At 48.5% G+C, this 57,671-nt stretch carries 50 protein-coding genes (1 of these 50 running past the window's edge); 27 read left to right on the top strand and 23 right to left on the bottom strand.

Annotated elements, in window-relative coordinates; translation table 11 throughout:
* Both ACJHWR_RS21540 and ACJHWR_RS21535 read right to left on the bottom strand, forming a co-directional pair.
* On the bottom strand, nt 1-752 hold the 5' portion of the coding sequence (locus tag ACJHWR_RS21540; protein ID WP_410226715.1) for a helix-turn-helix domain-containing protein. Its footprint begins 79 nt before the window's first position; only the first 752 of its 831 coding nucleotides appear in the window; the start codon lies at nt 750-752; the stop codon falls past the left edge of the window.
* Nucleotides 753-942: 190 nt separating this feature from the next.
* Nucleotides 943-1,449 (bottom strand): sigma factor-like helix-turn-helix DNA-binding protein, encoded by a 507-nt coding sequence (locus tag ACJHWR_RS21535; protein WP_001054915.1) that lies wholly within the window; start codon nt 1,447-1,449, stop codon nt 943-945.
* A gap of 744 nt (nt 1,450-2,193) precedes the next feature.
* Here ACJHWR_RS21535 and ACJHWR_RS21530 point away from each other — a divergent pair.
* From ACJHWR_RS21530 to aldB, 13 genes are all read left to right on the top strand, one after another.
* Nucleotides 2,194-2,721, top strand: coding sequence for a fimbrial protein (locus ACJHWR_RS21530; RefSeq protein WP_001314223.1), 528 nt, complete (start codon nt 2,194-2,196; stop codon nt 2,719-2,721).
* 71 nt (nt 2,722-2,792) lie between these two features.
* The gene (gene pefC / locus ACJHWR_RS21525; protein WP_000711478.1) at nt 2,793-5,150 is read left to right on the top strand and encodes a PefC/AfrB family outer membrane usher protein; all 2,358 of its coding nucleotides are present in this window, start codon (nt 2,793-2,795) and stop codon (nt 5,148-5,150) included.
* Between the two features lie 7 nt (nt 5,151-5,157).
* On the top strand, nt 5,158-5,838 hold the full coding sequence (locus tag ACJHWR_RS21520) for a fimbrial chaperone (RefSeq protein WP_012311580.1): 681 nt from the start codon (nt 5,158-5,160) through the stop codon (nt 5,836-5,838).
* 29 nt (nt 5,839-5,867) lie between these two features.
* A complete protein-coding gene (locus tag ACJHWR_RS21515; RefSeq protein WP_001170857.1) occupies nt 5,868-6,839 on the top strand; it encodes a fimbrial protein in 972 nt (323 codons plus the stop codon).
* Nucleotides 6,840-6,852: 13 nt separating this feature from the next.
* Nucleotides 6,853-7,374, top strand: coding sequence for a fimbrial protein (locus tag ACJHWR_RS21510; protein WP_000521293.1), 522 nt, complete (start codon nt 6,853-6,855; stop codon nt 7,372-7,374).
* Complete coding sequence (locus ACJHWR_RS21505; protein ID WP_000610760.1) at nt 7,367-7,885, top strand: hypothetical protein; 519 nt, start codon at nt 7,367-7,369, stop codon at nt 7,883-7,885. The genes ACJHWR_RS21510 and ACJHWR_RS21505 overlap by 8 nt, the downstream gene beginning before the upstream one ends.
* A gap of 171 nt (nt 7,886-8,056) precedes the next feature.
* Nucleotides 8,057-11,866: a S6 family peptidase gene (locus ACJHWR_RS21500; RefSeq protein WP_012311883.1), complete on the top strand. Its 3,810-nt coding sequence runs from the start codon at nt 8,057-8,059 to the stop codon at nt 11,864-11,866.
* A gap of 156 nt (nt 11,867-12,022) precedes the next feature.
* Entirely contained in the window at nt 12,023-12,631 is a 609-nt protein-coding gene (locus tag ACJHWR_RS21495; RefSeq protein WP_000779783.1) for a glutathione S-transferase, read from the top strand.
* Nucleotides 12,632-12,728: 97 nt separating this feature from the next.
* Nucleotides 12,729-14,120 (top strand): L-seryl-tRNA(Sec) selenium transferase, encoded by a 1,392-nt coding sequence (selA, locus tag ACJHWR_RS21490; RefSeq protein ID WP_000206287.1) that lies wholly within the window; start codon nt 12,729-12,731, stop codon nt 14,118-14,120.
* Complete coding sequence (gene selB / locus ACJHWR_RS21485) at nt 14,117-15,961, top strand: selenocysteine-specific translation elongation factor (RefSeq protein ID WP_000582423.1); 1,845 nt, start codon at nt 14,117-14,119, stop codon at nt 15,959-15,961. Before selA ends, selB begins: the two co-directional genes overlap by 4 nt.
* Before the next feature lie 190 nt (nt 15,962-16,151).
* Complete coding sequence (gene yiaY, locus ACJHWR_RS21480; RefSeq protein ID WP_000741507.1) at nt 16,152-17,303, top strand: L-threonine dehydrogenase; 1,152 nt, start codon at nt 16,152-16,154, stop codon at nt 17,301-17,303.
* Nucleotides 17,304-17,432: 129 nt separating this feature from the next.
* Nucleotides 17,433-18,728, top strand: a complete 1,296-nt coding sequence (locus ACJHWR_RS21475) for a Fic family protein (protein ID WP_000985736.1) — start codon at nt 17,433-17,435, stop codon at nt 18,726-18,728.
* A 107-nt stretch (nt 18,729-18,835) separates the two neighbouring features.
* Complete coding sequence (gene aldB, locus ACJHWR_RS21470; RefSeq protein WP_410226714.1) at nt 18,836-20,374, top strand: aldehyde dehydrogenase AldB; 1,539 nt, start codon at nt 18,836-18,838, stop codon at nt 20,372-20,374.
* 218 nt (nt 20,375-20,592) lie between these two features.
* On the opposite strand, the gene ACJHWR_RS21465 is transcribed toward aldB, so the two are convergent.
* Complete coding sequence (locus ACJHWR_RS21465) at nt 20,593-20,736, bottom strand: hypothetical protein (RefSeq protein WP_001039208.1); 144 nt, start codon at nt 20,734-20,736, stop codon at nt 20,593-20,595.
* 181 nt (nt 20,737-20,917) lie between these two features.
* Here ACJHWR_RS21465 and ACJHWR_RS21460 point away from each other — a divergent pair, with 181 nt between their 5' ends.
* A complete protein-coding gene (locus ACJHWR_RS21460; RefSeq protein WP_000478193.1) occupies nt 20,918-21,241 on the top strand; it encodes a DUF3302 domain-containing protein in 324 nt (107 codons plus the stop codon).
* A gap of 5 nt (nt 21,242-21,246) precedes the next feature.
* Nucleotides 21,247-22,383: an HlyD family secretion protein gene (locus tag ACJHWR_RS21455; RefSeq protein ID WP_000364881.1), complete on the top strand. Its 1,137-nt coding sequence runs from the start codon at nt 21,247-21,249 to the stop codon at nt 22,381-22,383.
* On the opposite strand, the gene ACJHWR_RS21450 is transcribed toward ACJHWR_RS21455, so the two are convergent.
* Nucleotides 22,380-23,354: a LysR family transcriptional regulator gene (locus tag ACJHWR_RS21450; protein WP_000164038.1), complete on the bottom strand. Its 975-nt coding sequence runs from the start codon at nt 23,352-23,354 to the stop codon at nt 22,380-22,382. The genes ACJHWR_RS21455 and ACJHWR_RS21450 overlap by 4 nt on opposite strands.
* A 123-nt stretch (nt 23,355-23,477) precedes the next feature.
* Here ACJHWR_RS21450 and ACJHWR_RS21445 point away from each other — a divergent pair, with 123 nt between their 5' ends.
* Complete coding sequence (locus ACJHWR_RS21445) at nt 23,478-24,218, top strand: MipA/OmpV family protein (protein ID WP_000906807.1); 741 nt, start codon at nt 23,478-23,480, stop codon at nt 24,216-24,218.
* Nucleotides 24,219-24,347: 129 nt separating this feature from the next.
* Here the strand turns inward: ACJHWR_RS21445 and ACJHWR_RS21440 are convergent, their stop codons facing one another.
* Nucleotides 24,348-26,306 (bottom strand): glycoside hydrolase family 127 protein, encoded by a 1,959-nt coding sequence (locus ACJHWR_RS21440; RefSeq protein WP_053287838.1) that lies wholly within the window; start codon nt 26,304-26,306, stop codon nt 24,348-24,350.
* A gap of 10 nt (nt 26,307-26,316) precedes the next feature.
* Nucleotides 26,317-27,717, bottom strand: a complete 1,401-nt coding sequence (locus ACJHWR_RS21435; protein ID WP_000204817.1) for an MFS transporter — start codon at nt 27,715-27,717, stop codon at nt 26,317-26,319.
* Between the two features lie 225 nt (nt 27,718-27,942).
* On the opposite strand from ACJHWR_RS21435, the gene ACJHWR_RS21430 reads away from it, so the two are divergent.
* Nucleotides 27,943-28,758, top strand: a complete 816-nt coding sequence (locus ACJHWR_RS21430; protein WP_000891824.1) for an AraC family transcriptional regulator — start codon at nt 27,943-27,945, stop codon at nt 28,756-28,758.
* Nucleotides 28,759-28,789: 31 nt separating this feature from the next.
* On the opposite strand, the gene araD is transcribed toward ACJHWR_RS21430, so the two are convergent.
* The 9 genes from araD to yiaK form a co-directional block, all read right to left on the bottom strand.
* Nucleotides 28,790-29,485: an L-ribulose-5-phosphate 4-epimerase gene (gene araD, locus ACJHWR_RS21425; RefSeq protein ID WP_000893145.1), complete on the bottom strand. Its 696-nt coding sequence runs from the start codon at nt 29,483-29,485 to the stop codon at nt 28,790-28,792.
* On the bottom strand, nt 29,479-30,339 hold the full coding sequence (locus ACJHWR_RS21420; RefSeq protein ID WP_001361569.1) for an L-ribulose-5-phosphate 3-epimerase: 861 nt from the start codon (nt 30,337-30,339) through the stop codon (nt 29,479-29,481). Before ACJHWR_RS21420 ends, araD begins: the two co-directional genes overlap by 7 nt.
* The gene (gene ulaD / locus ACJHWR_RS21415) at nt 30,332-30,994 is read right to left on the bottom strand and encodes a 3-keto-L-gulonate-6-phosphate decarboxylase UlaD (RefSeq protein WP_000089514.1); all 663 of its coding nucleotides are present in this window, start codon (nt 30,992-30,994) and stop codon (nt 30,332-30,334) included. The genes ACJHWR_RS21420 and ulaD overlap by 8 nt, the downstream gene beginning before the upstream one ends.
* Nucleotides 30,991-32,487: an L-xylulokinase gene (lyxK, locus tag ACJHWR_RS21410; RefSeq protein WP_000196098.1), complete on the bottom strand. Its 1,497-nt coding sequence runs from the start codon at nt 32,485-32,487 to the stop codon at nt 30,991-30,993. The genes ulaD and lyxK overlap by 4 nt, the downstream gene beginning before the upstream one ends.
* Before the next feature lie 3 nt (nt 32,488-32,490).
* Nucleotides 32,491-33,477, bottom strand: coding sequence for a 2,3-diketo-L-gulonate TRAP transporter substrate-binding protein YiaO (gene yiaO / locus ACJHWR_RS21405; RefSeq protein WP_000776911.1), 987 nt, complete (start codon nt 33,475-33,477; stop codon nt 32,491-32,493).
* Between the two features lie 12 nt (nt 33,478-33,489).
* Complete coding sequence (gene yiaN, locus ACJHWR_RS21400; protein WP_000279614.1) at nt 33,490-34,767, bottom strand: 2,3-diketo-L-gulonate TRAP transporter large permease YiaN; 1,278 nt, start codon at nt 34,765-34,767, stop codon at nt 33,490-33,492.
* A gap of 2 nt (nt 34,768-34,769) precedes the next feature.
* Complete coding sequence (yiaM, locus tag ACJHWR_RS21395) at nt 34,770-35,243, bottom strand: 2,3-diketo-L-gulonate TRAP transporter small permease YiaM (RefSeq protein WP_000721664.1); 474 nt, start codon at nt 35,241-35,243, stop codon at nt 34,770-34,772.
* Nucleotides 35,244-35,360: 117 nt separating this feature from the next.
* Nucleotides 35,361-35,828: a YhcH/YjgK/YiaL family protein gene (locus ACJHWR_RS21390; RefSeq protein WP_000576088.1), complete on the bottom strand. Its 468-nt coding sequence runs from the start codon at nt 35,826-35,828 to the stop codon at nt 35,361-35,363.
* Between the two features lie 11 nt (nt 35,829-35,839).
* A complete protein-coding gene (gene yiaK / locus ACJHWR_RS21385; RefSeq protein WP_000869042.1) occupies nt 35,840-36,838 on the bottom strand; it encodes a 3-dehydro-L-gulonate 2-dehydrogenase in 999 nt (332 codons plus the stop codon).
* A 200-nt stretch (nt 36,839-37,038) separates the two neighbouring features.
* Here yiaK and yiaJ point away from each other — a divergent pair, with 200 nt between their 5' ends.
* The gene (gene yiaJ / locus ACJHWR_RS21380; RefSeq protein ID WP_000514241.1) at nt 37,039-37,887 is read left to right on the top strand and encodes an IclR family transcriptional regulator YiaJ; all 849 of its coding nucleotides are present in this window, start codon (nt 37,039-37,041) and stop codon (nt 37,885-37,887) included.
* Between the two features lie 101 nt (nt 37,888-37,988).
* The gene (locus tag ACJHWR_RS21375) at nt 37,989-38,462 is read left to right on the top strand and encodes a 4Fe-4S binding protein (protein ID WP_012311961.1); all 474 of its coding nucleotides are present in this window, start codon (nt 37,989-37,991) and stop codon (nt 38,460-38,462) included.
* Between the two features lie 151 nt (nt 38,463-38,613).
* Here ACJHWR_RS21375 and avtA read toward each other — a convergent pair whose 3' ends face one another.
* Complete coding sequence (gene avtA, locus ACJHWR_RS21370) at nt 38,614-39,867, bottom strand: valine--pyruvate transaminase (RefSeq protein ID WP_000144350.1); 1,254 nt, start codon at nt 39,865-39,867, stop codon at nt 38,614-38,616.
* Between the two features lie 177 nt (nt 39,868-40,044).
* Nucleotides 40,045-42,075 (bottom strand): alpha-amylase, encoded by a 2,031-nt coding sequence (gene malS, locus ACJHWR_RS21365; RefSeq protein WP_000761242.1) that lies wholly within the window; start codon nt 42,073-42,075, stop codon nt 40,045-40,047.
* Between the two features lie 319 nt (nt 42,076-42,394).
* Here malS and ACJHWR_RS21360 point away from each other — a divergent pair, with 319 nt between their 5' ends.
* On the top strand, nt 42,395-43,219 hold the full coding sequence (locus ACJHWR_RS21360; protein ID WP_012311944.1) for a protein bax: 825 nt from the start codon (nt 42,395-42,397) through the stop codon (nt 43,217-43,219).
* Nucleotides 43,220-43,326: 107 nt separating this feature from the next.
* Here the strand turns inward: ACJHWR_RS21360 and xylR are convergent, their stop codons facing one another.
* The 4 genes from xylR to xylF form a co-directional block, all read right to left on the bottom strand.
* Nucleotides 43,327-44,505 carry a D-xylose utilization transcriptional activator XylR gene (gene xylR / locus ACJHWR_RS21355; RefSeq protein WP_000494484.1) on the bottom strand — a complete coding sequence of 393 codons (1,179 nt, stop codon included), beginning with the start codon at nt 44,503-44,505 and terminating at the stop codon, nt 43,327-43,329.
* A gap of 77 nt (nt 44,506-44,582) precedes the next feature.
* Nucleotides 44,583-45,764, bottom strand: a complete 1,182-nt coding sequence (xylH, locus tag ACJHWR_RS21350; RefSeq protein WP_000045978.1) for a xylose ABC transporter permease XylH — start codon at nt 45,762-45,764, stop codon at nt 44,583-44,585.
* Nucleotides 45,742-47,283, bottom strand: coding sequence for a D-xylose ABC transporter ATP-binding protein (gene xylG, locus ACJHWR_RS21345; RefSeq protein WP_001146515.1), 1,542 nt, complete (start codon nt 47,281-47,283; stop codon nt 45,742-45,744). The genes xylH and xylG overlap by 23 nt, the downstream gene beginning before the upstream one ends.
* Before the next feature lie 77 nt (nt 47,284-47,360).
* Nucleotides 47,361-48,353, bottom strand: a complete 993-nt coding sequence (xylF, locus tag ACJHWR_RS21340; protein WP_001296518.1) for a D-xylose ABC transporter substrate-binding protein — start codon at nt 48,351-48,353, stop codon at nt 47,361-47,363.
* A gap of 365 nt (nt 48,354-48,718) precedes the next feature.
* On the opposite strand from xylF, the gene xylA reads away from it, so the two are divergent.
* The 4 genes from xylA (at nt 48,719) to yiaA (ending at nt 52,560) form a co-directional block, all read left to right on the top strand.
* A complete protein-coding gene (gene xylA / locus ACJHWR_RS21335; protein WP_001149592.1) occupies nt 48,719-50,041 on the top strand; it encodes a xylose isomerase in 1,323 nt (440 codons plus the stop codon).
* A gap of 71 nt (nt 50,042-50,112) precedes the next feature.
* Nucleotides 50,113-51,567, top strand: a complete 1,455-nt coding sequence (gene xylB, locus ACJHWR_RS21330; RefSeq protein ID WP_000275337.1) for a xylulokinase — start codon at nt 50,113-50,115, stop codon at nt 51,565-51,567.
* A 168-nt stretch (nt 51,568-51,735) separates the two neighbouring features.
* Nucleotides 51,736-52,077, top strand: coding sequence for an inner membrane protein YiaB (yiaB, locus tag ACJHWR_RS21325; protein WP_012311650.1), 342 nt, complete (start codon nt 51,736-51,738; stop codon nt 52,075-52,077).
* Nucleotides 52,078-52,122: 45 nt separating this feature from the next.
* The gene (yiaA, locus tag ACJHWR_RS21320) at nt 52,123-52,560 is read left to right on the top strand and encodes an inner membrane protein YiaA (protein WP_001329946.1); all 438 of its coding nucleotides are present in this window, start codon (nt 52,123-52,125) and stop codon (nt 52,558-52,560) included.
* A 41-nt stretch (nt 52,561-52,601) separates the two neighbouring features.
* Here yiaA and wecH read toward each other — a convergent pair whose 3' ends face one another.
* Nucleotides 52,602-53,597 (bottom strand): O-acetyltransferase WecH, encoded by a 996-nt coding sequence (gene wecH, locus ACJHWR_RS21315; protein ID WP_001182667.1) that lies wholly within the window; start codon nt 53,595-53,597, stop codon nt 52,602-52,604.
* A 174-nt stretch (nt 53,598-53,771) separates the two neighbouring features.
* Here wecH and ACJHWR_RS21310 point away from each other — a divergent pair, with 174 nt between their 5' ends.
* The 3 genes from ACJHWR_RS21310 (at nt 53,772) to glyS (ending at nt 57,165) form a co-directional block, all read left to right on the top strand.
* On the top strand, nt 53,772-54,080 hold the full coding sequence (locus tag ACJHWR_RS21310) for a YsaB family lipoprotein (protein WP_000980158.1): 309 nt from the start codon (nt 53,772-53,774) through the stop codon (nt 54,078-54,080).
* A gap of 94 nt (nt 54,081-54,174) precedes the next feature.
* A complete protein-coding gene (gene glyQ, locus ACJHWR_RS21305; protein WP_001168544.1) occupies nt 54,175-55,086 on the top strand; it encodes a glycine--tRNA ligase subunit alpha in 912 nt (303 codons plus the stop codon).
* Between the two features lie 9 nt (nt 55,087-55,095).
* Nucleotides 55,096-57,165, top strand: coding sequence for a glycine--tRNA ligase subunit beta (gene glyS, locus ACJHWR_RS21300; RefSeq protein ID WP_001291797.1), 2,070 nt, complete (start codon nt 55,096-55,098; stop codon nt 57,163-57,165).
* Nucleotides 57,166-57,442: 277 nt separating this feature from the next.
* Here the strand turns inward: glyS and ACJHWR_RS21295 are convergent.
* Nucleotides 57,443-57,671 (bottom strand): IS3 family transposase (locus ACJHWR_RS21295; protein WP_074404635.1); only part of this gene is annotated, 229 nt, incomplete at its 5' end.

Here is a 57,671-nt window from a genome sequence, read left to right as displayed (position 1 = left end):
GATGTACTGGTATATCCAACATCATATGCAATACTATTAATATGTTTTTCAGTGGATGTAATCATCTTTGCTGCATGATGCATTCTGATATCTAACACCAACGCATTAAAGTTATTGTTTTCTTTTTCAAGTTTTTTTCTAATCGAAACCTCAGACATATGCAAAATATCCCTAAGATCCATTAACTTCCAATTTCTTGATAAATCTGATTCGATAATTTTTTTGATTTTTTCTGTAAAAGTGATATCTGTTGAAACTGATAGTGTATAAACAAGAGGTTCAATTTCATGGATTCTGGAAAGTAAATAGGCTATTTTATAAACTTGTCTGTGTTTCGGTAAGTTATTATTAATCAGACGTTTAAAAATTTCTTTATCTGTTTCCTCAAGGATATAAAAAAATATTTTTTTTCTTATTTGACTCACTAGTTGATGGCCTAAAAGAAGTGGCTCCATAACCTTACACACGCTATTTAATAGATAGCTATCAATAGTATAGATATCATAAGGTATACCGCTGCCAAGCACTTTTAATGTTGCATCAACGACAAGATTCTTTTCTATATAGCATAAAGAAAAAGGAGGGATGTTAATAACATCTCCATCTTTTGCTTTAATAACTAATTGTGCATTTCTAATAAAAATCATTGCGCTATTATAAAAACGAATTTTTTTTAATGTAAGTGTATGATTTTTGTCTAGATTTCTATTGACAGAGATGTCAAGCTTTGTACAAGTAACTCGACTATTCATAAAGCCACCTCATGCTTTGTATATATATAATTCCATGAGTTATTAAGTTGTGTAAACTCGAAAATTCAACGTGAGTTAATTTTAAACAATCTAACAAATAATTAAAAAAACAATGAATTATATGCGTAATGGATGTAATCACTATAAGAATAATAATATTATCGTAATGAAATTATGCGTAATTAACGAGTCAATCCTCAGGTTCAATTGTTTGGTTAAAAAAAATTCTTAATAATGCGGGTAATTTCCTGGTTGTTTTCATCCCCAACTTAACTTTGATGCGACTGACTCGATAATAGATTTTTTCTTTTGAGAGATTAGTCATTTTTGAAATCTCTCTTACACTCTTACCATGAAAATAGAAAAGGTATAAAATCTCCATTTCAATATTATTTAAGGAGTTTATTGCTTCACTTACCGATGCCTTCTTTTTATGAATGTAGATAGAGTTATGATGTATTCTAATATTATTAGTATCAATACACTTTATCGATTTTCCGGATAACAGAAGACTATATGCATAATAATTTTTAATATCACAAATAAGATAAATCTCATTTGTATCAAAATCAGCTCTGACTATGTCATCGATTTCTGTAAAATCTATGCATCGAAATGTTTTGTTAATATCAGATATCAACCGCATCCCGTAATTGAAAAAATTATTATCACTGGCAAGTATAAAGACAAGATTCATACATATCCTAAAATATTATCTTTTATATTATGCGACAACTATAAGATAAAGATTTTTTAATATCTACATTAAAAATATAAAGATTTGATAAAAAACTATAACTAATTAACCAGTAAAATAACAATAATTACTTTTAGTAGAGTTGAGTACTTCAGGTGACGCTCATTATCGTATGCATTTATATAAATGATCTATAATCATTTTTCAGTATAAGGTCGTTTCATGTTGTTGATCTGTTGAGGAATATTCATTGTCACAATTAAGATATGTTCAAGGTAAATGGTATGTTTTCTTCAAAAAATCCCGACTTCAATAGCAGACAATCTGTTGCCATCAAAAGAACAATTGAACTTTTACTATAGGCATGTCGTGACAGATAAGATTATGTTGTTAAATACACTCTAAAATTTAAATTTTACTTATCAAAACATTCAATTTCCATGAGGATAACTTTAAATATAAATAAATGGCGCAATAAATAAAACTATTTCGTCCTTAATTTGAAGACTATTCATAACAAGCATAAAAAATAAAAACATCAAGAATAAAAATGAAAGTTAATTTAGCGTGTGTTTTCTAAATAAAATAAAGAGATATAAAAACCAGATAATGAGGTTTTATTGTTGACCATCTTATCTTATGCGAGGTAATTTTTGCGACGTTCATGAACTTCTGGGCATGAACAAATATAGGACTAACCGAATTTGGGGCTAACAATTCTTTAAAGGCTTTAAGGAGCATTAAATGAAAAAATTGGTTTTAGGTTCAGCTATTCTTGCTGTACTTGGGATGACTTCTACTGCAATGGCTGCAAACAGTGGTACTGTTAATTTTACAGGGGCTGTATCCAGCGCAACGTGTGATCTTAAAGTTACAAATGCTTCTGGAGCTGAGATACCTACAGTTGATTTAGGTACTGTATCAACGACGGGAACACCTGCTTCAGTTCAATTTAAGCTTGTTCCTTCAGATAATGCTTGCTTGGCAAAAAATGGAGCCCAGATTAGCTGGACATCAAATAATTTAACAACCCAAGGTTTTAGCAATGCAACTACGGGGGGAACAAATGCATATATGGCATTACTTACTTCTAATGCCCAAGAAACTGGTGCGAGCTCATATGTTAAATCCGGTCAAACTACTTTTAACTATCAAGTAACTAGTGGCGGTATTCGATCTTTTGATTACAGTGCTTCGTTAGTTAAACCTACTGGTACTGTGACTCCAGGCGCATTTTCAACTTCAGCAAGTTATGTTGTTGCTTATAAATAATATATGAGCGAAGGAAGGGAGGATTAATCTCCTCCCTTCTTATTACCTGATGTTTATGGCAAGGGAAAATAATGAAAAAAGAAATATTTATTGCCGCTATTATTTTTCATTTACTATCTAAAGGTGCTCTTGCCGAAGAGTTCAACTACAGCTTTATTCGTGGAGGGAGTAAGGATATTCCTGATGTTTTAAACAGCAATAAAGAAAACGTACCGGGTAAATATGTTGTTGATGTTGTTTTCAATGGTTCTAAAATCGCGTCATCTACTGAGATGAGCATCGCAAAAGAGGATGCTGAGGGGATATGTCTTTCTGATGAATGGCTAACTGAAAACGGCATTATAATTAATAAAGATTTTTATAAAAATGTTTATAATTCTGCACGCCAGTGCTATTTGCTGGGTAATGAGGCGAACAGTAAAGTCGCGTTTGATCAATCGTTGCAAGAAGTATCTATTGATTTGCCACAGGCAGGCTTCCAGGACGCAGCAAAAGATGGTGGTGTGTGGGACTATGGTAGTAACGGTTTTAAAATAGCTTATGACGTTAATACTGCAAAAAATAGCAACCAGGAAAGAACCACCTACAGTAGTATTGATGGCCAGGTGAATCTGGGCGAATGGGTGTTATTGGGTAGGGGGTATGCTTACCAGGGCGAAAATTTCGATACTAATAACCTGTTACTGACGCGGGCAATCAAATCACTGAAATCCGATTTGCAACTGGGCAAGACACAGCTTTATAACTCATTGAATAATGGTTTTACCTTTTACGGTGCTCAGCTTAAATCGAATCAGGATATGTATCCGTGGAACTCTCGTGCCTATTCGCCGGTAATTAATGGTATTGCGCGAACCCATGCCAGGGTAACCATTGAGCAGAGTGGTTATACCTTAAAATCTATTGTCGTGCCTCCGGGACCATTTGTGATCAACGATCTTAACGGCGTTTACTCTGGCGATTTGATCATGAAAATCTATGAAGAGGATGGCTCCGTTCGTGAACAGCGTTTCCCTGTCGCAGTGTTGCCTAATTTGTTAAGACCGGGAACGTATAACTACGCCCTCGCCATGGGTAGCAAAGTTAACCAAGATAATGGCGAACGGGATAAAGAAAGTCTGTTTGCCCAAATGAGTTATGACTATGGATTCGAGCCTTTTACACTCAATAGCTCTTTATTGCTGGATAAAAATTATAACAATATTGGTTTAGGACTAATTCGCTCGTTTGGATGGTTTGGAGCCATGTCTTTTAGTGGCAACTTATCACAAGCAAAATACCATAATGGTAAGAATCTAAAAGGCTATAGCACGTCATTAAAATATGCAAAAGCGCTTGGTGATAATGCAAATTTACAGCTTATTGGTTACCGTTTTAATTCAGAGGATTATATTGACTATGCTGATTTTACTTATAATTCATATAGTTTTATAAGAAATAGGCCAAAGCAACGCTATGAGTCAATCGTTACCTACCAGCTACCAGAAAAAGGTATGTTTTTAAACTTTTCTGCGTGGAAGGAAGATTACTGGGATAATTATAACGAGGTCGGTGCTAACTTAAGTCTGACAAAAAGTTTTGATCAAATAACAATGACACTGAACGGTGGTTATTCCAGACTGCAAAATATGGATGCTGACTATAATGTTGGTTTGTCATTAAGTGTGCCGTTAAGTCTGTTTGATAAAACACATTATAGTTTTTCGAATGTTAACTATGATCGACGTACGGGGACCAGTATGAATACTGGGATCTCAGGAATGATTAATCAAAGGCTGAGTTATAACGCATCAGTTAACCAGACGCGTGATACTATCGGTGGTACACTTTCTGCCTCCTATTTATTCGACTGGATGCAGACGTCAGCAACGTATTCACAAACTGGGAAAAATTCATCTACTTCACTCCAGTTGGGTGGTAGTGTAATTGGTGTGCCAGAAGGTGGCATAATATTTACTCCAGTTAAAAATGATCAACTGGCTATCGTGCAAATGAAAGATGTCCCCGGTGTTATGTTTAACGGTTCTTTACCGGGAGATAAATATGGTCGGGCGGTAATCCCACTTACTGCTTATAACAATAATACGATTTCTGTAAATGCAGAAAAATTACCGAAGAATATTGAGCTTACAGATAATGCGATTAATGTGACCCCAACGGGAAATGCTATCATTTATAAAAATGTGAAGTTTAAGAAAATTAATACCTATGTGGTTAAACTTTATGGGAAAAATGGTTATGTCGTTCCTATGGGTAGCATCGCAAAAAATACACAGGGTAAAGAAGTGGGTTATGTAAATAACGGTGGTATTTTGCTGATGAACCTTGAAACACACGATGAAGGTGTTATTTCGCTTGACCAGTGTCAATTTAATACGCAGTCACTGAAGAAAAACTATGACCAAACTCAGGAGATTCACTGTGAGTAACAATGTAATGAAAAAAATAAATCTCATGCCAGTATTGGCTTTGCTGCTGATCTGCTTTAATAGCCATGCTGCCTTTGTTCTCAATAGTACGCGTTATATTTTTGCGGGCGATAAGGATAACATTTCAGTCCAGGTCAATAATGAATCTTCTCAAGAGTATGGCGGTCAAATCTGGATCGATAATGCAAATGCAAGAGATCAGAACGTTTACTTTGCCCCCAGTCCGACCTTTTTCAAAGTTTCTGGTGGACATAAACAAATTTTGCGTCTCCTGAAAATTAATGACAGTTTACCCAAAGACAAAGAATCACTGTTTTGGGTCAACGTCCAGGAAATCCCTAAAGCACCAAAAGAGGGCACAAACTCCCTTGCCATAGCATTGCATACTCAGGTTAAGATGATTTATCGGCCTGAGTCACTAAAAGAGGGTAGGGAAGATGCGGAGAAAAATATCAAGATCATCCATGAGGGGGGAAATACGATTCTATATAATAACTCTCCGTACTATTTTGCAGTGATTAATGTAAAGCAAAATGGTCATGATGTGAAACTTAGCGAAGAAACTAAAAATAAGATCGCGGCTTTTGCGCCTTTTGAGAAGGTATCTCTGGGAAGTAAACTTTCAGGAAAAGATATTTCAATTGTTTCTTTTGATGATTATGGCGTAGACCGGGAATATAAACTCTAGCCCAAACCTTTATTATTAAGGAGAATGCTATGCAGAAATTATTATTTCTTGTATTTACGCTATTTTTTATTTCGCCACATAGTCATGCGGCGGTGGATTGCTCCAGTGGTAGAATTACTCTTGGATATGATAATACGACTACAAATTACAATACTTACAACTCTACGCAGAATGGACCCGTTGCTACATTAGTTGCTAATGTATCGCAGAATTTTTCGTGCGGTGGTGATTATATCGAAACAACCACTATGAAAAGGAAAAGTTATTTAGTCTTACCTATTACCAGTGGGGGAACTTGTAGTAATGGTGTTTTAACTACTACCATTCCCGGCGTTGTCTGGCGCCTTGATGGATTTACCTGTTTGGGGAATGGGTTAAAGACCACTAAAGAATTAAACGGCGGTGATACCTGGTCTGGGACAGTAGGGAAACTTATCTTAACACTGACAGATGAGTATTGGCGGCAGAATAATTCCACACGAACATTTACTTTACCGGCCCCTTCTCAAGGAAATGTCAAGGGAACGAATGTTAATGTCGTGGTAACAGCAAATCCGGCAACCTTGACGCATAAAGTTATGCACTTAGGTAGTTGCTCGATGGCAACAACACCAGTTAATTTGGACTTCGGGACTATATCACCCATTGAAATTAATAAAGGAGCTCTATATCAATCTGTTACTGTTACCTGGAACTGCGTTAACAAAGCACTCGCAGTGAATGGTTTTAATTTACGTTTTGATCCTGAGAATGTTGTTAATGCTAACCAAGCCACTTTTAGTGCCACTGCTACTGATGGTAAAAAACTAAATTTCCAGTTGGTTCAATATAATCAAGGGAAAGAAACACCTCCCCAGCTTAATAAAAGCATTCAGGTGTATGCTCCAGTAACGAATGATGTTTACAATACACTTAGTTTAAGAATAAAAGTATTGCCAGCATCAACTTATCCCACAGGGAAAGTATCAACGTATTTAACAATTACAGCGACATATATGTAACTGGTGATATTTTATGGGAAAGTGGAAAATATTATTTTGCATGATTGCATTACTTTGCAATTGCTGCTATGCGTCGCGAACTATTTCGAATAGAGTAAACATCACGGCGACGATGGCTCTCAACACCTGTGCATTAACGTTAACACCAGACAACGTGAATTTTGGTGGAGTACGTATTGATGAGATTGACGCGGCGAGTATTTCTCCGCAGACTGTATCGCTTGCAATGCAATGTAGTTGGCCTGCTAGCGGGGTATCGGTAAAGTTTGTACCAAAGGATGGAGTTTCCACTAGTGACCCAAATATCATGAAAACAGGACTAGCTGGTGTTGGCCTGGCTTTATCGTGGAAAAAGAGTACAGCTTCTGACTTTACCAATATTAATTACAATACGTCGTTGCAACTCAATGCTCAGGAACAATCAAGTAATGTGGCATTAGGGCAGTTTAAACTTTTACCAAAAAAGGTTCCTGAGCAAACAATACAAAGTGGCAATATAGCAACCAGTCTAACTGTCGAGGTTAGCTATGATTAACTCTTTCTGTAAATATATTCTTATAGCAGTGACTGCGCAGGCTCCTCTCTGGAGTAATAATGCACTTGCTGCACAAACGGCAAGTGCAAACCTACCGATTACGATGGCAGTAACAAATCCACAATGTACCATTAATAATGGGCAAGGATTACCTGCCACCGTTCAGCTTCCTGTTGTCACAACCGCGGGAGTATTTGCGGATAACAATAGTACCGAAGTTCCTATTGTTATTAACTGCGCGGGGAGTGTCTCGAAATTTGAAATTACATTAATAGGAGGAACTGCTTCGAAAATCACGACCAGTAATAATATGGTTGATATTGCACTTGTATGGAAACAGGGAGGTTCAGCTGTTCAGTTTGGAACACCAGTAGCTTTAAATAAAGCACCATATCTTGTAAGTAATAAGGAATTTGATGCTTCGCTAATAGCCACCGTCACACCACATACAGGAAATATACCAGCGGGTATCTATACTGCGAGTTTACCTATAACGTTAACGTACTATTAATAAAGTATTGAGGAAGTTATCAATTGGTCCGTATTAATGCTGGGGTTATTTCATTGGTATTAATGTCTGGTTAAATCACTCTTAATAGCGCGCCAGACATCTAAAACGAATTATTAAATACATTAAGTTAAAATTTCATCGTAAAAAAATTAGATTATAGCGATATTGACAATGAATTTTGTATATACTCTAAAGTTAAATAAAAAAAGAGAGTTGGTTGTAGTATCTGAACTTTCTGGTGGGGTTAAAAAATCAGCTCGAAATAAGCTATTAAAATCTGTTGTTGTTTTAATGACTACTTTAGCTACTCAACTCTATTCACCATTAATTCAGGCGTCAATTGTGGGAATGGATATCCCATATCAGACCTATCGTGATTTCGCTGAAAATAAAGGAGCGTTCTCAGTCGGAGCGCTGGATATTCCTTTGTATAAGAAAGACGGGACGTTGTACTCCACACTGAATAAGGCGCCAATGATAGATTTTAGCGCTGTTGATAGTGGACAGACAGTAGCTACGTTAATTTCGCCACAATATATTGTAAGCGTAAAGCATAATACTGGCTATAAGAATGTTCGGTTTGGCTACAGAGATGATAGTTCTTATATTCTTGTCGATCGTAATAATAGTTCTGTAGATTTCCATACTCCGCGTTTAAATAAAATTGTAACCGAAGTGGTTCCGGCTGATATAACCGATGCCGGTACTGCCAACGGAACTTATCAAAATCAAGACCGTTTTCCGATCTTTTACCGTGTTGGTACTGGTACGCAATATGTGAAAGACCGTAATGGGAAATTAACTCAACTTGCTGGCGGTTACGCATATAGAACGGGCGGGACCGTTGGTAAACCAACATCATCAAACAAGAGAATAGTGTCCAACCCTGGTAATACCTATTCTGCGGCTAACGGCCCTATGCCTTCCTATGGAATCCCCGGTGATAGTGGCTCTCCCCTTTTTGCCTGGGATACGCAACGTAATAAATGGGTGTTGGTTGCAGTACTCAATTCCTATGCGGGTAATGCAGGAAAAACCAACTGGTTTACCGTTATTCCAGTGAATGAAGTGAGTGCCAATATTGAGGCTGATACTGACGCGCCAGTGACGCCAACGAGTACAACCGAAAATATTAACTGGACTTACGATATTTCCACGGGTACCGGTAAGCTGACCCAGGGAACGGATGCCTGGGAGATGCATGGTCGTGACACTGGAAGTAGTGCTGTTTCATTTAATCATGGAAAGGATTTGTCCTTCGAAAACACCGGCACAGTGGTATTAAAGGATATTGTCAATCAGGGAGCGGGTACGCTCACATTTAACGGTGATTACATAGTAAAACCGGACGCTGATCAGACTTGGGTAGGGGGCGGTATTATTGTCAATGGTGATCATACCGTGAACTGGCAAGTTAACGGTGTTAAGGGCGATAGTATGCATAAGCTAGGTACCGGGACGTTAAACATTTCCGGCACTGGCATCAATCCCGGAACGCTCAGTGTGGGTGATGGAACAGTTGTGCTCGCCCAAAAACCAGATAGCAACGGTCAGGTTCAGGCGTTCGAGTCCGCCAGTATTGTTAGTGGTAGGCCAACTCTGGTACTGAGCGATAGTCAGCAAATGAACCCGGATAATATCAAATGGGGGTATCGTGGCGGCAAACTCGATATTAACGGTAATGATTTAACCTTTCATGCGTTAAATGCAGCTGATGAAGGAGCGATATTAACCAATAGCGGTTCGCTTGCGACAACTAGCCTGGATTTTAATTCAACAGACACCACGAAGCCGGTGACGACGATGTTCCATGGTTTTTTCACTGGCAATGTGAATGTTAAAAATAACGCAACATCCAATGTGAATAATACATTCGTGGTTGATGGCGGAATTAATACGCCAGCGGGTAGTATGACGCAGCAGGGGGGGCGCCTCTTTTTTCAGGGACATCCGGTTATCCATGCTGTGAGCACTCAGTCAGTCGCCAATAAATTAAAGGCGCTGGGCGATGATTCCGTGCTCACCCAACCTGTCTCTTTCACGCAAAGTGACTGGCAAACACGGCAATTTAATCTGAAGTCGCTGGATCTCAACAATGCGGCATTTTACCTTGCTCGTAATGCAGGATTAATCACAACAATCAATGCCAATAATTCCACTGTTACTTTGGGTAGTGAAGATCTTTATATAGATACCAATGATGGTAATGGCGTAAAAACGACACCTGTGGAAGGTCAATCAGTTGCGACTGCATCAGAAGATCAAAGCCACTTTACGGGGAACGTTAATCTGACAAATGGCTCAGCCCTGCGGGTCAATGAGAACTTCAGTGGTGGAATTATCAGTAGCAATAGTAGTGTAACTATCTCTTCGACTAACGCGAATCTGACCGAGAGCAGCATGTTTACCCACTCTGTAATCAAACTCTCTGATAATGCTCAACTGACAAGCACTGCCGGTTTGCAATCGGATGGTACTATCGAGTTCGGAAATGGGGCAAAACTCTCATTGTTAGGGGAATCATCGTCAACCTTTACGCCTTTTTCAGCAACGGCCTGGAATCTCAAGGGGACCGGATCCTCGCTGAATATTGGTTCTGGCACCAACGTCAATGGCGACATTAATGCATGGTCTGATACCAACATTAACTTTGGGAATAGCGGAAAACAAAGTACGTCATCAGGCATTTTGTATACAGGCGATATCTACGCACCAGAAGCTAATGTCAGCATTGATAACACTTCATGGACATTGAACAAAACCTCATTGCTGGGCAATCTGACACTCAAAAACAGTCAGCTTATTATGTCTACAGATGGCAAGACCAGCAGCGGCATCAAGGTTGTTGATACGTTTAGTGGAGAAAACAATATTCTGTATGTGAAACCGACCCGGTCGCTTAGTGAAATGTCGGTCAGCAATATTCCGCTTATTACCGCCAAAAACGTAACCAACAATACCCGGGTATTTAAAACGGTGACCCAACAAACAGGCTTTCACTCAATGACTCCAAAGATTGAGGTGGTTAATGTCGATGGGACTACACAGTGGCGTCTGAAAGGATTCGATGTTCAGAGTGATAGTACAGCGCTTAAAGAAGGTCAGCGTTTGATGAACACTAATATTAAAAACTTTCTGACTGAGGTTAATAACTTAAACCGTCGTATGGGTGACCTGCGCGATACAAAAGGTGAAACCGGCGCATGGGCTCGGTTGATGAACTCTTCTGGCTCAGGTTATGGCGGTTTTTCCGATCGCCACGTACATCTGCAGGTTGGTGCTGACAGAAAGCATCATTTTGAGGGGGGAGATCTTTTTACAGGCGTCATGATGACCGTTACCGATAGTAAAGCCAGCGCTGAAAGTTATCAGGGGAAAACCCGTTCCGTAGGTGGTGGACTGTACGCATCGACATTGTTTGATTCAGGCGTGTATGTTGACGTAATCGGTAAATATGTCCATCACAGCAACGACTATTTACTGCAAACGATGGGATTAAAGGCAGACGATACTGCTCACTCATGGTATTTAGGCGCAGAAACGGGTTGGCGCTATCAGTGGAAGCCTGATGTCTTTATTGAACCGCAGGCCGAACTGGTTTACGGGACGTTGTCAGGCAATACCTTTAACTGGCAATACAACGGTATGGATGTCAGCATGGAGCGTAAAAAGGCAAAACCCTTGATTGGCCGTACTGGTGTGGAGTTTGGAAAAACACTGGATGGCCGCGACTGGCAGGTTACAGCGAAGGCTGGTTTAAGTTATCAATTTGACCTGCGTAATACTGGTGCTACCACGTACCGTGATTTTGCTGGTGAGTCCACCGTGTACAACGGTAAAGATGGTCGTATGTTAGCCAATATTGGGATTGATACACGCATTAAAGACAATACCCGTATCGGCCTGACCGTTGAGAAATCAGCATTTGGTAAGTACAACGTCGATAATGCGATCAATGCTAATATCCGCTATACATTCTAATATTTAGAATCTCACCCGAAAGGTCGTTTCATCTACAAGGCCCGATATGCGTACGTATCGGGCCATCTTGCGTTTGTCATCACACTCATATCAATAACACCTGCTTATTTGTAACCATGGGTCATACTCATATTTTGTTAACAAAAAGGAAACATAATGAAACTCGTCGGTAGCTACACCAGCCCGTTTGTACGCAAACTTTCTATTCTGTTGTTAGAAAAGGGCATAACTTTCGAATTTATTAATGAACTGCCCTATAACGCGGACAACGGCGTGGCGCAATTTAACCCGTTAGGGAAAGTGCCGGTGCTGGTGACCGAAGAGGGTGAATGTTGGTTTGATTCGGCGATCATCGCTGAATATATTGAATTAATGAATGTCGCTCCGGCGATGTTGCCGCGCGATCCGCTGGAGTCGTTGCGAGTGCGCAAAATTGAGGCACTGGCGGATGGCATTATGGATGCCGGGCTGGTATCGGTGCGTGAACAGGCGCGTCCGGCGGCGCAGCAGTCTGAAGATGAATTGTTACGCCAGCGGGAGAAAATCAACCGCAGTCTGGATGTGCTGGAAGGATATCTGGTCGATGGCACGCTCAAAACCGATACGGTCAATCTGGCGACTATCGCCATTGCCTGTGCCGTTGGATATCTCAATTTCCGCCGCGTTGCGCCAGGCTGGTGTGTCGACCGCCCACACTTAGTCAAACTGGTCGAAAACCTCTTTAGCCGCGAAAGTTTTGCTCGCACCGAACCGCCAAAGGCTTGATGCGCGATATGTCCTCCTGACCCATCTCACGTTACAATCCGTGGTTATGTTAAACGCCCTTCTCCGTGTGAGAGGGCCTTGATCAGCCAGGTTTCCTATGACAACCGAAACGCGTTCCCTCTATAGTCAACTTCCGGCTATTGATCGCTTATTGCGCGATAGCTCCTTCCTTTCTTTGCGTGATACTTATGGTCACACCCGCGTGGTGGAATTGTTGCGTCAGATGCTCGACGAAGCGCGAGAAGTGATTCGTGGCAGCCAGACGCTGCCCGCATGGTGTGAAAACTGGGCGCAAGAAGTTGATGCCCGGTTGACGAAAGAGGCGCAAAGCGCGCTGCGTCCGGTGATCAACCTGACGGGAACCGTGCTGCATACCAACCTTGGGCGAGCTTTACAGGCGGAAGCCGCGGTGGAAGCCGTTACGAAGGCTATGCGTTCGCCAGTGACCCTCGAGTACGATCTGGACGACGCCGGACGCGGACATCGCGATCGGGCGCTGGCGCAGCTGCTGTGCCGTATTACGGGGGCGGAAGATGCCTGTATCGTTAATAACAATGCGGCGGCGGTGTTATTGATGTTGGCGGCCACTGCCAGCGGGAAAGAGGTGGTGGTTTCTCGCGGCGAACTGGTGGAGATTGGCGGCGCGTTTCGTATTCCTGATGTCATGCGTCAGGCAGGCTGCACCCTACACGAAGTGGGGACCACCAACCGCACGCACGCTAATGATTATCGCCAGGCGGTGAATGAAAATACCGCGCTGTTGATGAAAGTACATACCAGTAACTACAGCATTCAGGGATTCACCAAAGCGATAGATGAAGCGGAACTGGTGGCGCTCGGCAAAGAGCTGGATGTCCCCGTAGTGACTGATTTAGGCAGTGGCTCGCTGGTCGATCTTAGCCAGTACGGTTTGCCGAAAGAGCCAATGCCGCAGGAGTTGATTGCGGCGGGCGTCAGTCTGGTGAGCTTCTCCGGCGACAAGTTGTTAGGCGGGCCGCAGGCAGGAATTATTGTTGGTAAAAAAGAGATGATCGCCCGACTGCAAAGCCACCCGCTGAAGCGTGCATTACGCGCGGATAAAATGACCCTTGCGGCGCTGGAAGCCACGTTGCGTCTTTATTTACACCCTGAAGCTCTGAGTAAAAAATTACCGACCCTGCGCCTGCTTACCCGCAGCGCAGAGGTCATTCAAATCCAGGCACAACGTTTACAGGCTCCCCTTGCCGCACATTACGGCGCGGAGTTTGCGGTACAGGTTATGCCATGTCTTTCGCAGATTGGCAGTGGTTCGCTGCCGGTTGATCGCCTGCCGAGCGCGGCATTAACGTTTACACCCCATGATGGACGCGGTAGCCACCTTGAGTCATTAGCCGCCCGCTGGCGTGAATTGCCAGTGCCGGTGATTGGTCGTATTTATGACGGACGATTGTGGCTGGATTTACGCTGCCTTGAAGATGAGCAACGGTTTTTGGAGATGTTGTTGAAATGATTATTGCGACTGCCGGACACGTTGACCACGGCAAAACAACCTTGTTGCAGGCGATTACGGGCGTAAATGCCGACCGTCTGCCGGAAGAAAAAAAGCGCGGCATGACCATCGATCTCGGCTATGCCTACTGGCCGCAGCCGGATGGTCGCGTGCCTGGTTTTATCGACGTACCCGGTCATGAAAAGTTTCTTTCCAACATGCTGGCGGGCGTTGGTGGTATTGATCACGCGCTGTTGGTGGTGGCGTGCGATGACGGCGTGATGGCACAGACCCGTGAGCATCTGGCGATTTTGCAGCTGACCGGTAACCCGATGCTGACAGTGGCGCTGACCAAAGCCGATCGCGTGGACGAAGCGCGTGTTGATGAGGTTGAACGCCAGGTAAAGGAGGTGCTGCGGGAATACGGTTTTGCTGAGGCAAAACTGTTTATCACCGCAGCAACCGAAGGTCGGGGAATTGATGCCCTGCGCGAGCATCTGCTTCAGTTACCAGAACGCGAACACGCCAGCCAACATAGTTTCCGCCTCGCGATCGACCGCGCATTTACCGTAAAAGGTGCCGGGCTGGTCGTTACCGGTACGGCGTTAAGCGGGGAAGTGAAGGTAGGCGATTCAATCTGGCTGACTGGTGTAAATAAACCGATGCGCGTGCGTGCGCTACATGCGCAAAATCAGCCAACAGAAACTGCCCATGCCGGGCAGCGTATCGCGCTTAACATCGCGGGTGATGCGGAAAAAGAGCAGATTAACCGTGGCGACTGGCTGCTTGCCGATGTGCCGCCGGAGCCGTTCACACGGGTGATTGTCGAGCTTCAAACCCATACACCGCTGACCCAGTGGCAGCCGCTGCATATTCACCACGCCGCCAGCCACGTTACGGGACGCGTTTCGCTGCTGGAAGATAACCTTGCCGAGCTGGTGTTCGACACGCCGCTGTGGCTGGCGGATAACGATCGCATAGTGCTGCGCGATATCTCGGCCCGCAACACGCTGGCGGGGGCGCGTGTGGTGATGCTTAACCCGCCGCGTCGCGGTAAGCGTAAGCCGGAATATCTGCAATGGCTGGCGTCTCTTGCACGGGCGCAGAGCGATGCCGATGCGTTATCTGTTCATCTGGAACGCGGCGCGGTTAACCTTGCTGATTTCGCCTGGGCGCGCCAGCTCAACGGCGAAGGGATGCGCGAACTGCTGCAACAGCCTGGCTATATTCAGGCTGGTTATAGCTTGTTGAATGCGCCGGTTGCCGCCCGCTGGCAGCGGAAAATTCTCGACACATTAGCGACTTATCATGAGCAACATCGCGATGAACCTGGTCCTGGGCGCGAACGTCTGCGACGTATGGCGTTGCCAATGGAAGATGAAGCGCTGGTACTGTTGCTGATTGAAAAGATGCGCGAAAGCGGCGACATCCTCAGTCATCACGGCTGGCTGCATCTGCCGGATCACAAAGCGGGCTTCAGCGAAGAGCAGCAGGCCATCTGGCAAAAAGCAGAGCCACTGTTTGGTGACGAACCGTGGTGGGTGCGAGACCTGGCAAAAGAGACGGGAACCGACGAGCAGGCAATGCGCCTGACTCTACGCCAGGCGGCGCAGCAGGGGATAATTACCGCGATCGTTAAAGATCGTTATTACCGTAACGATCGGATTGTCGAGTTTGCTAATATGATCCGCGATCTCGATCAGGAGTGTGGTTCAACCTGCGCGGCGGATTTCCGCGATCGCTTAGGCGTAGGCCGAAAGCTGGCAATTCAGATTCTGGAATATTTTGACCGCATTGGCTTTACGCGTCGTCGTGGAAATGATCATTTATTACGCGACGCATTATTATTTCCGGAAAAATAAGGAAATGATTAATTCATAATAAATATGAATTAATACAAAATTTCTTATTAATGTTAAGAAGGCACGTTATTTGATGAATGTAACGTGCTTTTTATTAAAAATATTTTAATAAACGGTAATGTTGATCATATTTTCAAATGAAAATTCTCAGTAAGCTGCCCGCCCTTTTTTACACTTTCAGGAGTGTGTTATGGCAGCTTCAACCTTTTTTATTCCTTCCGTGAATGTTATTGGTGCTGATTCATTGAATGATGCAATGAATATGATGGCAGATTATGGATTTACCCGTACCTTAATTGTCACCGACAATATGTTAACGAAATTGGGTATGGCGGGTGATGTGCAAAAAGCACTGGAAGAACGCAATATTTTTAGCGTTATTTATGATGGCACCCAACCTAACCCCACCACGGAAAACGTCGCCGCAGGTTTGAAATTACTTAAAGAAAATAATTGCGATAGCGTGATCTCCTTAGGCGGTGGTTCTCCGCACGACTGCGCAAAAGGTATTGCGCTGGTGGCAGCCAATGGCGGCGATATTCGCGATTACGAAGGCGTTGACCGCTCTGCAAAACCGCAGCTGCCGATGATCGCCATCAATACCACGGCGGGTACGGCCTCTGAAATGACCCGTTTCTGCATCATCACTGACGAAGCGCGTCATATCAAAATGGCGATTGTTGATAAACATGTAACTCCGTTGCTTTCTGTCAATGACTCATCTCTGATGGTCGGTATGCCGAAGTCACTGACCGCCGCAACGGGTATGGATGCCTTAACGCACGCTATCGAAGCGTATGTTTCTATTGCCGCCACGCCGATCACTGACGCTTGCGCCCTGAAAGCCGTGACCATGATTGCCGAAAACCTGCCGTTAGCCGTTGAAGATGGCAGTAATGCGAAAGCGCGTGAAGCAATGGCTTATGCCCAGTTCCTCGCCGGTATGGCGTTCAATAATGCTTCTCTGGGTTATGTTCATGCGATGGCGCACCAGCTGGGCGGTTTCTACAACCTGCCACACGGTGTATGTAATGCTGTTCTGCTGCCACACGTTCAGGTATTCAATAGCAAAGTCGCTGCAGCACGTCTGCGTGACTGTGCCGCTGCAATGGGCGTGAACGTGACTGGTAAAAACGACGCGGAAGGTGCTGAAGCCTGCATTAACGCCATCCGTGAACTGGCGAAGAAAGTGGATATCCCGGCAGGCCTGCGTGACCTGAACGTGAAAGAAGAAGATTTCGCGGTACTGGCCACCAATGCCCTGAAAGATGCGTGTGGGTTTACTAACCCGATTCAGGCAACTCACGAAGAGATTGTGGCAATTTATCGCGCTGCGATGTAATCATCATTCCCACAATGGCTGGCGAGTTGTCAGCCGCTTTTTCAACTATCTCAAAACTTGCTTTTTTTGAGATAGTTTCTCTTTCCTGCTATATACTATCTCAATATTGCGCTTTTTTGAGATAAGCACATGGCTATCAAATCACCTCCCGGACTTATTCCTTTATCACACTTATCGGGTGAGGAACTCCTGGCCCACCTGCGCTTTAACCGGGTTACCGATGAAAAAGGACGTTATCTGCCTTTTGATGAGTTGCAGTACCGCATCAAAAAAGGAGAAAACGTCGATGTGGCGTGGACGCTTACCCGTCTGGCGCGCAACGCGGCGATCCAACGAATTAATTATTGCAATGAAGCGGGTGAACAGGCCGGATTCAACATTACCCCGGTGATTGCAGAAGCGTGCGAGCTTGTCGACAAACGTGCTACCGCGCTGGCGCTGAAAGATCAGACTGAACGGTTACGCGGGGCCGGAGCCGAGTTAAGCCAGTTACGCCTGGAAGAGCCGATCACCAGCTCCCAGCTGGAGGGTGCGAATACTACAACGCTGGTGGCGAGAAAAATGCTGGAAACAGGGCGGTCGCCACGCACTGAAGACGAGCATATGATTGCGGGAAATGCCCGGCTGATGGCGGAAATTCCGCACTTACTCGCAGAACCGCTGACACCTGCGCTTATTCGCCAGTTACATGCCATTGGTATGGGTGGAATCAATGACGCGAAATATCGTCCGGGAGAATTTCGTGAAACAGATGATGTTGTGATCGCCGACTATGATGGCAATATAGTGCATCAACCGCCCGCTGCGGCATTGTTACCGGAACGGCTGGAAAAAGTTTGCCAGTGGTTAAACAGCCATGAAGGGTATATTCATCCGTTGGTCCGTGCCTGCATTCTGCATTTTATGCTGGCCCATGAACATCCGTTTCGGGATGGCAACGGGCGCACCAGTCGGGCGCTGTTTTACTGGTATATGCTGAAATCGGGCTACGATGTCTTTAAATATATTTCCATCAGCCGTTTGCTTCATGCTGCACCGGTCAAATATGCCGCCAGCTACCAGTACACTGAATCAGATGGTATGGATCTGACTTATTTCCTTGAATATCAGGCGGGTGTCATTAAACGTGCTCTGCAAAACTGGCAGCAGCATATCGATGAAATTACACAACGAAGCGCAAAACTCGATAGTGTGCTGTTTAGCTCTGGTGTGCTTAAACGCCTGAATCCGCGCCAGGTAACGCTCCTGAATGTGATGCTCGCCAATCCGGGGAAAGAGTACACAGTTGCTGAAATTAGCGCGAGCCTGGGCGTCTCTGATAATACGGCTCGAGCTGATTTACGGACAATTGTTAAAGAAGGGTTTGCGCAAGAGAAGAAAATTAATGACCAGCAAGCCGTGTACTTCGCGCATTATCCGCTGTAACCCTTGCCCGTAAATTCGTGATAGCCGTCGTAAAGCTGTTATCGACTGGCGAAGATTTCGCCAGTCACGTCTACCCTTGTTATACCTCACACCGCAAGGAGACGATCATGACCAATAATCCCCCTTCAGCACAGATTAAGCCCGGCGAGTATGGTTTCCCCCTCAAGTTAAAAGCCCGCTACGACAACTTTATTGGCGGCGAATGGGTAGCCCCTGCCGACGGCGAGTATTACCAGAACCTGACGCCGGTGACCGGACAGCTGCTGTGCGAAGTGGCGTCTTCGGGCAAACGAGACATCGATCTGGCGCTGGATGCTGCGCACAAAGTGAAAGATAAATGGGCGCATACTTCGGTGCAGGATCGCGCGGCGATTCTGTTTAAGATTGCCGATCGGATGGAGCAGAACCTCGAACTGTTAGCGACCGCTGAAACCTGGGATAACGGCAAACCCATTCGCGAAACCAGTGCTGCTGATGTGCCGCTGGCGATTGACCATTTTCGCTATTTTGCCTCGTGTATTCGGGCGCAGGAAGGCGGTATTAGTGAAGTGGATAGCGAAACTGTGGCTTATCACTTCCACGAACCGTTAGGCGTGGTGGGGCAGATTATTCCGTGGAACTTCCCGCTGCTGATGGCGAGCTGGAAAATGGCTCCCGCGCTGGCGGCGGGCAACTGTGTGGTGCTGAAACCCGCACGTCTTACCCCGCTCTCAGTACTGCTGCTAATGGAAATCGTCGGTGATTTACTGCCGCCGGGCGTGGTGAACGTGGTCAACGGTGCGGGCGGAGAAATTGGCGAATATCTGGCGACCTCGAAACGCATCGCCAAAGTGGCGTTTACCGGCTCAACGGAAGTGGGCCAACAAATTATGCAGTACGCCACGCAAAACATTATTCCGGTGACGCTGGAGCTGGGCGGCAAATCCCCAAATATCTTCTTTGCTGATGTGATGGATGAAGAAGATGCCTTTTTCGATAAAGCGCTGGAAGGCTTTGCACTGTTTGCCTTTAACCAGGGCGAAGTTTGCACCTGTCCAAGCCGTGCTTTAGTGCAGGAGTCTATCTACGAACGCTTTATGGAACGCGCCATCCGCCGTGTCGAAAGCATTCGCAGCGGTAACCCGCTCGACAGCGTGACGCAAATGGGGGCGCAGGTTTCGCACGGGCAATTGGAAACCATCCTCAACTACATTGATATTGGTAAAAAAGAGGGCGCAGACGTGCTCACCGGCGGGCGGCGCAAGCTGCTGGAAGGCGAACTGAAAGACGGCTACTACCTCGAACCGACGATTCTGTTTGGTCAGAATAATATGCGCGTGTTCCAGGAAGAAATTTTTGGTCCGGTGCTGGCGGTGACCACCTTCAAAACGATGGAAGAAGCGCTGGAGCTGGCGAACGACACGCAATATGGCCTGGGCGCGGGTGTCTGGAGCCGCAACGGTAATCTGGCCTATAAGATGGGGCGCGGCATTCAGGCCGGGCTCGTGTGGACCAACTGTTATCACGCTTACCCGGCACATGCGGCGTTTGGCGGCTACAAACAGTCGGGCATCGGACGCGAAACCCATAAGATGATGCTTGAGCATTACCAGCAAACCAAGTGCCTGCTGGTGAGCTACTCGGATAAACCGTTGGGGCTGTTCTGATATAAGAAGCTGGTCGCATTGGGTATTCATTGCCTGATGCGACGCTTACGCGTCTTATCATGCCTACGGGGACCTGACCGTAGGCCGGATAAGGCGTACACGCCGCATCCGGCATAAACAAAGCGCACGTTGTTACAATTTACGTTTTAAATCTACGTGCGCAATAACCCAGACTACGCCAACAGAAGTGCGTTTCTGGGGCGTGTTTTGCCAGGAGTTTAATCTCGCGTTTCGATGGTGAGCGGGCGAACCAGGCCATAAATCACCATTGGCGTTCCGAGGCCAATCAGCAATAAACGGTAGATAATTGAAGGTTTAATACGCTTAATCTGCATTGTGGATGTTTTACGGTTTTTATTCATAAATTTGGTCAATAGTTACATTATTTCAATATGATAAGCTTCGACCTATTGAAAAGCCAGGCACACACTTCAGAAAGTATATAAAAAACCATATGTCGTTATATAAATAAGGAAATTGCACCGCATTATGGTATTTCATAATATGCGTTAATTGTTCTTTTTTATATTCTCTGAGGGAAATATGTTCCTGGATTATTTTGCACTGGGAGTGCTTATTTTTGTATTTCTGGTGATCTTCTATGGGATTATTATTTTACATGATATTCCCTACCTGATTGCTAAAAAACGTAATCATCCACATGCCGACGCCATTCATGTTGCTGGTTGGGTAAGTCTTTTTACGTTACATGTTATCTGGCCATTTTTGTGGATTTGGGCCACGCTTTACCGCCCGGAGCGTGGATGGGGAATGCAAAACCATGACTCCTCCGTTGTGCAACTACAACAGCGTATTGCCGGGCTGGAGAAACAGCTCGCTGACATCAAATCCTCTTCTGCCGAGTAATACTTATGGATTTACTGATTATTTTAACCTATGTGGCTTTCGCATGGGCAATGTTTAAGATCTTTAAAATTCCTGTAAATAAATGGACCATTCCCACAGCGGCCCTGGGAGGCATATTTATTGTCAGCGGTCTAATTCTGTTAATGAACTATAACCATCCGTATACCTTTAAAGCGCAAAAAGCGGTTATTTCTATTCCTGTTGTCCCACAGGTGACAGGCGTGGTGATCGAAGTGACGGACAAGAAAAATACGCTGATTAAAAAAGGTGAGGTGCTATTTCGACTGGACCCGACGCGTTATCAGGCGCGGGTGGATCGGCTGATGGCGGATATCGTTACCGCAGAACATAAACAGCGGGCGTTGGGCGCAGAGTTAGATGAGATGGCGGCGAATACTCAGCAGGCAAAGGCCACGCGGGATAAATTCGCTAAAGAGTATCAGCGTTACGCACGCGGCAGTCAGGCGAAAGTAAACCCGTTTTCAGAACGCGATATCGATGTGGCGCGGCAAAATTATCTGGCGCAGGAAGCCTCCGTGAAGTCATCGGCGGCGGAACAAAAACAGATCCTGAGCCAGCTGGATAGCCTGGTGTTGGGTGAACATTCTCAAATCGCCAGCCTGAAAGCGCAGCTCGCGGAAGCAAAATATAACCTTGAGCAGACGATAGTGCGTGCGCCGAGCGATGGTTATGTGACCCAGGTACTGATTCGTCCGGGTACCTATGCCGCGTCGCTGCCGCTACGTCCGGTGATGGTGTTTATACCCGATCAGAAACGACAAATCGTGGCGCAGTTCCGTCAGAACTCCTTGCTGCGACTGGCTCCTGGCGACGATGCGGAAGTGGTGTTTAATGCTCTGCCAGGTAAGGTATTCAGCGGTAAGCTGGCAGCCATTAGTCCAGCCGTTCCCGGCGGAGCTTATCAGTCGACCGGCACCTTACAGACGTTAAACACAGCGCCGGGTTCAGATGGCGTTATCGCGACCATTGAACTGGATGAGCATACTGATTTGAGCGCATTACCAGACGGTATTTACGCCCAGGTGGCGGTCTACTCTGATCATTTCAGCCATGTCTCGGTGATGCGCAAAGTACTGTTACGCATGACCAGCTGGGTGCATTACCTTTATCTCGATCATTAATCTTCGCTTTCCGCCGCTTGTTCAGGCCGCAGTTGCTGCGACTGAGCAAGCTGGTGGCGAATTTCACGCAGCATTTCATCCAGCACATACTGGACCCGCCAGGGCTGGTATTCCCGTTTACGGAAGATAGCCACCAGATCCAGCCACCATTCATACGGGTGCTGAAAGCAGGGCACCAGCGTGCCGTCTTGCAGGTCGCTCTGCACACTTTTGTCTGGCGCAAACACAATCCCCAGGTGATTTCGTGCCAGCTCCAGCGCAGATTGCGTGTTGTCGCAAACGTAATTTCCCTTCACGCGATAATCCCGCACCTCTTTACTCCCGGCGACGTTGAAGCGCCAGATATTCGCGTCGTCGATCATCATCGAGTCGATCAAAATACAGGAGTGATGTTCGAGTTCGTCAGGACGGCTAATGGGATGTTTCTCAAGATAGCGCTGGCTGGCATAAGCGGTTACGGCATATTGGGTAATAAAACTGGCAACCAGCGATTCATCTTTTGGTTGGGCGTAGCTGATTAAAACATCACAATCATCGGGAAATTCGACGCCTTCATAAAAGGCATTACGCTCAAGATTGCAGGTTTTTAGCGATAAGGTGATATCACCGATATCTTTAATTTTATCGATTACATGTTTGGATAAATAGGTAATTATGCCGGTTGGTGCATAGATAGTGACCCGACCACGTTTCTCATGCTTATAATCTGCAATAAAATTATTAAGCTGCTCGTTTCTGTCCAGCATGTCGTTGATGTACGGTAACAGCACGGTGCCAAAAGGTGTGAGCATCAGCTGTCGGGTGGTTCGGTCAAAGACTTTTAAACCCACTTTTGATTCAAAATCAGCAAGATATTTGCTGACGTTGGCCTGTGCGATGCCAAGTACAGTCGCGGCATGGCTGATATTTTCACTGGCAGCGATTACCGAGATAATTTTTAACTCCCGGTACTTAAGTTGTAATTTTGTCATCGCAACAGCCCAATTATATATAATTTTATATATTACTATATAAATATGAATCTTGCACCGGAGAAATTGTAAGCATTACTATGCCGACTCTTTTTTATCTTATTTTAAAATGGAATACCGGACATGTTAATTAACCGCAATATTGTGGCGTTATTTGCGTTGCCTTTTATGGCAAGCGCAACTGCTTCTGAATTATCCATTGGTGCTGGTGCGGCTTATAATGAATCGCCTTATCGCGGTTATAATGAAAATACAAAGGCAATTCCGCTGATTAGTTATGAAGGTGATTCTTTTTATGTTCGTCAGACCACGTTAGGTTTTATTCTGTCGCAAAGTGAAAAAAATGAACTTAGCCTGACCGCATCCTGGATGCCGCTGGAATTTGACCCTGCCGATAATGACGATTATGCCATGCAACAGCTTGATAAGCGTGATAGTACGGCTATGGCGGGGGTTGCCTGGTATCACCACGAGCGTTGGGGAACCGTGAAAGCCTCTGCGGCTGCGGACGTTCTGGATAACAGCAACGGCTGGGTGGGTGAGCTATCGGTATTCCACAAAATGCAGATAGGTCGCCTGTCGCTGACACCTGCGCTGGGCGTTCTCTATTATGACGAGAATTTCAGTGACTATTACTATGGCATTTCAGAGAGTGAGTCCCGTCGTAGCGGTCTGGCAAGTTATTCCGCGCAGGATGCCTGGGTGCCCTATGTCAGCCTGACGGCAAAATACCCGATAGGAGAGCACGTCGTATTGATGGCGAGCGCCGGATACAGCGAGCTGCCGGAAGAGATTACCGACAGCCCGATGGTTGATCGTAATGAGAGTTTTACCTTTGTCACCGGCGTGAGCTGGCGTTTTTAATTCACCGGTGGATGTCGGTGCGGCTGGCCTACGTTCTCGCACCGACTCGTGGGCCTGATAAGACGCGTTAAGCGCCGCATCAGGCAATGTGCACCCTACGGTGGATGCGGCGCGAGCGCCTTATCCAACCTACGGATGGCAATGCTTTTCCTCATTCACCCAGATCCGCATTTCGCCTTCACCCCGGTTAGCCCAGCTAAATGTCAGAGTTTGCGGCTGGCGTTTGGCTGGGGCATAGTCGTAATGCCACAGCGGTTGCTGCTCTGGATTGCTCTGTTCATACCGGTAACCCGGTGCCTGGATTAAGATCTTATGGCGGAACAATCCCTTGCCTTCAAATGTCGTAAATGGCGCATCGGCGGGCAGCCACAGGTTATGCAGTGACTCGCCGTTGTCGGCCTGTTCCAGGCAATACACCAGCGGGCCGCGCTGAATCGCCACTTTTCCGGCGACGTGACGCACCAGCGGGTTACCGTAAACGCGACGTACCGGCATTGGCAACGTCAGATTCAGCGTGTCGCCCTCCTGCCATTCGCGGGTAATGTGCAAATACCCTTTACGAATATCCTGCTCGACCTCTTCCCCATTCAATGTAATCTGCGGCTGTGTGCACCAGTCCGGCAGACGTAAAGCCAGCGTATGACGCACCGGCTGGGGCGATTCAACCGCAATTGTCACCTGTTCCTGCCACGGATAGTTTCCGCTAACCCGCAGGCGCAACGTGCCATTTTCTACCGGCACTTCCATGCTGTTTCCTGCGTATATGTTGATATACAACGCATCTTCACGCGGCGTGTAGAGATAATGACCAATCGAGGTTAGCACGCGGGCGATATTTGGCGGACAACAAGCGCAACCAAACCAACGCTGGCGGATCGGCTTAACGTGATCGTAGATATGGTTGAATTTCAGCGATTTTGGATGTACTTCCAGCGGATTCACATAGAAGAAATGTTTGCCATCCAGCGCCATGCCGCCGAGCACGGTGTTGTACAGTGCGCGCTCCATCACATCGGCATATTGACTGTCGCCTTCCATTTCCAGCATTCGCCGGGCGAACATCATCAGGCCGATGGAAGCACAGCTTTCGGCGTATACCGTGTCATTCGGCAGATCGTAATCGCTGCTGAACGCTTCACCGCTGCTCTGTGAGCCAATGCCGCCGGTAATATATAACTGACGCTGGGCCATATTGTTCCACAGCCGCAAGCAATCCTGACGCTTGCTTTCATCGTGACTTAAACGCGCGAGATGCGCGACGCCGGTCATCAGGTAGACAAAACGTACCGCGTGACCAATGGCGGTTTGCTGCTGTGCGATGGGCAAATGTGCCTGGCTGTAGGCTTTGTCTTTCACCATCCACGCCGGGCCGTAGGTGTGCCAGTGCGAGGTCTGCCCGCGCTTTTCATATTCCTGGTCGTAATAGTGCGGTTGCGCACCACGCTGTTCGACAAAATAGTTCGTCAGCGCCAGGTAGCGCGGCTCTTCGGTCACTTCATACAGGCGCATTAGTGCCAGTTCAATTTCCGGGTGACCAGGATAACCGTGTAACTTACTTTCATCTGGACCAAATACGCTGTCGATATGATCGGTCAGACGGCAAACCACTTCCAGCAAGCGCCGCTTGCCCGTAGCCTGGAAGAAGGCGACTCCGGCTTCAATCAGATGACCCGCGCAGTAAAGTTCATGACACTCCGCCAGATTGCTCCAGCGTTCTTCGGGCGCTTTTACCGTAAAGTAAGTATTGAGATAGCCATCTTCACACTGGGCGGAGGCGATCAGTTCAATCACCTCGTCGGCGGTTTTTTCCAGTTCGGCGTCCGGCTTCTGGCACAGCGACCAGGCTACCGCTTCCAGCCATTTGGCGACGTCGCTGTCCTGAAACACCATCCCGTAAAATTCACCGTCTTGCAGTCCTGCGGCAATGCGAAAGTTTTCAATCGCATGGCTGGGTTCCGCTTCTGGGATACGATCGTTCAAGGCGTCCCACTGATAAGGAATCACCACATCGCGGACCAGTTGTTGGTACTGACCGAGGAACGGATCGCTGACCGTCAGTTTATGCAGATCGACTTCCGAAATGTTCATCTTGTGCTCCTTAAGGCTGTACATGACGCTGACGCAGGTCGCTAGCAATGCGTGACATCATAGGGTTATTGAGTTTGCAAAAGCGGATCGCCATCGCCAGCAGCAGGTGGAACAGCGCAGGCAGCAATGTTTCCATTGCTGTGATCCCGCCAAGCGAACTGGCGGTCTGGTTTTCCACGCCTGGCTGGTAGGCGACAAAAATAAACAGCAGGCTGATGATCCCGGCGCTGGAGGCCCAGGCCAGCTTGATGAAAAACAGATTGAAGGCGAAGTTCATGCCGGAAGAACGTACGCGGGTTTTCCACTCGCCGTAGTCATCGGCAAAGGCCATCAATGAGAAGTGCAATGGCAATGTGAAGCCAAGAATCACGCCATTACCGAGGATCACCGCCAGCCACAGCGTTTGATAAGCCGGGCTGGAGGGCAGGAACCACATCAACACCGCCAGCGCAGCGAGGAGCAGGTTGGTGTAGTAATAAATTTTGACGGTATCGAAACGCCGCGTTAACGGGCTGACAATCACCGAGCCGATAATGGAGGCGAAGGTGACCATAGTGAAGAACAGCGACGTGTAGCCCGTACTGCCTTGTAAGACGTAGGTAATGAAGTACATATACCCACCGCCGCGAATATTAAAGACGTTAATCAGCAGGAAAGACATGACCAGCATCAGCAGCAGTTGGTCGTTGTTCCGCAGCCCGGCAAGATGTTCGCGCAGGGTAAATTTCCCCATTGTGGAGAGTGGCACCCGTTCACGAACCCAGAAGAAACAGCACAGGAACATCACCACAGCGATGGCGCACAGCACGCCGACGCCCAGTTGATAGCCGCGCGCGGCATTACCCTGACCGAAGAGATCTACCATCCACGGTAAGCCTACCGAAACCAGAAATCCCGCCACGCCGCAGAGAACGAATCGCCAGGACTGGCAGGAGATCACTTCATTGTGGCGGGTGGTCATGGTGTTGATCAGCGCGCAGTACGGCACGTTGATGGCGGTATAACCGACTGAAAGGAGCAGGTAAGTGCCGAACGCCCAGGCGATTTTTACTCCCATGCTGGCATCTGGCACGGTGAACGTCAGGATGCCGATAATGCCGATGGGAATGGCAATCCACAACTGCCACGGACGAAAGCGCCCCCAGCGACTTTGCGTCCGGTCGGCAATGACGCCCATCACCGGGTCGGAGATGGCATCAAACACGCGCAGTGCAATAAACAGCGTGCCGACCAGCGCCGGAGTTAAGCCAAAAACGTCGGTGTAGAAAAAGGTGAGAAAGTTCATGATCAGGCAAGTTATTACGGTGCCGCCTGCGTCACCCAGGCCGTAGCCTATTTTTTCCCGTACAGATAACGCATCGTCAATTTTACCTTTAGCGATATCAGCGGTAGTAATCGGTGTAGAGGTCATAGATATTCCTCGTGAATAGGGAGCAATTTTTAGTTTTATTGCAATGACATGATTAATTCTGCCGTGAACGGGAATATCAACAAGGCGAGAAAAGAGTAAAAAAAGGTGACGATTCCGACCTGAATTTAAAAGTGTGAATTGGATCAGGTGAAATTAATGTTTTTGATTAATAATCAAAAGGTAATGTGTTTAATCATTAATGAATAAGCGGAAAATTACATATCAATGCTCGAATTATCCATGACGTTACCGATTAAAGTGCAAAATGGTGGATTATTTATTTCCCGTGGCGTAGGGAGGCATCCGGCAAGGCGGCTGGAGTCATGGGAAATTATCTTTGTCGAAAAAGGTCGATTAGCGATTCAGGAAGAAGAGCGGATATTTCTGGTCGATGCGGGAGAGAGTTTATTACTCTGGCCGAACCGACAGCATGTTGGGGTAGAGGATTTTCCCGCCGATCTCAAATTTTACTGGCTGCATTTTGAGGTTAAAGCGCCGGATAGCGACCCGCGCTGGCTCACTCATCTTAGCGTGCCGCAACAAACTAAGGTTGCCGATCCGCAGGTGCTGGTGGCCTTGTTTCGCCAGTTCTTAAGCGAACAGGAAAAGCATCAACGCACTCCGGCGCTGGAGTTTATTGTGCTGCTGATTTTGCAGCAGCTCACCCGTGACGCGCGTCTTGATGAACAGGCCGATGGTGCAGGCACCACCCTTGCCTGGAAAGCGCAGAAACTGATTCGCACGCAATATCACCGCCCGCTTTCCACGGCGCTTTTAGCCCGCGAGCTGTACTGCAATGCCGATTATCTTGGGCGCGTCTATCGGCGGGTGTTTCATCTGACGTTAACAGAAGCAATCCACCGCCAGCGAGTGCGCGAAGCCGAAAAGCTGTTAATTAGCGAAGCGCGATCGCTCACGGAAGTGGCGGCGTTGTGCGGGTTTAATGACGTCGGCTATTTCCGGCAGATTTTTCGCAAGCACACCGGTTTAACGCCAGCAGCGTGGAAGCGGCGTTACAGCAAGGAACATATCAATTCGTAGTGCCGGGGCGATGAAGCCCCGGTCTGAGAGATTACTGCCCGTAATAGGCATTGGCCCCATGTTTACGCAGGTAGTGCTTATCCAGCAGTTCGTTTTGCATCGCAGGGAGCAGCGGTGCAAGCTGGCGCGAGAACAGGCCCATATAGGCGCACTCTTCCAGCACCACGGCGTTATGCACCGCATCGGCGGCGTTTTTTCCCCAGGCGAACGGGCCGTGAGAATGCACCAGTACAGCCGGGATTTGTGCCGGGTTCAACCCACGTTCTTCGAAGGTTTTAATGATCACTTCGCCGGTCTGGTATTCATACTCGCCGTTGATCTCCTCTGCGGTCATCTGTCGCGTGCAGGGGATGGCACCATAGAAGTAATCAGCGTGCGTGGTGCCCCAGGCGGGGAGATCCAGCCCGGCCTGCGACCAGATGGTGGCGTGGCGCGAGTGGGTATGCACAATACCGCCAATTTCGGCATAGCGACGGTAAAGCGCCAGATGCGTTGGCGTGTCGGACGAGGGCTTTTTGCTGCCTTCCACCACTTTACCGCTGGCTATCTCAACCACCACCATATCGTCGGCGGTCATCACGTCGTACTCGACGCCGGAAGGTTTGATTACCATCCATTGCCGCGTTTCGTCTACCGCGCTGACATTGCCCCAGGTGAACGTCACCAGATGGTGAGCGGGAAGCGCCAGATTCGCCGCCAGCACGTCGGCTTTTAGTTGCTCTAACATATAAATCCGGCCTCCTGCATACGCGCTTCAATCCAGCGCCGCGCCTGAATAATCTCCAGCACCGGCTCTTTGGCTTTTTCGGTCCACATCTCAATCAGAAATGATCCGCGATAGTTCAGTTCATGCAGCGTTTTGAAGATGCCAACGAAATCGACGCAGCCTTCGCCAAACGGCACATCACGGAACTGTCCGGGGCTTTGCTCGGTCACTGGCTGGGTGTCTTTCAGGTGGATCGCGGCGATACGGTCAATGCCCAGTTTCAGTTCGGCGGGAACATCATTGCCCCAGGCGCTGAGGTTGCCGACGTCCGGGTAGACGGTGAACCACGGCGAGGCGAGCATCTCGTCCCATTTTTTCCATTTGCTGATGGAGTTCATAAACGCGGTATCCATAATCTCCACCGCCAGCATTACTTGTGATGCCGCCGCCTGTTCGACTGCCCACGCCAGCCCTTCAGCAAAACGTTGTTGGGTGCCTTCGTCGTGGTCTTCGTAATAGACGTCATAACCTGCCAGCTGGATGGTGCGAATGCCGAGATCGCGCGCCAGGCGAATCGCTTTACTCATGATTTCCCGCGCCCGTTCGCGCACTGCCTCGTCCCGGCTGCCAAAGGGAAAACGACGATGGGCAGACAGGCACATTGACGGAATGGCAACACCCGTTTCGATCATCGCAGTGACCAGCGAAGCACGTTGTGCGGCGCTCCAGTCAAGACGTGAGAGCCGTTCGTCGGTTTCATCCACCGACATTTCGACAAAATCAAAGCCACAGCTTTTTGCCAGCACCAGCCGCTCCGGCCAGGAGAGATCTTTCGCCAGCGCTTTTTCATAAATCCCTAACGGATGATTACGCACGCGCACCTCCCCAGATGGCATCAATTTGTGCATGGAAATCGCCAGCCACCTGCGCCGGATTTGCTGCGCCTGCCAGCGCCCGCCCGGCAATAAAGGCTTTCACGCGGATATCTTTAAACAGCGGCAGGTCAGCAGGGGTAATCCCGCCGGTAATGGAAAGCTCAAGGCCGATATCGGAAAGCGCCTTCATGCGTGCCAGATCGGCCTCGCCCCACTGTTGCCCGCTGGCCTGCGCGTCGCGACCGCGATGATAAATGGCCTGCCGCACGCCAAGACGATGCCAGTCGCGGGCGTCGTCCAGCGTCCAGTTACCGAACAGCTCTATCTGAATTTCACCACCGCAGCGTTGCGCCATGGCGTGGCCTTTTTCCACCGTCGCGAGCGGCGCAGCGCAGATGATGGTCATCCAGTTGGCACCCGCGCCAAACGCCTGTTGTGCGAGCGTTTCACCCGCGTCGGCGACCTTCCAGTCAGCAACGATGATTTTATCCGGGCACTGTTCGCGCAAGGCTTTCACCGCGCCAAGCCCTTCGTTTAAACAGAGAATGGTGCCCGCTTCGACGATATCGACGCTGCCTTTTAACAGCATCACGTCGCGCTGTGCGTCTTCAAGTGATGAGTGGTCGAGGGCCAGTTGCAGAAGTGGTCGGCTCATAATGTGTGCTCCTTGATGCGGGCGTGAAAGCCCTCAAGTGCGGCAATGAGATGCTGATAGCGTTGGTATTTTTGTTGGTAAAGCTGATGTGCGGTCATATCCGGCAGCAGGGTGCGTACCGGGTGCTGTAAATCACGTTGGGCTTCGCTGAAATCGCGATAAACTCCGGTGCCGACGCGGGCGGCAAGTGCCGCACCAAAGCAGCCGGTTTCTTCCACCTGCGGCAGCTCGATACGCAGACCGCTGACGTCCGCCAGCATTTGCATCCAGACATCGGAATGCGCCGGGCCGCCAGTGACGCGCAGGGTGTGCACATCAGTAAAACGTTCGCGCATCCGGTTGAGATGGGTCATATGGCTGAACACCACGCCTTCATAAATGGCCTGCAACAGGTGTGCGCGGGTATGAATGGCCTGCATCCCGTAGAAACCGCTGGTCATCTCCAATCCGGCGTTGCTGCCGTACAGGAACGGCAGGAAAAAGAGATCGCCCCCGGCCTTCGGCAAGCTGGCAACGGCCTGGTTAATCTCATCAAACGAGATTTCTCCCCACTGTGCGGTAAACCATTCGAGGTTGCCGGAAGAGGTGGGGCTGGCTTCGTGAACGATAAATTGACCATCGTTAACGTAGCGACCATAGACATACGGATGCGCTTCACCGTCACGTAAACCACGGGTTATGCCGCTGGTCACCGCCCAGGTGCCCATCACCGCATTGAGGGTAAATTCGTCTTCGATCCCGGCACAGAGTGCGGTGGAAACCACATCAAACAGGCCGCCGACAACGGGCGTACCCGCTTTCAGACCGGTCAGTGCGGCTGTCTGAGCGGTGATTTCCCCGCAAATTTCGGCAGATCCGACAACAGGCGGCAGGGCGTGGTTGATTTCAGCGATCCCCAGCCAGTCGGTGAGGCACGGGTCATATTCCTCAAGACTCATGTTGTAGAGGTTGGACTCGGAAATATTGCTCTCTTCGCAACCTTTGACGCCGGTTAAACACCAGCGCAGATAGTCGTGCGTCATCATTACGCAGCCAATTTGCGCGTAGCGTTCCGGTTCGTGCTCTTTCAGCCAGCGTAACAGCGACACCGGATGCCCGGTCCACAAGGTTTGTCGGGTCAGCGGGTAGAGTTTTTCCGGGATGCCATCTTCCTGCCAGCGACGAACGATTTCCATCGCCCGGCGGTCCGAGGACAAAATAGCATTCCCGAGCGGCTTGTCGTTTTTATCCAGCAAAAACAAGCCCTTTCCCTGTGCGGAGATACCGATACCCACTATTTGCTCCCCGCTGACACCAGAATGAGTAAGCAGGGTGCGAATGACAGCCATGCAGCATTGCCACAGTTCTGCCATATCGCGCTCTGCCCAGCCTGGCTGCGGGCTTAATGCGCACAGCGGCAGGCGCTGCACGCCTGCCTCCCGGCCTTCGCGGTCATACAGCCCGGCTTTCAGCCAGCTACCGCCACAATCTAACCCCAGCCAGTATTGCGTCATGGTTTATTGCACCTCATCCACGGCTTTCAGCAGATCAGCTCCCTGCGGCACATCTTTAACAAACATGTCGCGAACCTGATTCCCCAGTGCGTCGCTAAAGGCTTTGCGGTCGAGATCGGTGATGACTTCCACGCCCGCTTCTTTCATGCCGTCGATGATTTTTTGCTGATCTTCGGCAACCAGTTTGCGCTGGTAGTTACCCGCTTCCTGCGCAGATGAAATTAGCGCTTGCTGGAACTCCGGGGTTAAGCCGTCAAACTTCGCTTTGTTGATCACCACCAGAAGTGGCGAATAGGCGTGGTGCGTCAGAGAAAGGTACTTCTGTACTTCATAAAATTTTGCTGACCAGACGACGTTGATCGGGTGTTCCTGAGCGTCGATAGTGCGCGTTTCCAGCCCGGTATAGACTTCGGCAAACGGCATCGGGATCGGGTTAGCGCCAAAGACTTTGAATGCTGCGATATTCATCGGACTATTGTTGGTGCGGATTTTCAGCCCTTTCAGGTCGGCGGGGGTTTTAACCGGTGCGCGCGAGTTGGTGACATCGCGCCAGCCGTTTTCCCAGTAGGCCAGTACTTTCAGTCCTTTACCTTCAAGTGAGGCTTTCAGATCATCACCGACTTTGCCGTCGAGCGTTTTATGCGCGTGAGCGGTATCGCGGAACAGGAAAGGGACATCAAGCAAGTTCATCACTGGTGATAACCCGGCAAAGTTATTCGAGCCGGACATTTCCATATCGATGGTGCCGCCACGTACGCCGCTGATCATCGCCTGCGCGTTACCGAGAGTGCTGTCCGGGAACAGTTTTAATTTCAGCTCGCCTTTGGTTCTCTCCTGCAATAAATCATTGAATTTTTTCGCCGCAATATGTTGCGAGTCGGTTTGTGAGGTTTCATAACCGAAACGTAAAGATTGCGCCGCCATTGAAGATGTACTAAATGCAGCCAGGCCAGCAATGAATAATGCGTAGGTTACAGAGCGTAATTTCATAATATTTTCCTTTTAATTAATCCATTTCAAAGGGAGGATGATGAGATCGGGAATAAAAACAAATACGACTAATAATGAATATAAAACCAGGACGTAAGGGAAAACGCCTCTGACTGCATCATCGAATTTGAGTTTTGCCACCCCTGAAATAACGTTAAGCACATTACCGATAGGCGGTGTAATTAAGCCGATTGAGCAGTTAATGATAAACATGACACCGAAATAAATCGGATCGATTCCTGCCTCTTTAACTAAAGGCATTAATACCGGAGTAAGAATTAACACCGTCGGCGTTAAATCCATGACCATGCCGACAATCAGGATAGCCAGCATAATAACGATAAACAGCAGACGCGGTGAATCGACCAACGGTTGCAGTAAATCAGAAACCATCATCGGCAATTCAGCAATGGTAATCAGCCAGGCAGAAACTTGTGCCGAGGCCACCAGAAACATTACCACTGAGGTGGTTTTCGCCGCGCCAATGAGTACATGCCAAAGTGTGGCGAAGGTCATTTCACGGTAAATAACTGTGGCGACAAACAGCGCATAGAAAGCAGCAACGGCCCCGGCTTCGGTAGGGGTAAACAGACCGGAGCGAAACCCGCCAATAATGATGACTGGAAGAAACAGCGCCCAGATACCGGAGACAAAAGAGTGCCAGATTTCCTGCATCGTTGCTTTTTGCTGGCGGGGTAAATTAAGGCGACTGGCCTGCCACCACCAGGTAAGCATCAGCGTTGCGCCCATCATCATGCCAGGGGCAATGCCCGCCATAAACAGCTTACTGATGGATAATCCGCTGGAAACGCCGAAAATAATAAACGGAATGGAAGGGGGAATAATTGGCGCGATAATGCCGCCAGAGGCAATCAGCCCCGCCGCCCGGTTGACCGGGTAGTTGGCGCTGCGCATCATCGGCACCAGTAGAGCGGCAACGGCGGCGGTATCCGCAACGGCAGAACCAGAAAGGCTTGCCATAATCATAGCCGCCAGCACGCCGACGTAGCCCAGCCCGCCTGGTTTATGCCCCACCAGTTTCATCGGCAGGTCAACAATGCGTTTTGACAAGCCGCCCGCATTCATGATTTCACCCGCCAGCACAAAGAACGGAATCGCCAGCAGGGAGAAGCTGTCGGCTCCGTTCACCAGCGTTTGTGCCATGATCTGGACATCAAACATGCCCAGCCAGAACATTAACGCCGCCCCGCACAACAACAGTGCCCAGGCAATAGGCAAACCGATAGCAATACCACCCAACAGACAGCCCAGAAAAATCAGCACAGCCATGATTAAGCTCCTTGCGGTGGCGACGTTAGAGAATTGCTACGCGTGATGAGTTGATATAAATGACGCAGTTCAAAGAATGCGATAACGAGGCTGGTGGGCAGACAAGCGGCATACATCAGGCCGATGGGCAAACCGAGGATCGGTGAATAATCGCTCCAGTCCTGAATTGTTTTTAGCGTTGCGCCCCAGGCCAGTGCGCCACAAATAAATAAGATTAAGGAATGGGTAACCAGAGCGACTCGTCGCTGCCATGCGGGGGAGAGTTTCTCCACCAGAAAGGTGACCTGAACGTGGGCGTTATCCATAAAAGCCACAATCGCGCCAATAAATGTTAACCAGACAAATAAATAACGTGACAATTCATCTACAGATAAAATGCTTGTCTGAAAACCATATCTTAAAATAATGTTTATAAACACAATACAGGAAAGTACGGCGAGATTAATCGCCAGTATTGCTTCAAGTATTTTTTTCATAGCTATTCCTTGAGGCTATGTCTGTCATAATTAAAGTTGCATGTGCAGCAACCTAAATTATTAATATAGTTAGAGCAATAACATTACCCAGGCGTTCTGGCGTAGACGATTATTCGATTAATTCAGCGCTGTTAATGCGACTTTAACCACAATTTTTCGTATCTCAGAGGCTGTTTGCAGAATACAACCTGGTCGATGAACATCCTGCGGGAAGAAAATAGCGTAGCTGCCCGGTATCATTTCTATAAATGATTCATGTTCACTATCGTGATAAAAAATAATATCGCGCTGCTCTAATAGTGATTCGCTGACTTTATTATTTCCCGTATCAATAGCAATGCCGATTTTCTCTTCACCCCACGCCAGAAACTGAATATCGATATACCGACGATGCACTTCCGGACGGTTTTCCACCGCTTCGCGTGTGGTTAAATCGATAATTTGCGCATAAATATTCTTGCCGTCGATTTCGACAACGCCCGGTTCCAGGGCGTTGAAGTCGATGGTGCGCAGAAAATCGAGCGCCTTTTCAATGGCGGCGGGCAAACGGCACGGATTGGGCTGCGCGATATGTCCAAAAATCATGGCTTATCTCCTTATAACGCCTGGATTTTTGCCCACACGCTGTCATCAACGGTGATGCCGTTACGGCGGTTTTCGGCCAGCAGGGTAGTAAATTCGTGGCCGGGTAAGCGGATGGCCTGGTTTTCGTCAGCGCGTTCAGCGGTAGTAACGTAATCCATGATGCGTTGCAGCTTGGCATCGCGGGTGGGGCCGTCGATCAATTTATCCACTTCGATGGCGATAAAGATTTGCGAAACGCCGTATTCGTCGCTGTTGTCCTGGGTGACTTCGGCAACCGATGCGCCGTCGGAAAGGAGAGTGGCGATCATATCCAGCACAATCGACATGCCAGAACCTTTCCAGTAGCCCATCGGCAAAATGCGGCGATTCTTCTCGATAACGCCAGGTTCTTTGGTCAAATTGCCCTCATCATCAAAGCCACCATCGACCGGGAGCTGACGGCCTGCCAGACGGTTAACTTCTAACATGCCGTAAGAGAACATCGACATCGACATATCGACCATGGTGATTGGGGTAGAAGGAATGGCGACGATCAGCGGGTTGGTGCCGATGCGACACTCTTTTGCGCCCCACGGCGGCATTACGGCGATGGAGTTGGTCCAGCAAATGCCAATATAGCCTTTTTCCGCCGCCTGCCAGCCGTAGCTGCCGCCGCGCATCCAGTGGTTGGCATTACGTAGTGCCACCAGACCAATACCGTGATCGGCAGCCAGTTCAATGGCGCGATCCATCATCTTTTTCGCTGTCAGGTTACCGATCGAACGCTGGGCGTCCCACTGTTCAATTGCGCCGAGGCTGGTTATACGTTTGGGTTGGGCATCAGGAATGATATCGCCGTTTTCCAGTTGTTGAATGAAACGAGGGAAACGATTAACGCCGTGAGAATAAACGCCGGATTCGGTGGTGCGGGCGAACATCTCTGCACAGGCGTCAGCCGTTTCGCTGTCAACGCCGCGTGAAATTAAGACCCGATTAAAGGCTGCTTTTAACTGCTCAAATGTCACTTTCATCCCAGGCTTCCTTGTTTTTTTGAACGCTTTTTTGGCTTAAAATTTCAATATACGAAACTTGATTTCAAATATATCGATCACTTTTTAACAAAGCAATCTGATTGATGAATTTCAAAAAACTTAAAAATCAAGTGGTTATAAATTATCTGTCGAGATCGTGAACTACGGCACACTTTGCGCTACCATCAGGACGCGACAAAATGGGGAAAGAAGTGATGGGAAAAAAAGAGAACGAGATGGCGCAGGAAAAAGAGCGTCCAGCCGGAAGCCAGAGTCTGTTTCGTGGGTTGATGCTGATTGAGATTTTGAGCAACTATCCAAACGGTTGTCCGTTGGCGCATCTTTCGGAACTGGCTGGTTTAAATAAGAGTACCGTCCATCGCTTATTGCAGGGATTACAGTCCTGCGGCTATGTGACCACCGCGCCCGCCGCAGGGAGTTACCGCCTGACCACCAAATTTATTGCCGTCGGGCAGAAGGCGCTGTCTTCGCTGAATATCATTCATATCGCCGCTCCGCATCTTGAGGCATTGAACATCGCCACTGGTGAAACCATTAACTTCTCCAGCCGCGAAGACGATCACGCTATTTTGATTTATAAGCTGGAACCCACAACCGGGATGCTGCGAACCCGTGCCTATATAGGCCAGCATATGCCGCTCTACTGTTCCGCAATGGGCAAGATCTACATGGCGTTTGGTCACCCGGACTACGTGAAGTCATACTGGGAAAGCCATCAGCATGAGATCCAGCCGTTAACCCGCAATACCATTACCGAGCTGCCCGCGATGTTCGACGAACTGGCGCACATTCGTGAAAGCGGAGCGGCGATGGACAGAGAAGAAAACGAACTCGGCGTCTCCTGTATTGCTGTTCCGGTGTTTGATATTCATGGGCGGGTGCCGTACGCCGTGTCGATTTCGCTTTCGACATCACGTCTGAAACAGGTGGGGGAGAAAAATCTCCTGAAACCACTGCGTGAAACCGCGCAGGCTATTTCTAATGAACTGGGATTTACTGTCAGGGACGACCAGGGCGCGATCACATAACGCTTTGGACAAGTGCCAAAACTTTAACATTTCCTTCGTTGGATCAAAGCAGTAGAGACGCGCTCTCTGGCACTCTGCTGTTTTAGTGCAAAGGAGTGATCATGAACCGGTTTATTATTGCGGATGCGACGAAATGTATCGGTTGCCGTACCTGTGAAGTGGCTTGCGCAGTGTCGCATCAGGAGAATCAGGATTGCGCTGCGTTGTCACCAGACGAGTTTATTTCCCGTATTCGTGTCATTAAAGACCACAGCTGGACCACGGCAGTAGCCTGTCATCAGTGTGAAGATGCACCGTGCGCGAATGTCTGCCCTGTTGACGCGATAAGCCGTGAACATGGGCATATTTTCGTTGAACAATCACGTTGCATTGGCTGTAAAAGCTGTATGCTGGCTTGCCCGTTTGGTGCGATGGAGGTCGTTTCTTCGCGCAAAAAGGCGAGGGCGATTAAGTGCGATCTGTGCTGGCATCGGGCGACGGGACCGGCCTGTGTTGAAGCCTGCCCGACAAAGGCGTTGCAGTGCATGGATGTCGAGAAAGTGCAGCGGCATCGGCTACGACAGCAGTCTGTTTGAAACGTTTTTCCGGCGTTTTTTAACGCAGGAATAGTGCGCTTTGTTTATGCCGGATGCGGCTTAAACGCCTTATCCGGCCTACAAATTCTTCCAAATTCAATATATTGCAGAAATGATGTAGGCCTGATAAGCGTAGCGCATCAGGCAATTTTTAATGACTTTCAGCCCAGGCGCGTTCAATCTCTTCCGCCAGAATCTTCACCCCCGCCTCAATTTTATCCGGCTCCGGCACGTAGTTCATGCGCATACATTGATGTGTATGTGGCCACGGTTTATCCAGCCCTGGGAAGAAGTTGTGCCCCGGCACCATCAGCACGCCCCGTGCTTTCAGGCGCTGGTAGAGCTGCTCGGTCGTAATTGGCAAATCCTTAAACCATAGCCAGAGGAAAATGGCTCCTTCCGGTTTATGAATCAGGCAGCGATCTTCCGGTAAATAGCGGCGAATGATGGCGATAGTTTCCTGAACACGCTGGTAATAAAACGGTTTGATAACCGTTTCAGACAGGCGCAGCAGATCGTTACGCTTAATCATTTCACACATTATCGCCGGACCAATACCGCCAGGCGCCAGGCTGATAATGCCGTTCATGTTGGTGATTGCGGTGATGATTTTTTCATTGGCGATGATAATGCCGCAGCGCGAACCCGGTAGTCCCAGCTTGGAAAGACTCATGCACAGTACAATATTCGGATTCCACAGCGGGCGCGCTTCGCTGAAGATGATACCCGGGAACGGGACGCCATAAGCGTTATCAATCACCAGCGGAATGCCGTGTTGATTCGCCAGCGCGTCAAGCTTCAGCAACTCTTCGTCAGTAATCACATTGCCTGTTGGATTCGTCGGCCGGGAGACGCAAATCATCCCGGTTTCTTCGCCAATATGCAGATGCTCAAAATCGACGTGGTATTTAAACTGGCCTTCCGGCAGCAGTTCAATATTCGGACGCGCAGAGACAAACAGATCTTCTTCCAGTCCGGCGTCAGCGTAGCCAATATATTCCGGTGCCAGCGGAAACAGCACTTTTTTGATCCGACCATCGGCACGGCGTCCGGCAAACAGATTAAATAAGTAGAAAAACGCGCTCTGGCTGCCGTTTGTTAGTGCAATATTCTGTGGTTCGATATCCCAACCCAACTTCTCGCGCAGCATTCCGGCAAGCAGTGTGAGTAGCTCCGTTTTCCCCTGTGGACCGTCGTAATTGCACAGTGCATCAGTCGCTTTGCCACTTTCCAGCATGTCGGTCAGTAGCGTCTGGAAGTAGTCCTGCATTTCCGGGATCTGCGCTGGATTACCGCCGCCGAGCATAATCGCGCCAGGCGTGCGTAAACCGTCGTTCAGATCTTCCATCAGCAGCGTAATGCCGGAGTGGCGGGTAAATTTGTCACCAAAAAGGGAGAATGTCATAGCGGGATATCTGTCGAACTCTGTAGCAAGGAAGGTAACAATAACGCTACATTTGCTGGGGTGCAAATCGCTCTGTTGAAGAGGGAGCGGTGCTTTATCCTGCAACGCTGATTAGAGCTGACATTTTATCCTGGTTGGCGGCTTCCCGAGGTACTGACGAACGGGAAGCCGGAAAAGTCACTGTTGCCCAGCCCAGATGACCAGCACTTTATCGTCGCCATGCTCACGAACAAAGCCGTAGCCCTGCTTCATCGAAAGTGTCGTTTGTTTGCCCTCGCCAATTGCGGGATGGCGGGCGCGGAACTGGCTGATTTTCTGCCAGTGCGCGACGCTGGCGGCAGATTTACCGCTAACATCCTGCCAGTTCATATCCGAACGCGTACCTTGCAGCGGATCCGAACCGGTGGGGCCGAACGGACGCGAGGATTCATCACCATAAAAGATTTGTACCGCGCCTGGCGCTAATAACAATAACTCTGCTGCTTTATTACCACCTTCGCGGAACAGGCGGGTATCATGCGATGAGAGGTAGCTCAACACGTTGAAATCCTGCAATTTCTCCGCCATTTGCTGCCAGGTCGTATCCATCTGCGCCAGACAATCGACTGCTTTCGCCGCCTGCTCCTGATAATCGAAATTGATCATCGCATCGAAGCCGTGGCGATAGTAGTCACTTTGCATCACGCCGTGGCCCCAGGCTTCACCGGTCATCCAGAAAGGTTTGTCATCTAATGCTTTGTCGGAGTTAGCTTTTTTCCATTCGCGAAGCGCGGCGCTGGCTTCGGTTTTCAGTTGCTGCCAGGCGGGCAACTCAACATGTTTGGCGGTGTCGACCCGAAAACCATCAATCCCATAGTCGCGAACCCACTGACTTAACCAGTGGGTTAAGTAATCGCGAGGGGTAAAGCCGTCGATGACTTTAGCGTGGGTATCCGTTTTGTTTTTATAGAACACCGGCAGACCAGAAGCGGTCGTTGATTCGGTTTTGATATCCGGCAAAAAGGCCAGCGACATAGTGAGATCGTCGAATCCAGGATTGTCGTAATCGCCGATATCGGTTCTGATCCAGTTTTTTCCCCACCATTTATCCCAGCCTGTTTTGTCGCTGAAATTAATGTAATCGTTAAAGCTATGCCAGGTTTGCCCGGCGGCAGGTTTCCAGTCGCTCCAGCGTTCACCCAGCGTTTTTTTCACTTCGTCACCAGAAAGATATAACGCGCCAAACTGAAACTCCTGCATATCCGCCAGTGTGGCGTAACCGGTGTGGTTCATCACGACATCAAAGAGAATACGAATACCGCGCTGATGCGCGCTATCAACCAGCGTCCGTAGATCGGCTTCGCGGCCCATATTGGCATCAAGATTCGTCCAGTCCTGTGTGTAATAACCGTGGTAGGCATAATGCGGGAAATCGCCTTTTGTACCGCCGCCGACCCAGCCGTGAATTTGCTCAAATGGGGCACTTATCCATAAAGCATTGACGCCCAGCTGCTGGAGGTAATCCAGTTTGTTGGTCAGGCCGCGTAAATCGCCGCCGTGAAAAGTGCCAATTTCTGCCATACCGTCTTTATGACGTCCGTAACTCTGGTCATTACTGGGATCGCCGTTTTCGAAACGATCTGTCAGCACAAAGTAAACCGTGGCGTTATGCCAGTCGAAAGGGGCAGAGGCGTCAGTTTCTGCCCGTTCCAGCAGGAGTAAACCGTTGCTGGTGGCAGCGGGTTGTAACGTTATTTGACCGTTCTTCACTATCGCAATTTGCTGGCTGTAATAATCCCGGACGGCGGCTCCCTCCGGAAAAGTGGCGCTGACATCCAGTGTGAGCGGTAATCCATCCCATTTCGGGCATTCACGGACCAGGCTTGCTACCGGTTCGACGGCGTTCTGGATGGAAATCATCAATGTTGGTGTACCGGAGCGGGTGTCTAGTTGCAGCGTATATTCGCCGTCCCTGAACAATCGCCATTGAGGCGGCGTGTTGCTACAAGGTTGCAGGGAAAGCATCTGATTGAGTTTTATCGCATCCGCAGGCTGCCAGCACTGTTGGTCAAAATTTAGCGTTAGTGGACGCGTACCTTTGGGCAACTGTGCGTGGCTGACAAATGTTCCCGTCCCCTGTTCGCTAAAGGCGGGAAACCCCGGAGAAGTCCAGCTGGCGGCAACGGCGAAGCCAGGAAGGAGTGTCAGAAAACAGGCGGCGAGTTTCATGGCGGATGAGTCCTTATTGCTGCGATTTCAGACAGTTTGCCAGCGATAAGCCAGACAAAACTCATCCCTGAGCGGTAAGTCCACAGGATGAGAAGCAAGGGTGAGCGATCGCGCGCAAAAAACGGCTGAATTTTGCGATAAACCCCACATTTTCTGCGATTTAGCGCCAATCTGAATCGTTAACTCGTGACATAGTTTCAGATTTGGACTATTCCTTGGGGTGCTCTTGACAGCTATTTTTGATATGATTTGAGATTCAACTCTCAAATTTGTGAAAAATATAAGGTGTTGGAATGATTAAATCCGACCAGGAGACCTGATGATTTTGACTCCCATACGACGATATGGGGCGATGATTCTTATGTTACTCACTCTGGTGTTTTCGAGTGAGGTGTTAGCGAAGACGCACACAACAACAGCGAGTCAAAAGTCCCACTTAACTAAAGCTAGTAATAAACAGGTAAGCAGTAAACAAGAGTATTCTCGCAATAGTGCAAAGAGTAGTTCACTTCCTGATTTGCGAAAATACCCTTCCGGAACACCAAGGAAAAAGGCGTTTCTCCGGACCGTAATGCCTTACATTACCAGCCAAAATGCGGCCATTACTGCGGAACGTAACTGGCTGATTTCAAAACAGTATCAGGGCCAATGGTCACCTGCTGAGCGTGCGCGTCTGAAAGACATCGCCAAACGCTACAAGGTGAAGTGGTCTGGTAATACGCGAAAAATCCCGTGGAATACTTTCCTTGAACGCGTAGACATTATCCCTACCAGTATGGTGGCGACGATGGCTGCAGCAGAAAGCGGTTGGGGAACGTCGAAGCTGGCGCGCAACAACAACAACCTGTTCGGCATGAAATGCATGAAAGGACGTTGTACCAATGCGCCGGGTAAAGTGAAAGGGTACTCACAGTTTAGTTCTGTCAAAGAATCGGTGAGCGCCTATGTCACTAACCTCAATACGCACCCGGCTTACTCTTCGTTCCGTAAATCGCGTGCACAACTGCGTAAAGCGGATCAGGAAGTGACTGCCACAGCGATGATTCACAAGCTGAAGGGCTACTCGACCAAAGGGAAGAGTTATAACAACTACCTGTTCGCAATGTACCAGGATAACCAACGGTTAATCGCGGCGCATATGTAATTGCATTTCCTCGAGCCTTATCCGACTTGTCAGGCGGATAAGGCTTTTGCTCGTATCGGGTGGTTGTGCTGAGTTACCTGATGCGACGCCGACAATTCTCATCATCGCTACAACATGACCTCGCTATTTACATCGCGATACTCTTTTGGCGTCGTGTCATATGCTTTTTTAAAAACAGAGTAGAAATATTGCAGCGATGGATAACCGCACATTTGCGATATCTCATTGATCGACAAGGTGGTTGAAATCAGCAGACTGCGCGCTTTCTCCAACTTCTCGGCATGAATCATTGCATGGATGGTTTCACCCACCTCTTCTTTAAAACGCTTCTCAAGATTGGAGCGTGATATGCCCACCGCATCCAGTACCTGATCCACTTTAATCCCTTTACAGGCGTGATTACGAATGTAATGCATGGCCTGAATAACGGCGGGATCGGTCAGCGAGCGGTAATCTGTTGAGCGCCGTTCAATGACGCGAACTGGTGGGACCAAAATCCGCTGTAGCGGCATTTCTTCTTTATCTAATAATCGATGCAACAGTTTTGCCGCCTGATAGCCCATTTGCCGTGCGCCCTGAGCGACCGAAGAAAGGGCGACACGCGACAGATAGCGGGTCAGTTCTTCGTTATCGATGCCAATCACGCATAATTTTTCCGGTACGGGAATGTGTAGATGTTCACATACTTGCAGAATATGCCGTGCCCGGGCGTCAGTAACGGCAATAATCCCGGTTTGCGGTGGCAGCGTTTGTAGCCAGTCTGCCAGCCGATTTTGCGCGTGTTGCCAGTTCTCTGGCGCGGTTTCTAACCCCTGATAAACCACTCCGCGATACTTTTCTTCGGCGACAAGCTGACGAAATGCATATTCGCGTTCAGTGGCCCAACGTTTGCCGCTTGATTCCGGAAGACCATAAAAAGCAAAGCGGTTAACGCCTTTCTCTTTTAAATGCAAAAATGCGCTTTCAACCAGCGCATAGTTATCGGTGGCAATGTAATGAACGGGTGGGTAACTTTCGGCAAGGTGATACGAACCACCAACCCCAACAATGGGGACGTCGACATCAGCCAGCGCTTGCTCGATTTGTTTGTCGTCGAAGTCGGCAATGACGCCATCTCCTAACCAGTCCTTGATTTTATCAATGCGGGCGCGGAAATCTTCTTCAATGAAAATATCCCATTCCGATTGTGACGCCTGTAAATATTCCCCTACGCCTTCTACTACCTGCCGGTCATAGGCTTTATTGGCATTGAACAGTAATGTGATGCGGTGACGTTTAGTAAACATGGTTCTTTTCCTGCTGAATCATGCAAAAACTCAAAACCGGTAATACGTTACCGGCTTTGAGAAAATTTTTATCAAAATCAAGAACGGCGTTTGGTTGCGGAGTCCATCCATACTGCCAGCAACAGAATCGCACCTTTAACGATATACTGCCAGAAGGTCGGTACATCCATCATACTCATGCCGTTATCCAGTGAAGCCATGATGAATGCCCCCATTACCGCTCCGGCCACGCTCCCGACGCCGCCTGCCAGACTGGTGCCGCCAATCACACATGCGGCAATTGCGTCCAGTTCGGCGATATTTCCCGCAGAAGGTGAACCAGCGCCAAGTCGAGAACTGAGGATTAATCCGGCGATGGCTACCATTAATCCGTTAATAGCGAACACGGCAAGTTTGGTGCGTTCAACGTTAATCCCGGAGAGCCGTGCTGCTTCCAGATTGCCGCCGATGGCATAAATGCGTCGTCCAAATGCCGTCCGCGTTGCCATAAACATTCCGCCGAGTAACAGCAACGTCAGCAGCAGAACAGGAGTGGGAACGCCACGGTAATCATTCAACAGCCAGATTGCGCCTAATACGATGATAGCGGTTAAAGCCTGGCGACCGACTACTGCGGTAGAAGCCGGAGACTGCAAACCCAAAGCCTGACGGCGCATTCTTCCGCGCCATTGCCAGCCAACAAAAGCCATTAAGCCAAGCGCGCCAATGATGAAGCCGGTGCTGGCGGGTAGATAGCTTTGCCCGATTTGTGACATCGCGGCGCTGGTGGGGGAAACAGTCGTGCCGTTGGTGATGCCAATGAGTATGCCGCGAAATGCCAACATGCCCGCGAGGGTGACAATAAATGAAGGGACTTTGCGGTACGCGACCCACCATCCGTTCCAGGCACCGAGAAGCAGTCCCAGAACCAAAGTCACAATGATGGTAAGTGGCAAAGGCCAGCCTAGCCAGACGTCACAAATCGCCGCGACGCCACCTAACAGCCCCATCATTGAGCCGACGGAAAGGTCGATTTCAGCAGAAATTATGACGAACACCATTCCTACCGCGAGGATGCCGGTAATCGCGGTTTGGCGTAACAGGTTGGAGACGTTACGGGCGCTTAAGTAGGCACCATCGGTGGTCCAGGTAAAGAACAGCATGATTGCGATGATAGCTGCAATCATCACGAAGACCTGCAAATTCAGTGATTTCAGCCCGGAAAAGCCACCGGATGTCGGTACGGCTAATTTCACTTCAGACGGATTGCTTTTCGACATGATGTTCGCTCCTCAATGCGGCTTCCATCACCTGCTCCTGAGTCAGGTTATGATTTATCAGGTTGGCTTTTAGTTTCCCTTCATGCATCACCAGTACACGATCGCTAAGGCCGAGCACTTCAGGTAATTCGGAAGAGATGACAATAACGGCAATACCCTGCTGGACGAGTTGGTTAATTAATTTGTAGATCTCGTATTTCGCGCCAATATCGATACCCCTGGTGGGTTCATCAAGAATGAGAATGCGCGGGTTAAGTAACAGACAGCGAGCGAGGATCGCTTTTTGTTGATTGCCGCCGCTCAAACGTCCAATAGCAAGGTCGGAGGACGACGTTTTAACTTTGAGTTGCTGGATTGATTCCAGAATACATTTTTGCTCTGCCGCGTCATCAAGCTGGCTAATACCGCCGGTAAATTTATTGAGTGCGGCGAGGGTAATATTTTTACCAACCGCCATTACCGGAACGATGCCGTCGCGCTTTCTGTCTTCGGGTACCATCGCAATCCCCTGGGCGATGGCTTGCTGACAGTTACGAATATCTACCTGTTTGCCGTCAATATAAATTTTCCCTTCCCATTGTCCGGGCCACACACCAAACAGGCACTGAATAGTCTCGGTACGTCCGGCACCAACGAGTCCGGCGATACCCAGTATTTCGCCACGTTTCAGGGAAAACGAGACATCATTAACTCGTTTAATATGACGATTAACCGGATGCCATGCCGTCAGATGTTCAATACGTAATATTTCATCTCCGGTGGTATGTGGTTCATTAGGGTAAAGCGCGGTTAACTCTCGCCCGACCATCATGGTGATAATATCGTCTTCACTCATTCCAGCAGCATCACGCGTGCCAATGTGCTGACCGTCGCGAATAACGAAAATCGTATCGGAAATCGCTTTGACTTCGTTGAGTTTGTGCGAAATATAAATACAGGCGATACCGTGCTGTTGTAGATCGCGAATAATATCCAGTAAAACCGACGTTTCCTGCTCAGTTAATGAGGCTGTCGGCTCATCGAGAATTAACAAACGCACCTGTTTATTAAGTGCCTTGGCAATTTCAACCAGTTGTTGTTGCCCAAGTCCTAAATCGCCAACGCGGGTATCAGGTGAAATGGATAAACTGACCTGTGCGAGCAGCTTCTGACAGCGTAGCGTCATCAGGTCATAATCCATAATGCCATTATGGGTTATTTCGTTACCCAGGAAGATATTTTCCAGCACGGTCAGTTCTTTCACCAGCGCCAATTCCTGGTGAATAATGGCGATACCTTTGCGTTCGGTATCGCGGATGTGACTCGCCTGAATCTCTTCTCCCGCAAAAATAATTTCGCCTTCGTAGGAACCATGGGGATAAATACCACACAGCACTTTCATCAGCGTTGATTTACCTGACCCATTTTCCCCACAGAGTGAGACGATTTCGCCAGCATTCAACCGCAAGCTGACGTTATCAATCGCCTTCACACTGCCGAAGGTTTTGGTAATATTTTTCATTTCAAGTAGATAAGGCATAACGACTCCACCTAAGCCAATTAATTCACGCGGCATGGAGAGAAATCACGCCCCCGCTCCGCGCCGGGGCGTAACGCTTACAGCTCGCTCTCTTTGTGGAATCCGTCTTTAACTACCGTATCTTTGATGTTGTTTTTATTCACATCGATCGGTGTCAGCAGGCGGGAGGGAACATCTTTCAGGCCATTATTCAGTGTGGTATCCGCTTTTGGCTCCTGACCATTGCCCAACTCAACGGCAATTTCTGCGGCAGTATTTGCCAACAATGTAATAGGTTTATACACCGTCATAGTTTGCGTACCGGCAGCAATACGTTTAATACCTGCAAGATCCGCATCCTGGCCGGAAATTGCTACTTTCCCTGATAAACCTTGCGCGCTTAATGCCTGAATTGCTCCTCCTGCGGTGGCATCGTTTGAGGCAACTACAGCATCAATTTTGTTATTATTGGCGGTTAGCGCGTTTTCCATAATTTTCAATGCGTTTTCCGGTAACCAGCCATCAACCCATTGGTCACCAACGACTTTAATTTTTCCGGAATCAACATAAGGTTTTAATACTTTCATTTGCCCGGCGCGGAACAGCTTGGCGTTGTTATCTACCGGCGAGCCGCCCATCAGGAAGTAATTACCTTGCGGAACAATATCGACCAGGGCTTTTGCCTGCAGTTCGCCGACTTTTTCGTTATCGAAAGAAATATAAAAATCGATATCCGCATCGTTAATCATACGGTCGTAAGCTAATACTTTAATACCTTCTTGTTTGGCTTCTTTTACAACGTTACTTAATACCTGACCGTTATACGGAATAATAACAAGAACATCGACGCCCCGGTTAATCATGTTTTCAATCTGCGACATTTGTGTTTCTTCATTGCCATTTGCAGACTGTACAAATACTTTCGCGCCGAGAGATTCTGCCTTTTTCACAAAAATATCTCGATCTTTTTGCCAGCGTTCAAGACGGAGATCATCAATCGCCATACCTATTTTGACTTCTTTGGCGTGAGCCGCAACGTTGGTAAGCAGAAGTGAGGTGCAAAGGGTGAGTAGAATGTTCTTTATTTTCATGGTGTAGGGCCTTCTGTAGTTAGAGGACAGCTTTAATAAGTAACAATCACCGCGATAAACGTAACCAATTTTTAGCAACTAAACAGGGGAAAACAATTACAGATTTTTATCTTTCGATTACGATTTTTGGTTTATTTCTTGATTTATGACAGAGATCTTACTTTTGTTGCGCAATTGTACTTATTGCATTTTTCTCTTCGAGGAATTACCCAGTTTCATCATTCCATTTTATTTTGCGAGCGAGCGCACACTTGTGAATTATCTCAATAGCAGTGTGAAATAACATAATTGAGCAACTGAAAGGGAGTGCCCAATATTACGACATCATCCATCACCCGCGGCATTACCTGATTATGGAGTTCAATATGCAAGCCTATTTTGACCAGCTCGATCGCGTTCGTTATGAAGGCTCAAAATCCTCAAACCCGTTAGCATTCCGTCACTACAATCCCGACGAACTGGTGTTGGGCAAGCGTATGGAAGAGCATTTGCGTTTTGCCGCCTGCTACTGGCACACCTTCTGCTGGAACGGGGCGGATATGTTTGGTGTGGGGGCGTTTAATCGTCCGTGGCAGCAGCCTGGTGAGGCACTGGCGTTGGCGAAGCGTAAAGCAGATGTCGCATTTGAGTTTTTCCACAAGTTACATGTGCCATTTTATTGCTTCCACGATGTAGATGTTTCCCCTGAGGGCGCGTCGTTAAAAGAGTACATCAATAATTTTGCGCAAATGGTTGATGTCCTGGCAGGCAAGCAAGAAGAGAGCGGCGTGAAGCTGCTGTGGGGAACTGCTAACTGCTTTACAAACCCTCGCTATGGCGCGGGTGCGGCGACGAACCCAGATCCTGAAGTCTTCAGTTGGGCGGCAACGCAAGTTGTTACAGCGATGGAAGCAACCCATAAATTGGGCGGTGAAAACTATGTCCTGTGGGGTGGTCGTGAAGGTTACGAAACGCTGTTAAATACCGACTTGCGCCAGGAGCGTGAACAGCTGGGCCGCTTTATGCAGATGGTGGTTGAGCATAAACATAAAATCGGTTTCCAGGGCACGTTGCTTATCGAACCGAAACCGCAAGAACCGACCAAACATCAATATGATTACGATGCTGCGACGGTCTATGGCTTCCTGAAACAGTTTGGTCTGGAAAAAGAGATTAAACTGAATATTGAAGCTAACCACGCGACGCTGGCAGGTCACTCTTTCCATCATGAAATAGCCACCGCCATTGCGCTTGGCCTGTTCGGTTCTGTCGACGCCAACCGTGGCGATGCGCAACTGGGCTGGGACACCGACCAGTTCCCGAACAGTGTGGAAGAGAATGCGCTGGTGATGTATGAAATTCTCAAAGCAGGCGGTTTCACCACCGGTGGTCTGAACTTCGATGCCAAAGTACGTCGTCAAAGTACTGATAAATATGATCTGTTTTACGGTCATATCGGCGCGATGGATACGATGGCGTTGGCGCTGAAAATTGCAGCGCGCATGATTGAAGATGGCGAGCTGGATAAACGCATCGCGCAGCGTTATTCCGGCTGGAATAGCGAATTAGGCCAGCAAATCCTGAAAGGCCAAATGTCACTGGCAGATTTAGCCAAATATGCTCAGGAACATAATTTGTCTCCGGTGCATCAGAGTGGTCGCCAGGAGCAACTGGAAAATCTGGTAAATCATTATCTGTTCGACAAATAACGGCTAACTGTGCAGTCCGTTGGCCCGGTTATCAGTAGCGATACCGGGCATTTTTTTAAGGAACGATCGATATGTATATCGGGATAGATCTTGGCACCTCGGGCGTAAAAGTTATTTTGCTCAATGAGCAGGGTGAGGTGGTTGCTGCGCAAACGGAAAAGCTGACCGTTTCGCGCCCGCATCCACTCTGGTCGGAACAAGACCCGGAACAGTGGTGGCAGGCAACTGATCGCGCAATGAAAGCTCTGGGCGTTCAGCATTCTCTGCAAGACGTTAAAGCATTAGGTATTGCCGGACAGATGCACGGTGCAACCTTACTGGATGCCCAGCAACGGGTATTACGCCCTGCCATTTTGTGGAACGACGGGCGCTGTGCGCAAGAGTGCACTTTGCTGGAAGCGCGAGTTCCGCAATCACGGGTGATTACCGGTAACCTGATGATGCCCGGATTTACTGCGCCTAAATTGCTATGGGTTCATCGGCATGAGCCGGAGATATTCCGTCAAATCGATAAAGTATTATTACCGAAAGATTACTTGCGTCTGCGTATGACGGGGGAGTTTGCCAGCGATATGTCTGACGCAGCTGGCACTATGTGGCTGGATGTCGCAAAGCGTGACTGGAGCGATCTCATGCTGCAGGCTTGCCACTTATCTCGTGACCAGATGCCCGCATTATACGAAGGCAGCGAAATTACTGGTGCTTTGCTACCTGAAGTTGCGAAAGCGTGGGGTATGGCGACGGTGCCAGTTGTCGCAGGCGGTGGCGATAATGCAGCTGGTGCGGTTGGTGTGGGAATGGTTGATGCTAATCAGGCAATGTTATCGCTGGGGACGTCGGGGGTCTATTTTGCTGTCAGCGAAGGATTCTTAAGCAAGCCAGAAAGCGCCGTACACAGCTTTTGCCATGCGCTCCCGCAGCGTTGGCATTTAATGTCTGTGATGCTGAGTGCGGCTTCTTGCCTGGATTGGGCCGCAAAATTAACCGGTCTGAGCAATGTTCCAGCTTTAATCGCGGCTGCTCAACAGGCTGATGAAAGTACCGAGCCTGTCTGGTTTCTGCCTTATCTTTCCGGTGAACGTACGCCACACAACAATCCCCAGGCGAAGGGGGTTTTCTTTGGTTTGACCCATCAACATGGTGCTAATGAACTGGCGCGAGCAGTGCTGGAAGGCGTGGGTTATGCGCTGGCAGATGGCATGGATGTCGTACATGCCTGCGGCATTAAACCGCAAAGTGTTACGCTGATTGGTGGCGGGGCTCGTAGTGAGTACTGGCGTCAGATGCTGGCGGATATCAGCGGTCAGCAGCTCGATTACCGCACAGGGGGAGATGTGGGGCCAGCACTGGGTGCAGCAAGGCTGGCGCAGATTGCGACGAATCCAGAGAAATCGCTCATTGAATTGTTGCCACAACTACCGTTAGAACAGTCGCATCTACCAGATGCGCAGCGTTATGCCGCTTATCAGCCACGACGAGAAACGTTCCGTCGCCTCTATCAGCAACTTCTGCCATTAATGGCGTAAACGTTATCCCCTGCCTGACCGGGTGGGGGATAATTCACATCTATATATCTCAGTAATTAATTAATATTTAGTATGAATTTATTCTGAAAATCATTTGTTAATGGCATTTTTCAGTTTTGTCTTTCGTTGGTTACTCGTAATGTATCGCTGGTAGATATGGAGATCGTTATGAAAACCTCAAAGACTGTGGCAAAACTATTATTTGTTGTCGGGGCGCTGGTTTATCTGGTTGGGCTATGGATCTCATGCCCATTGTTAAGTGGAAAAGGCTATTTTCTTGGCGTGTTAATGACAGCAACTTTTGGCAATTATGCATATCTTCGCGCAGAAAAACTCGGGCAACTGGATGATTTTTTTATCCGCGTCTGCCAGTTGCTGGCGTTAATCACTATCGGTCTCTTGTTTATCGGTGTTTTAAACGCACCTATCAATGCTTATGAAATGGTGATCTATCCCATCGCCTTTTTTGTCTGCTTGTTTGGTCAAATGCGTTTGTTTCGCTCGGCATGAGCAACATAAACCTCTTACACATTCAGGAATGAAAGGAATACTGTGATGGACAACAAAATATCAACCTATTCACCGGCATTTAGTATTGTGTCATGGATAGCTCTCGTTGGTGGTATCGTTACCTATCTGTTAGGACTATGGAATGCAGAGATGCAGTTAAATGAAAAAGGATATTATTTTGCCGTACTGGTATTAGGACTGTTTTCTGCGGCGTCTTATCAAAAGACCGTTCGGGACAAGTATGAAGGCATACCGACCACCTCCATTTATTATATGACTTGCCTGACGGTCTTTATTATCTCTGTTGCGTTATTGCTGGTAGGTCTGTGGAATGCAACGTTATTACTCAGCGAAAAAGGCTTTTATGGGCTGGCTTTCTTCTTAAGCTTGTTTGGTGCAGTAGCGGTGCAGAAGAATATTCGTGATGCCGGAATAAACCCACCAAAAGAAACACAGGTTACCCAGGAAGAATACAGCGAATAATTCACATAAGCCCGGTCAGTCCAATGTGACCGGGCTTTTATTTAACTCACTAGTCTGTTTCTGTCGATTCGTTGTACCAGCATAGAAAGTAACAAACTCGCTGCCAACGTCGCGCAAAAGATCCAAATAATATCGAGTATTGGCCAGTTTTTAAGCTCAATCCCCCGGGTACGCAGCGCATGGATAATCAATGCATGGAACCCGTATATACCTAAAGAATGGCGTGATATCAGCCCAAGCCCGGGAACAGTGTGTGTATCCAGCGTGTTTTTAACCAGAGTCAATAGCGTGATTGCGCAGATAAAAACCATCGGCCCACAGTAAAGATACCAGGTATCGGCAAAATTTCCGCGCCACTGCAATTCATATAATGTCCCGCGAGAGATAATAAATACCCCCGTCGCAAACAGTGCGGCGCACACCCACGACAGTGCTTTATGCTGTGTGTCCATCATCCCTATAGCGCGGCCCAACATGCCATACAGGATGTAGTAAAAAGTATCGCCATTGATATATAAGTTAATTGGCAGCCATTCAAAACCGTCAATTTTCTGCGGCACTGTGTTTGGGTTAGCGATAATGCCAATCACCACCATTAGCACCAGCAACATTTTTCCGCCGACGTTCTTCACCTGAATCAGCGGTGAAACCAGATAAATCACCGCAATCGCGAAGAAAAACCACAAGTGGTAAAACACTGGCTTTTGCAGCAGGTTTTTCAGCGCTAACTCCATATTGATGGAGGTAAACAGCGCAATGTAGAGCAGCGCAACAGTGCTATAAAACAGCAGGCATAAGCCGATGCGCAAGAAATGGCGCGGCTGGGCGCTGCGTTCGCCAAAAAAGAGATAGCCGGAAATCATGAAAAATAGCGGCACGCTGACACGAGAGGCAGAATTCAGAACATTGGCGATATCCCATGTGACGGGGCTAACACTATGAGCATTGGTCACATACCAGGTAGTGGTGTGAATCATCACCACCATTAAACACGCTATCCCTCGCAGGTTATCAATCCAGTAAATTTTGGGCTGCATCTGTGTCTCTGTATCTGGTTAAAAAAAGTCTGACCGATAAATCATTCGGTTGGCGCACTGGAATAATCTGAGTTTTATCACTACAGCTTATAGAGGCTTAAGGAAATTCGTAAGATATCAGCCACTATACCGATATAAATAATAAGACTCACCTGCAAACCAGACGGTAATTTAATGATGATGAACTCTTTCTTTCCGGCAATGGCGCTTATGGTGCTTATGGCGCTAGTGGGTTGTTCTACACCGCCACCCGTGCAGAAAGCACAACGGGTAAAGGTTGATCCTCTGCGTTCGTTGAATATGGAAGGGCTATGCAAAGATCAGGCGGCAAAACGCTATAATACAGGTGCGCAAAAAATCGACGTCACCGCATTTGAACAGTTCCAGGGGAGCTACGAAATGCGCGGTTATACCTTCCGTAAAGAGCAGTTTGTCTGTTCTTTTGACGCAGATGGCCATTTTTTGCATCTTTCCATGCGTTAAGCCCTGCTTTTTCCCGTTTCGTACTGTATATCTTCCATCCAGCGGGTATACTGATCCCTTCCTTTAAATCCACACGTATCCAGCACGAAATAATATGCAAAAGTTTGATACCAGGACCTTCCAGGGCTTGATCCTGACCTTACAGGATTACTGGGCTCGCCAGGGCTGCACCATTGTTCAACCATTGGACATGGAAGTCGGCGCGGGAACCTCTCACCCAATGACCTGTCTGCGCGCGCTGGGGCCAGAACCGATGGCGGCTGCTTATGTTCAGCCTTCTCGTCGCCCGACCGATGGTCGCTACGGCGAAAACCCCAACCGTTTACAGCACTACTATCAGTTCCAGGTGGTCATTAAGCCATCGCCGGACAATATTCAGGAGCTGTACCTTGGTTCTCTGAAAGAGCTGGGCATGGACCCGACCATCCACGACATCCGTTTCGTGGAAGATAACTGGGAAAACCCGACGCTGGGTGCCTGGGGGCTGGGCTGGGAAGTGTGGCTGAACGGCATGGAAGTGACGCAGTTCACTTACTTCCAGCAGGTTGGTGGTCTGGAGTGTAAACCGGTTACCGGCGAGATCACCTACGGTCTGGAACGTCTGGCAATGTACATTCAGGGCGTAGACAGCGTTTACGACCTGGTCTGGAGCGACGGCCCGCTGGGTAAAACCACCTACGGCGACGTGTTCCATCAGAACGAAGTGGAGCAGTCCACTTACAACTTCGAATACGCGGATGTGGATTTCCTGTTCACCTGCTTTGAGCAGTACGAGAAAGAAGCGCAGCAGCTGCTGGCGCTGGAAAATCCGCTGCCGCTGCCAGCCTACGAGCGTATTCTGAAAGCCGCCCACAGCTTCAACCTGCTGGATGCGCGTAAAGCCATCTCCGTCACCGAGCGTCAGCGCTATATTCTGCGCATTCGCACCCTGACCAAAGCAGTGGCAGAAGCATACTACGCTTCCCGTGAAGCCCTCGGCTTCCCGATGTGCAACAAAGATAAGTAAGAGGCGGCTATGTCTGAGAAAACTTTTCTGGTGGAAATCGGCACTGAAGAGCTGCCACCAAAAGCACTGCGCAGCCTGGCTGAGTCCTTTGCTGCGAACTTTACTGCGGAGCTGGATAACGCTGGCCTCGCACACGGCACCGTTCAATGGTTTGCTGCTCCGCGTCGTCTGGCGCTGAAAGTGGCTAACCTGGCGGAAGCGCAACCGGATCGTGAAATCGAAAAACGCGGCCCGGCAATTGCCCAGGCGTTCGACGCTGAAGGCAAACCGAGCAAAGCGGCAGAAGGTTGGGCGCGTGGTTGCGGTATTACCGTTGACCAGGCTGAGCGTCTGACTACCGATAAAGGCGAATGGCTGCTGTATCGCGCCCATGTGAAGGGCGAAAGCACCGAAGCACTGCTGCCGAATATGGTTGCGACTTCGCTGGCGAAACTGCCGATCCCGAAACTGATGCGTTGGGGCGCAAGCGACGTGCACTTCGTGCGTCCGGTTCACACCGTGACCCTGCTGCTGGGCGACAAAGTTATTCCGGCTACCATTCTGGGTATTCAGTCCGATCGCGTGATTCGCGGTCACCGCTTTATGGGCGAGTCGGAATTCACTATCGACAATGCCGATCAGTATCCGGAAATTCTGCGTGAGCGCGGGAAAGTCATCGCCGATTACGAAGAACGTAAGGCGAAGATTAAAGCCGATGCCGAAGAAGCGGCGCGTAAGATTGGCGGTAACGCTGACTTAAGCGAAAGCCTGTTGGAAGAAGTCGCTTCGCTGGTGGAATGGCCGGTTGTGCTGACCGCAAAATTCGAAGAGAAATTCCTCGCGGTGCCGTCTGAAGCGCTGGTTTACACCATGAAAGGTGACCAGAAATACTTCCCGGTGTATGCGAACGACGGCAAACTGCTGCCGAACTTTATCTTCGTTGCCAATATCGAATCGAAAGATCCGCAGCAAATTATCTCTGGTAACGAGAAAGTCGTTCGTCCACGTCTGGCGGATGCCGAGTTCTTCTTCAACACCGACCGTAAAAAACGTCTGGAAGATAACCTGCCGCGCCTGCAAACCGTGTTGTTCCAGCAACAGCTGGGTACACTGCGCGACAAAACTGACCGCATCCAGGCGCTGGCTGGCTGGATTGCTGAACAGATTGGCGCTGACGTTAACCACGCAACCCGTGCGGGCCTGCTGTCCAAGTGCGACCTGATGACCAACATGGTCTTCGAGTTCACCGACACCCAGGGCGTTATGGGGATGCACTACGCGCGTCACGATGGCGAAGCGGAAGATGTTGCCGTGGCGCTGAACGAGCAGTATCAGCCGCGCTTTGCCGGTGATGACCTGCCGTCTAACCCGGTAGCCTGTGCGCTGGCGATTGCTGACAAGATGGATACTCTGGCGGGTATCTTCGGTATCGGCCAGCATCCGAAAGGCGACAAAGACCCGTTTGCGTTGCGTCGTGCCGCACTTGGCGTGCTGCGTATTATCGTTGAGAAGAACCTCAATCTTGACCTGCAAACCCTGACCGAAGAAGCAGTGCGTCTGTATGGCGATAAGCTGACTAATGCCAACGTGGTTGATGATGTTATCGACTTTATGCTCGGTCGCTTCCGCGCCTGGTATCAGGACGAAGGTTACACCGTTGACACCATCCAGGCGGTACTGGCGCGTCGTCCGACTCGTCCGGCTGATTTCGATGCCCGAATGAAAGCGGTATCGCACTTCCGTACCCTGGATGCAGCTGCAGCACTGGCGGCGGCGAACAAGCGTGTATCTAACATTCTGGCGAAATCTGACGAAGTGCTGAGCGACCGCGTGAATGCCTCTACTCTGAAAGAGCCGGAAGAAATTAAACTGGCGATGCAGGTTGTGGTGCTACGTGACAAGCTAGAGCCGTACTTTGCTGAAGGTCGTTACCAGGATGCGCTGGTCGAACTGGCTGAGCTGCGTGAACCGGTTGATGCCTTCTTCGATAAAGTGATGGTCATGGTTGATGACAAAGAATTGCGAATCAACCGTCTTACCATGCTGGAGAAACTGCGCGAATTATTCCTGCGAGTTGCGGATATTTCGCTGTTGCAGTAATAACGTCGTTATTAAAAAGCCTGCCATCTGGCAGGCTTTTTTATCGCTAAATAATAGAGCAACCTTTAATAATCTTCTGCTGAATAAAGATTGTCTCATATATTAATTTTATGAGATTTTTTTAGGATTATATCAAGGAGAAGAAACGAACTTATTAAGCTAGAATAGCTGCGGGTGCTTGAGACTGTTTGTCTCAGGTATTCACCGAAAGGCAGACAGAGAAAAGCCCCACCTGACTATAAATCAAAGTGTGTACTGACCCCAGAAAGTTGGACAGTTAAACACGAGGCATATAGGTCTGATTCCGATATTCAATTGGAGTCAGACCTTTTAATTTCAGGCTAATTCTTCTGCTGTTGTAGTATTCAATATATTCCGTAACAGCATCCTTCAGCTCGCTTATATTACTGAACTCATCAAGATAAAAACACTCCGACTTTAAGGTTCCAAAGAAACACTCCACCACAGCATTATCCAGACAATTGCCTTTTCTGGACATGCTTTGT

Source organism: Escherichia sp. WS568, from assembly GCF_046486085.1.
GTDB lineage: Bacteria > Pseudomonadota > Gammaproteobacteria > Enterobacterales > Enterobacteriaceae > Escherichia > Escherichia coli.
The sequence above is the reverse complement of the archived record's forward strand: the minus strand, read 5'-3'. Positions and strand labels throughout refer to the sequence as shown.

Excerpts from the sequence above, each read along its gene's own strand:
- ACJHWR_RS21450 (WP_000164038.1), bottom strand. The coding sequence starts at position 23,354 with ATGACAAAATTACAACTTAAGTACCGGGAGTTAAAAATTATCTCGGTA.
- ulaD (WP_000089514.1), bottom strand. The coding sequence starts at position 30,994 with ATGAGCCGACCACTTCTGCAACTGGCCCTCGACCACTCATCACTTGAA.
- yiaY (WP_000741507.1), top strand. The coding sequence starts at position 16,152 with ATGGCAGCTTCAACCTTTTTTATTCCTTCCGTGAATGTTATTGGTGCT.
- aldB (WP_410226714.1), top strand. The coding sequence starts at position 18,836 with ATGACCAATAATCCCCCTTCAGCACAGATTAAGCCCGGCGAGTATGGT.
- ACJHWR_RS21445 (WP_000906807.1), top strand. The coding sequence starts at position 23,478 with ATGTTAATTAACCGCAATATTGTGGCGTTATTTGCGTTGCCTTTTATG.
- ACJHWR_RS21430 (WP_000891824.1), top strand. The coding sequence starts at position 27,943 with ATGCTCGAATTATCCATGACGTTACCGATTAAAGTGCAAAATGGTGGA.
- ACJHWR_RS21360 (WP_012311944.1), top strand. The coding sequence starts at position 42,395 with ATGATTTTGACTCCCATACGACGATATGGGGCGATGATTCTTATGTTA.
- ACJHWR_RS21435 (WP_000204817.1), bottom strand. The coding sequence starts at position 27,717 with ATGACCTCTACACCGATTACTACCGCTGATATCGCTAAAGGTAAAATT.
- pefC (WP_000711478.1), top strand. The coding sequence starts at position 2,793 with ATGAAAAAAGAAATATTTATTGCCGCTATTATTTTTCATTTACTATCT.
- ACJHWR_RS21520 (WP_012311580.1), top strand. The coding sequence starts at position 5,158 with ATGAAAAAAATAAATCTCATGCCAGTATTGGCTTTGCTGCTGATCTGC.
- xylG (WP_001146515.1), bottom strand. The coding sequence starts at position 47,283 with ATGCCTTATCTACTTGAAATGAAAAATATTACCAAAACCTTCGGCAGT.
- yiaK (WP_000869042.1), bottom strand. The coding sequence starts at position 36,838 with ATGAAAGTGACATTTGAGCAGTTAAAAGCAGCCTTTAATCGGGTCTTA.
- ACJHWR_RS21390 (WP_000576088.1), bottom strand. The coding sequence starts at position 35,828 with ATGATTTTTGGACATATCGCGCAGCCCAATCCGTGCCGTTTGCCCGCC.
- ACJHWR_RS21310 (WP_000980158.1), top strand. The coding sequence starts at position 53,772 with ATGATGATGAACTCTTTCTTTCCGGCAATGGCGCTTATGGTGCTTATG.
- glyS (WP_001291797.1), top strand. The coding sequence starts at position 55,096 with ATGTCTGAGAAAACTTTTCTGGTGGAAATCGGCACTGAAGAGCTGCCA.
- xylH (WP_000045978.1), bottom strand. The coding sequence starts at position 45,764 with ATGTCGAAAAGCAATCCGTCTGAAGTGAAATTAGCCGTACCGACATCC.
- ACJHWR_RS21515 (WP_001170857.1), top strand. The coding sequence starts at position 5,868 with ATGCAGAAATTATTATTTCTTGTATTTACGCTATTTTTTATTTCGCCA.
- ACJHWR_RS21505 (WP_000610760.1), top strand. The coding sequence starts at position 7,367 with ATGATTAACTCTTTCTGTAAATATATTCTTATAGCAGTGACTGCGCAG.
- glyQ (WP_001168544.1), top strand. The coding sequence starts at position 54,175 with ATGCAAAAGTTTGATACCAGGACCTTCCAGGGCTTGATCCTGACCTTA.
- yiaM (WP_000721664.1), bottom strand. The coding sequence starts at position 35,243 with ATGAAAAAAATACTTGAAGCAATACTGGCGATTAATCTCGCCGTACTT.
- wecH (WP_001182667.1), bottom strand. The coding sequence starts at position 53,597 with ATGCAGCCCAAAATTTACTGGATTGATAACCTGCGAGGGATAGCGTGT.
- yiaN (WP_000279614.1), bottom strand. The coding sequence starts at position 34,767 with ATGGCTGTGCTGATTTTTCTGGGCTGTCTGTTGGGTGGTATTGCTATC.
- xylR (WP_000494484.1), bottom strand. The coding sequence starts at position 44,505 with ATGTTTACTAAACGTCACCGCATCACATTACTGTTCAATGCCAATAAA.
- xylB (WP_000275337.1), top strand. The coding sequence starts at position 50,113 with ATGTATATCGGGATAGATCTTGGCACCTCGGGCGTAAAAGTTATTTTG.
- malS (WP_000761242.1), bottom strand. The coding sequence starts at position 42,075 with ATGAAACTCGCCGCCTGTTTTCTGACACTCCTTCCTGGCTTCGCCGTT.
- selB (WP_000582423.1), top strand. The coding sequence starts at position 14,117 with ATGATTATTGCGACTGCCGGACACGTTGACCACGGCAAAACAACCTTG.
- ACJHWR_RS21475 (WP_000985736.1), top strand. The coding sequence starts at position 17,433 with ATGGCTATCAAATCACCTCCCGGACTTATTCCTTTATCACACTTATCG.
- ACJHWR_RS21375 (WP_012311961.1), top strand. The coding sequence starts at position 37,989 with ATGAACCGGTTTATTATTGCGGATGCGACGAAATGTATCGGTTGCCGT.
- ACJHWR_RS21495 (WP_000779783.1), top strand. The coding sequence starts at position 12,023 with ATGAAACTCGTCGGTAGCTACACCAGCCCGTTTGTACGCAAACTTTCT.
- ACJHWR_RS21455 (WP_000364881.1), top strand. The coding sequence starts at position 21,247 with ATGGATTTACTGATTATTTTAACCTATGTGGCTTTCGCATGGGCAATG.
- ACJHWR_RS21500 (WP_012311883.1), top strand. The coding sequence starts at position 8,057 with ATGAATTTTGTATATACTCTAAAGTTAAATAAAAAAAGAGAGTTGGTT.
- selA (WP_000206287.1), top strand. The coding sequence starts at position 12,729 with ATGACAACCGAAACGCGTTCCCTCTATAGTCAACTTCCGGCTATTGAT.
- lyxK (WP_000196098.1), bottom strand. The coding sequence starts at position 32,487 with ATGACGCAATACTGGCTGGGGTTAGATTGTGGCGGTAGCTGGCTGAAA.
- ACJHWR_RS21465 (WP_001039208.1), bottom strand. The coding sequence starts at position 20,736 with ATGAATAAAAACCGTAAAACATCCACAATGCAGATTAAGCGTATTAAA.
- xylA (WP_001149592.1), top strand. The coding sequence starts at position 48,719 with ATGCAAGCCTATTTTGACCAGCTCGATCGCGTTCGTTATGAAGGCTCA.
- ACJHWR_RS21440 (WP_053287838.1), bottom strand. The coding sequence starts at position 26,306 with ATGAACATTTCGGAAGTCGATCTGCATAAACTGACGGTCAGCGATCCG.
- araD (WP_000893145.1), bottom strand. The coding sequence starts at position 29,485 with ATGTTAGAGCAACTAAAAGCCGACGTGCTGGCGGCGAATCTGGCGCTT.
- xylF (WP_001296518.1), bottom strand. The coding sequence starts at position 48,353 with ATGAAAATAAAGAACATTCTACTCACCCTTTGCACCTCACTTCTGCTT.
- ACJHWR_RS21510 (WP_000521293.1), top strand. The coding sequence starts at position 6,853 with ATGGGAAAGTGGAAAATATTATTTTGCATGATTGCATTACTTTGCAAT.
- ACJHWR_RS21530 (WP_001314223.1), top strand. The coding sequence starts at position 2,194 with ATGAAAAAATTGGTTTTAGGTTCAGCTATTCTTGCTGTACTTGGGATG.
- yiaO (WP_000776911.1), bottom strand. The coding sequence starts at position 33,477 with ATGAAATTACGCTCTGTAACCTACGCATTATTCATTGCTGGCCTGGCT.
- yiaB (WP_012311650.1), top strand. The coding sequence starts at position 51,736 with ATGAAAACCTCAAAGACTGTGGCAAAACTATTATTTGTTGTCGGGGCG.
- ACJHWR_RS21460 (WP_000478193.1), top strand. The coding sequence starts at position 20,918 with ATGTTCCTGGATTATTTTGCACTGGGAGTGCTTATTTTTGTATTTCTG.
- yiaA (WP_001329946.1), top strand. The coding sequence starts at position 52,123 with ATGGACAACAAAATATCAACCTATTCACCGGCATTTAGTATTGTGTCA.
- ACJHWR_RS21535 (WP_001054915.1), bottom strand. The coding sequence starts at position 1,449 with ATGAATCTTGTCTTTATACTTGCCAGTGATAATAATTTTTTCAATTAC.
- avtA (WP_000144350.1), bottom strand. The coding sequence starts at position 39,867 with ATGACATTCTCCCTTTTTGGTGACAAATTTACCCGCCACTCCGGCATT.
- yiaJ (WP_000514241.1), top strand. The coding sequence starts at position 37,039 with ATGGGGAAAGAAGTGATGGGAAAAAAAGAGAACGAGATGGCGCAGGAA.